This window comes from Pseudomonas sp. P1_C12, assembly GCF_056406435.1.
Genome location: NZ_JBFUAE010000007.1, coordinates 171,294 through 228,964 on the forward strand (window position 1 = coordinate 171,294; position 57,671 = coordinate 228,964).

The 57,671-nt window shown below is 60.9% G+C and carries 46 protein-coding genes, 1 pseudogene and 1 riboswitch (2 of these 48 cut by a window edge); of the genes and pseudogenes, 13 read left to right on the forward strand and 34 right to left on the reverse strand.

Annotation, left to right across the window (positions count from 1 at the left end):
• Together motB and motA are read right to left on the reverse strand one after the other, a co-directional pair.
• Window positions 1–1,001, reverse strand: partial view of a flagellar motor protein MotB gene (gene motB / locus AC1D19_RS14865; RefSeq protein ID WP_477763672.1) — the 5' portion only. It extends 28 nt beyond the left edge of the window; 1,001 of the gene's 1,029 nt are visible here — the first part of the coding sequence; it begins with the start codon at window positions 999–1,001; its stop codon lies beyond the left edge, outside the window.
• A 3-nt stretch (window positions 1,002–1,004) separates the two neighbouring features.
• Window positions 1,005–1,856 (reverse strand): flagellar motor stator protein MotA, encoded by an 852-nt coding sequence (gene motA / locus AC1D19_RS14870; protein ID WP_150754807.1) that lies wholly within the window; start codon window positions 1,854–1,856, stop codon window positions 1,005–1,007.
• A 167-nt stretch (window positions 1,857–2,023) separates the two neighbouring features.
• On the opposite strand from motA, the gene AC1D19_RS14875 reads away from it, so the two are divergent.
• From AC1D19_RS14875 to asd, 3 genes are read left to right on the forward strand one after another with little or no spacing between them, the layout of a single operon-like run.
• Complete coding sequence (locus AC1D19_RS14875; RefSeq protein ID WP_477763673.1) at window positions 2,024–3,562, forward strand: HDOD domain-containing protein; 1,539 nt, start codon at window positions 2,024–2,026, stop codon at window positions 3,560–3,562.
• A 41-nt stretch (window positions 3,563–3,603) separates the two neighbouring features.
• Window positions 3,604–4,419, forward strand: a complete 816-nt coding sequence (locus AC1D19_RS14880; RefSeq protein WP_477763674.1) for a rhodanese-like domain-containing protein — start codon at window positions 3,604–3,606, stop codon at window positions 4,417–4,419.
• Window positions 4,420–4,437: 18 nt separating this feature from the next.
• Window positions 4,438–5,298, forward strand: a complete 861-nt coding sequence (asd, locus tag AC1D19_RS14885; protein ID WP_477763675.1) for an archaetidylserine decarboxylase — start codon at window positions 4,438–4,440, stop codon at window positions 5,296–5,298.
• Window positions 5,299–5,395: 97 nt separating this feature from the next.
• Here the strand turns inward: asd and serB are convergent, their stop codons facing one another.
• Window positions 5,396–6,610 carry a phosphoserine phosphatase SerB gene (gene serB, locus AC1D19_RS14890; protein WP_108218400.1) on the reverse strand — a complete coding sequence of 405 codons (1,215 nt, stop codon included), beginning with the start codon at window positions 6,608–6,610 and terminating at the stop codon, window positions 5,396–5,398.
• A gap of 135 nt (window positions 6,611–6,745) precedes the next feature.
• Between serB and AC1D19_RS14895 the strand changes: the two genes are divergently transcribed.
• Complete coding sequence (locus tag AC1D19_RS14895; protein WP_477753909.1) at window positions 6,746–8,269, forward strand: AhpA/YtjB family protein; 1,524 nt, start codon at window positions 6,746–6,748, stop codon at window positions 8,267–8,269.
• A gap of 275 nt (window positions 8,270–8,544) precedes the next feature.
• Here the strand turns inward: AC1D19_RS14895 and AC1D19_RS14900 are convergent, their stop codons facing one another.
• The 9 genes from AC1D19_RS14900 to AC1D19_RS14940 form a co-directional block, all read right to left on the reverse strand.
• Window positions 8,545–9,258 carry a PqiC family protein gene (locus AC1D19_RS14900; protein WP_477763676.1) on the reverse strand — a complete coding sequence of 238 codons (714 nt, stop codon included), beginning with the start codon at window positions 9,256–9,258 and terminating at the stop codon, window positions 8,545–8,547.
• Window positions 9,259–9,433: 175 nt separating this feature from the next.
• Window positions 9,434–11,701, reverse strand: a complete 2,268-nt coding sequence (parC, locus tag AC1D19_RS14905) for a DNA topoisomerase IV subunit A (RefSeq protein WP_477753911.1) — start codon at window positions 11,699–11,701, stop codon at window positions 9,434–9,436.
• A 7-nt stretch (window positions 11,702–11,708) separates the two neighbouring features.
• Complete coding sequence (locus tag AC1D19_RS14910) at window positions 11,709–12,233, reverse strand: retropepsin-like aspartic protease family protein (protein WP_477763677.1); 525 nt, start codon at window positions 12,231–12,233, stop codon at window positions 11,709–11,711.
• Window positions 12,230–13,219, reverse strand: a complete 990-nt coding sequence (locus AC1D19_RS14915; protein ID WP_477763678.1) for an esterase-like activity of phytase family protein — start codon at window positions 13,217–13,219, stop codon at window positions 12,230–12,232. The genes AC1D19_RS14910 and AC1D19_RS14915 overlap by 4 nt, the downstream gene beginning before the upstream one ends.
• A complete protein-coding gene (gene parE, locus AC1D19_RS14920) occupies window positions 13,219–15,123 on the reverse strand; it encodes a DNA topoisomerase IV subunit B (protein ID WP_477763679.1) in 1,905 nt (634 codons plus the stop codon). Before parE ends, AC1D19_RS14915 begins: the two co-directional genes overlap by 1 nt.
• A gap of 50 nt (window positions 15,124–15,173) precedes the next feature.
• Window positions 15,174–15,782, reverse strand: a complete 609-nt coding sequence (locus tag AC1D19_RS14925; protein WP_477763680.1) for a YqiA/YcfP family alpha/beta fold hydrolase — start codon at window positions 15,780–15,782, stop codon at window positions 15,174–15,176.
• A gap of 48 nt (window positions 15,783–15,830) precedes the next feature.
• Window positions 15,831–16,646 carry a 3',5'-cyclic-AMP phosphodiesterase gene (gene cpdA, locus AC1D19_RS14930; protein WP_477753916.1) on the reverse strand — a complete coding sequence of 272 codons (816 nt, stop codon included), beginning with the start codon at window positions 16,644–16,646 and terminating at the stop codon, window positions 15,831–15,833.
• A gap of 112 nt (window positions 16,647–16,758) precedes the next feature.
• On the reverse strand, window positions 16,759–17,211 hold the full coding sequence (locus AC1D19_RS14935; RefSeq protein ID WP_007977461.1) for a DUF1249 domain-containing protein: 453 nt from the start codon (window positions 17,209–17,211) through the stop codon (window positions 16,759–16,761).
• On the reverse strand, window positions 17,202–17,819 hold the full coding sequence (locus AC1D19_RS14940; RefSeq protein ID WP_015093209.1) for an NUDIX domain-containing protein: 618 nt from the start codon (window positions 17,817–17,819) through the stop codon (window positions 17,202–17,204). The genes AC1D19_RS14935 and AC1D19_RS14940 overlap by 10 nt, the downstream gene beginning before the upstream one ends.
• A gap of 226 nt (window positions 17,820–18,045) precedes the next feature.
• Here AC1D19_RS14940 and AC1D19_RS14945 point away from each other — a divergent pair, with 226 nt between their 5' ends.
• Window positions 18,046–18,792, forward strand: a complete 747-nt coding sequence (locus AC1D19_RS14945; RefSeq protein WP_477760288.1) for an RsiV family protein — start codon at window positions 18,046–18,048, stop codon at window positions 18,790–18,792.
• Here the strand turns inward: AC1D19_RS14945 and cytX are convergent.
• The gene (gene cytX / locus AC1D19_RS14950; RefSeq protein ID WP_477763681.1) at window positions 18,761–20,053 is read right to left on the reverse strand and encodes a putative hydroxymethylpyrimidine transporter CytX; all 1,293 of its coding nucleotides are present in this window, start codon (window positions 20,051–20,053) and stop codon (window positions 18,761–18,763) included. The two genes, AC1D19_RS14945 and cytX, sit on opposite strands and share 32 nt — an antisense overlap.
• Window positions 20,054–20,204: 151 nt before the next feature.
• Window positions 20,205–22,094 (reverse strand): phosphomethylpyrimidine synthase ThiC, encoded by a 1,890-nt coding sequence (gene thiC / locus AC1D19_RS14955; protein WP_477763682.1) that lies wholly within the window; start codon window positions 22,092–22,094, stop codon window positions 20,205–20,207.
• A 165-nt stretch (window positions 22,095–22,259) separates the two neighbouring features.
• Window positions 22,260–22,365, reverse strand: a riboswitch (TPP riboswitch).
• Between the two features lie 204 nt (window positions 22,366–22,569).
• Here thiC and AC1D19_RS14960 point away from each other — a divergent pair.
• Entirely contained in the window at window positions 22,570–24,009 is a 1,440-nt protein-coding gene (locus tag AC1D19_RS14960) for a TolC family outer membrane protein (protein WP_477763683.1), read from the forward strand.
• Between the two features lie 100 nt (window positions 24,010–24,109).
• On the opposite strand, the gene waaA is transcribed toward AC1D19_RS14960, so the two are convergent.
• On the reverse strand, window positions 24,110–25,387 hold the full coding sequence (gene waaA / locus AC1D19_RS14965) for a lipid IV(A) 3-deoxy-D-manno-octulosonic acid transferase (protein ID WP_477753921.1): 1,278 nt from the start codon (window positions 25,385–25,387) through the stop codon (window positions 24,110–24,112).
• An 11-nt stretch (window positions 25,388–25,398) separates the two neighbouring features.
• Window positions 25,399–26,301: a LysR family transcriptional regulator gene (locus AC1D19_RS14970; protein WP_477753922.1), complete on the reverse strand. Its 903-nt coding sequence runs from the start codon at window positions 26,299–26,301 to the stop codon at window positions 25,399–25,401.
• Between the two features lie 103 nt (window positions 26,302–26,404).
• Between AC1D19_RS14970 and AC1D19_RS14975 the strand changes: the two genes are divergently transcribed.
• From AC1D19_RS14975 to AC1D19_RS14990, 4 genes are all read left to right on the forward strand, one after another.
• Entirely contained in the window at window positions 26,405–26,737 is a 333-nt protein-coding gene (locus tag AC1D19_RS14975) for a DMT family transporter (protein ID WP_007977444.1), read from the forward strand.
• Window positions 26,738–26,884: 147 nt separating this feature from the next.
• Window positions 26,885–28,060: an NAD(P)/FAD-dependent oxidoreductase gene (locus AC1D19_RS14980; protein ID WP_477763684.1), complete on the forward strand. Its 1,176-nt coding sequence runs from the start codon at window positions 26,885–26,887 to the stop codon at window positions 28,058–28,060.
• Window positions 28,057–28,869, forward strand: a complete 813-nt coding sequence (locus AC1D19_RS14985) for an aldo/keto reductase (RefSeq protein WP_477763685.1) — start codon at window positions 28,057–28,059, stop codon at window positions 28,867–28,869. Before AC1D19_RS14980 ends, AC1D19_RS14985 begins: the two co-directional genes overlap by 4 nt.
• 32 nt (window positions 28,870–28,901) lie before the next feature.
• On the forward strand, window positions 28,902–29,870 hold the full coding sequence (locus AC1D19_RS14990; RefSeq protein WP_477763686.1) for a metal ABC transporter ATPase: 969 nt from the start codon (window positions 28,902–28,904) through the stop codon (window positions 29,868–29,870).
• A gap of 109 nt (window positions 29,871–29,979) precedes the next feature.
• Here AC1D19_RS14990 and hldE read toward each other — a convergent pair whose 3' ends face one another.
• The 3 genes and pseudogenes from hldE to msbA all read right to left on the reverse strand — a co-directional run bounded on the left by hldE (window position 29,980) and on the right by msbA (window position 33,576).
• A complete protein-coding gene (hldE, locus tag AC1D19_RS14995; protein WP_477753926.1) occupies window positions 29,980–31,401 on the reverse strand; it encodes a bifunctional D-glycero-beta-D-manno-heptose-7-phosphate kinase/D-glycero-beta-D-manno-heptose 1-phosphate adenylyltransferase HldE in 1,422 nt (473 codons plus the stop codon).
• A gap of 106 nt (window positions 31,402–31,507) precedes the next feature.
• Window positions 31,508–31,669: pseudogene (locus AC1D19_RS15000) on the reverse strand (adenylyl-sulfate kinase); the annotation flags it as partial.
• A 104-nt stretch (window positions 31,670–31,773) separates the two neighbouring features.
• Entirely contained in the window at window positions 31,774–33,576 is a 1,803-nt protein-coding gene (msbA, locus tag AC1D19_RS15005) for a lipid A export permease/ATP-binding protein MsbA (RefSeq protein ID WP_477763687.1), read from the reverse strand.
• A gap of 154 nt (window positions 33,577–33,730) precedes the next feature.
• Between msbA and AC1D19_RS15010 the strand changes: the two genes are divergently transcribed.
• Together AC1D19_RS15010 and AC1D19_RS15015 are read left to right on the forward strand one after the other, a co-directional pair.
• On the forward strand, window positions 33,731–35,593 hold the full coding sequence (locus AC1D19_RS15010) for an O-antigen ligase family protein (protein ID WP_477760292.1): 1,863 nt from the start codon (window positions 33,731–33,733) through the stop codon (window positions 35,591–35,593).
• Entirely contained in the window at window positions 35,593–36,816 is a 1,224-nt protein-coding gene (locus tag AC1D19_RS15015; RefSeq protein WP_477753614.1) for an acyltransferase family protein, read from the forward strand. The genes AC1D19_RS15010 and AC1D19_RS15015 overlap by 1 nt, the downstream gene beginning before the upstream one ends.
• A 68-nt stretch (window positions 36,817–36,884) precedes the next feature.
• Here AC1D19_RS15015 and AC1D19_RS15020 read toward each other — a convergent pair whose 3' ends face one another.
• From AC1D19_RS15020 to glnE, 15 genes are all read right to left on the reverse strand, one after another.
• Window positions 36,885–37,769, reverse strand: a complete 885-nt coding sequence (locus AC1D19_RS15020) for a glycosyltransferase (protein ID WP_477763688.1) — start codon at window positions 37,767–37,769, stop codon at window positions 36,885–36,887.
• Window positions 37,766–38,920: a glycosyltransferase family 4 protein gene (locus AC1D19_RS15025; protein WP_477763689.1), complete on the reverse strand. Its 1,155-nt coding sequence runs from the start codon at window positions 38,918–38,920 to the stop codon at window positions 37,766–37,768. The genes AC1D19_RS15020 and AC1D19_RS15025 overlap by 4 nt, the downstream gene beginning before the upstream one ends.
• Window positions 38,917–40,359, reverse strand: coding sequence for a PIG-L deacetylase family protein (locus tag AC1D19_RS15030; RefSeq protein ID WP_477760293.1), 1,443 nt, complete (start codon window positions 40,357–40,359; stop codon window positions 38,917–38,919). The genes AC1D19_RS15025 and AC1D19_RS15030 overlap by 4 nt, the downstream gene beginning before the upstream one ends.
• Before the next feature lie 8 nt (window positions 40,360–40,367).
• Window positions 40,368–41,264 (reverse strand): antimicrobial resistance protein Mig-14, encoded by an 897-nt coding sequence (locus tag AC1D19_RS15035; RefSeq protein ID WP_477753618.1) that lies wholly within the window; start codon window positions 41,262–41,264, stop codon window positions 40,368–40,370.
• Window positions 41,264–42,394 carry a glycosyltransferase gene (locus tag AC1D19_RS15040; protein WP_477763690.1) on the reverse strand — a complete coding sequence of 377 codons (1,131 nt, stop codon included), beginning with the start codon at window positions 42,392–42,394 and terminating at the stop codon, window positions 41,264–41,266. Before AC1D19_RS15040 ends, AC1D19_RS15035 begins: the two co-directional genes overlap by 1 nt.
• Window positions 42,378–44,135: a carbamoyltransferase family protein gene (locus AC1D19_RS15045; RefSeq protein WP_477753620.1), complete on the reverse strand. Its 1,758-nt coding sequence runs from the start codon at window positions 44,133–44,135 to the stop codon at window positions 42,378–42,380. The genes AC1D19_RS15040 and AC1D19_RS15045 overlap by 17 nt, the downstream gene beginning before the upstream one ends.
• 166 nt (window positions 44,136–44,301) lie before the next feature.
• The gene (locus AC1D19_RS15050; protein ID WP_477763691.1) at window positions 44,302–44,637 is read right to left on the reverse strand and encodes a YceK/YidQ family lipoprotein; all 336 of its coding nucleotides are present in this window, start codon (window positions 44,635–44,637) and stop codon (window positions 44,302–44,304) included.
• Window positions 44,638–44,887: 250 nt separating this feature from the next.
• Window positions 44,888–46,339, reverse strand: coding sequence for a lipopolysaccharide kinase InaA family protein (locus tag AC1D19_RS15055; protein ID WP_477753622.1), 1,452 nt, complete (start codon window positions 46,337–46,339; stop codon window positions 44,888–44,890).
• Window positions 46,339–47,091: a lipopolysaccharide kinase InaA family protein gene (locus AC1D19_RS15060; protein WP_477763692.1), complete on the reverse strand. Its 753-nt coding sequence runs from the start codon at window positions 47,089–47,091 to the stop codon at window positions 46,339–46,341. Before AC1D19_RS15060 ends, AC1D19_RS15055 begins: the two co-directional genes overlap by 1 nt.
• Window positions 47,088–47,822, reverse strand: a complete 735-nt coding sequence (locus AC1D19_RS15065; RefSeq protein ID WP_477753624.1) for a lipopolysaccharide kinase InaA family protein — start codon at window positions 47,820–47,822, stop codon at window positions 47,088–47,090. Before AC1D19_RS15065 ends, AC1D19_RS15060 begins: the two co-directional genes overlap by 4 nt.
• Window positions 47,822–48,628, reverse strand: a complete 807-nt coding sequence (gene rfaP, locus AC1D19_RS15070; RefSeq protein ID WP_477763693.1) for a lipopolysaccharide core heptose(I) kinase RfaP — start codon at window positions 48,626–48,628, stop codon at window positions 47,822–47,824. Before rfaP ends, AC1D19_RS15065 begins: the two co-directional genes overlap by 1 nt.
• Entirely contained in the window at window positions 48,629–49,750 is a 1,122-nt protein-coding gene (locus tag AC1D19_RS15075; protein ID WP_477763694.1) for a glycosyltransferase family 4 protein, read from the reverse strand.
• A complete protein-coding gene (gene waaC / locus AC1D19_RS15080; protein WP_477763695.1) occupies window positions 49,750–50,811 on the reverse strand; it encodes a lipopolysaccharide heptosyltransferase I in 1,062 nt (353 codons plus the stop codon). Before waaC ends, AC1D19_RS15075 begins: the two co-directional genes overlap by 1 nt.
• Window position 50,812: 1 nt before the next feature.
• Entirely contained in the window at window positions 50,813–51,847 is a 1,035-nt protein-coding gene (waaF, locus tag AC1D19_RS15085; protein ID WP_477763696.1) for a lipopolysaccharide heptosyltransferase II, read from the reverse strand.
• Window positions 51,848–51,898: 51 nt separating this feature from the next.
• Window positions 51,899–54,838: a bifunctional [glutamate--ammonia ligase]-adenylyl-L-tyrosine phosphorylase/[glutamate--ammonia-ligase] adenylyltransferase gene (gene glnE / locus AC1D19_RS15090; RefSeq protein ID WP_477763697.1), complete on the reverse strand. Its 2,940-nt coding sequence runs from the start codon at window positions 54,836–54,838 to the stop codon at window positions 51,899–51,901.
• Between the two features lie 383 nt (window positions 54,839–55,221).
• Between glnE and aceE the strand changes: the two genes are divergently transcribed.
• Window positions 55,222–57,671: the 5' portion of a pyruvate dehydrogenase (acetyl-transferring), homodimeric type gene (aceE, locus tag AC1D19_RS15095; RefSeq protein WP_477753630.1), read on the forward strand. The gene runs 196 nt beyond the window's last position; only the first 2,450 of its 2,646 coding nucleotides appear in the window; it begins with the start codon at window positions 55,222–55,224; its stop codon lies beyond the right edge, outside the window.

Here is a 57,671-nt window from a genome sequence, read left to right on the forward strand (position 1 = left end):
GGTGCCGGATCATCGAACAGGTTCAGACGCTCACGCAGTTCATGAGCCGGCAGAGGTTCCTTGTCCGCCGGCAACGCGTTCGGGTCGACCGGTGTAGACGGTGCGGCTCCCGGAGCAGCCGAACCTTGCGGCGCATCAGGAGCAGGCTCCGCCCCTTGCGAACCTTCGATCGCACGCTGGGCTTTCTTCGTCAGCACCACGATGTCGATACGGCGGTTAACCGGGTTGAACGGATGCTCGCGATCGAACAGGGCCGACGAGGCATAGCCGACCACGCGCGCCACCTGTGCATCCGGATAGCTGCCCGCCACCAGCGCACGCCGAGCGGCGTTGGCTCGGTTGGCAGAAAGCTCCCAGTTACCGAAATCACCGGTGCCGGTGTACGGCTTGGCATCGGTGTGGCCGCTGATGCTGATCTTGTTCGGCACCGCCTTGATGGTGTCGGCCATGGCCAGCAGGATGTCTTCGAAATACGGCTTCAGACGGGCTGAACCCGAGTCGAACATCGGGCGGTTTTCCGCGTCCATGATCTGGATTCGCAGGCCGTCCGGCGTGATTTCGAACAGGATCTGATCCTTGAACTTCTGCAGCTGCGGGTTTTCTTCGACCTTGTTCTGCAGCTCTTGCAGCAACAGCTCGAGGCGTTCTTTTTCGACCTGCTCGGCCATGCCTTCGACCTGGTCGGTATCGATGGTGACCTTGTCCGGCTGCGGCTGGGACTTCACTTCGGGGTTGAGGGTGTTTTCCGGCGCCAGGGTCGGCGTGCCGCCCAGATCGATGATGTACGGCGTACCGCTTTCGGAAAAGCCGATCGGGTCCTTGAAGTAACCGGCGATGGCAATCTTCTGTTCCGGCGTGGCGGTGGACAGCAGCCACAACACCAGGAAGAACGCCATCATCGCCGTGGCGAAGTCGGCGAAGGCGATTTTCCACGCGCCTCCGTGGTGCCCGCCAGCGATGCGCTTGACGCGCTTGATGATTATCGGCTGATTGTTTTCCATAACTTAACGACCGCGAACCGCTTGTTCCAGCTCGGCGAAGCTTGGACGGTGCGCCGGGTACAGCACCTTGCGCCCGAACTCCACGGCCAGCGATGGCGGCATGCCGGAAGCCGAAGCCACCAGCGAGGCCTTGATGGCTTCGTAGACGTTCAGTTCTTCCTTGGCATCGTGGGCCAGGGAATGGGCCAGCGGGCCGAAGAAACCGTAGGCGGCGAGAATACCGAAGAAGGTACCGACCAGTGCCGCACCGACGTGCAGGCCAATGGACTTCTGATCGCCCTCACCCAGCGAAGCCATGGTCACCACGATCCCCAGTACCGCCGCGACAATACCGAAACCGGGCATGGCGTCGGCGATGCCGTTCACGGCGTGGGATGGGTGTTCCAGGTCTTCCTTGAGGCTGAACAGTTCCATGTCGAACAAGCCTTCCAGCTCGTGCGGGGCCATGTTGCCGGAGGACATGATGCGCAGGTAATCGCAGATGAACGCGGTCATGCGCTCGTCCTTGAGGACCGTCGGGTACTTGGCGAAGATCGGGCTCGCGGCGGCATCTTCGATGTCGCCTTCGATGGCCATCATGCCTTCGCGGCGGCTCTTGTTGAGGATCTCGTAGATCAGGCCCAGCACTTCAAGGTAGAAGCCGTGATTGAAGCGCGAGCCGAACATGCTCAGGGACTTCTTGAGCACGTGCATCGTCATGTAGCCGGGGTTGGCCTGCAAGAATGCACCAAGGGCGGCGCCACCGATGATCATGACCTCGAAAGGCTGGATCAAGGCGGCAATCTTGCCGTGGGAAAGCACGTATCCGCCGAGCACGCTCGCGAATACGACGATGATGCCGATAATTTTAGCCATAGGTTAGGAGAGCACTTACTGAGTCGGGTTCAAGGTCATATTCGGAAGTTAAAAAATCTCTTCTTCTCCTTATCGGCAAAACTGCGCCAGACTATAGCCAGTTCAGGCGAAAAACTGATTTGACCCCATCCGGGCACAGGTAATGTTGACGATGATCGCCTCCCACCATGGTTAACGAAACGAACGTTCCAGCCCCGAAACCGACCACTCTCGAAGGCTGGGTCAAGCTTCTTGATGGCGTACGCCTGCCGGTTCCGCAAGCCAGCCACGACCGGGTCTGCAAGGCCATCCGTGACAATCGCAGCTCGCTGCGCGACATCGCTGACTTGATGCAAGGCAGTCCGGCCCTGGCCTTGAGCGTGATTCGCGAAGCCAACCGGCATACCCATGGCAGCATGACCGATCCTGCGGAAAACCTTGAAATTGCAATCAACCGCCTCGGCTTGAAGCGCACGGAAGAACTGCTCGCGCGCCTGCCCGCCGAACCCCGGTCCGAGATCCCCAAAGCCTTGCGTCAGCTGCAGATGATCAGCCAGCACGCCACGCAACAGGCCAACGGTTTTTTCGCCAGCCGCCTGGCGCGGCTGTGGCAGGACATCCACTGGGGCAGCCTGCTGTTTCTTTCGCCCCTGTGGCCGTTGGCGCTGACCCATCCAAAACTGCTCGAAGAATGGGAGTTGCGGGTCATCCACAAAGGCGAGTCCGCATGCAAAGTCGAAAAGCAATTGCTTGGCGTACGCCTGCTGGAGATCGGCCAGGCGATGGTGGAGATCTGGCGCTTGCCGATCTGGGTGCAGCAGGGCTATCGACTGCTGCTCACTGAACAGCGGGAACTGGTGAAAGTCCTGCGTATCGCCCGTGACAGCGAGCATCCACTGCGCCAGCAGAACCGTCTCGATGACGACCCGACCCTGCGCCGCTGGCTCAATCAACCGGCCAATACGGTATTGCTGGCCAATGGGCTGGCACTGTCGGCGCAACACGCCTGGGACAGCCCGCACAGTGAGCGCTGGCAATTCCTGACCAGCCTTTACCTGCAAATGCCGATGGACGAGGTGCAACAGCAACTGCACCAGCAAGCTGCCAACAGCGCACGCCAACACGCCATGCCCGACCTCTGGCACCCCGCCGAATCACTGATCTGGCCGTGGGGCATGAATCGTATCCACGCCGGGCTGCTGCCGGCATCGGCACCCACCGCCGAAGACCTGGCGAAGTGGCGCAAGCAATGTGCCGAATTGCTGGCCGAGCCGAGTCGCTTCACCAACGCCATGCACCTGACCATCGCCGCCCGGGACGCCCTCGCAGCCTGCGGCATGCGTCGGGTGATGATCCTGATGGCCGACCGCACCCAAGCCAACCTGCGCGCGCACCAGACGGCCGGTCTGCCGAAGGAAGCGGCCGGGTTGAACTTCGTGGTCAGCCAGAGCAACGTGTTGCAACGCCTGCTCGCGCAACAGGCCCAGGTGCGCCTGACGCCAGCCAACAACGCGCAATTCTCGGCGCTGCTGCCCAACAGCCTGCGTTCGCAGTTCAGCGGCGAACACCTGCTGCTACGCTCGCTGGTCAATAATGGCCGGGTGATCATGATCGTCGTGGCGGACCAGGGCGGCGGACCGTTTTCGGAAATTTCCGTACAGGCCTTCGGCAAAACCGCGCAGTGCATCGAGAAAGCCCTGCACAGCTTTAGCCACCGTGGCCAATAAGCTGCGCTACAATCCCCCCTTTTGTGCTCTGGAGACCTCACATGTCTGACTTCTCTGGCTTGCCGCTGGTGATCGAGCCGAGCGACTTGCTCCCTCGCCTCGACGCTCGCGAATTGATTCTGGTGGACTTGACCAGTGCCGCCCGCTACGCCGAAGGGCACATTCCCGGCGCGCACTTTGTCGATCCGAAACGCACGCAGCTCGGCCAGGCCCCCGCCCCGGGACTGATGCCCCCGCAGGCCGCACTCGAAACCTTGTTTGGTGAGCTGGGACACAACCCCGATGCGATCTATGTGGTGTATGACGACGAAGGCGGTGGTTGGGCCGGGCGCTTCATCTGGCTGCTGGATGTCATCGGCCACAGCAAGTACTACTATGTCGACGGCGGCCTGCCGGCCTGGCTGGCAGAAGGTTTGCCCATGTCGATCCAGATCCCGCCACCCGTGGGTGGCCCGGTTTCACTGACCTTGCACGATGAACCCACCGCCACCCGCGAATACCTGCAAAGCCGACTCGGCGCCGCCGACCTGGCAATCTGGGATGCTCGCGGCCCGCTGGAGTACTCCGGCGAGAAAGTCCTGGCAGCCAAGGGTGGCCACATTCCCGGCGCGGTCAATTTCGAATGGACCGCCGGCATGGATAAGGCACGTCAGCTGCGCATCCGCACCGACATGCCGCAGATCCTCGAACAACTCGGGATCAGCAAAGACAAAGAAGTGATTACCCACTGCCAGACCCACCATCGTTCTGGCTTCACCTATCTGGTGGCCAAGGCTCTCGGTTATCCGCGGGTCAAAGGCTACGCCGGCTCTTGGGGCGAATGGGGCAACCATCCCGATACCCCGGTAGAAATTTGAGATTTTTAAGGACCGTTAATGAACAAGCGTCTGTTTCTCCTCGGCCAGTACCTGCTGCCCCACAACTTGCTCTCGCGACTGGCCGGCTGCATCGCCGAATGCCGCGTGCGCTGGTTCAAGAATGCGTTCACCGCCTGGTTCGCCAAGCGTTATCAGGTGGACATGTCCCAGGCCCTGGTCGAAGACCTGACCGCCTACGAGCACTTCAACGCGTTCTTCACCCGTGCACTGAAAGACGGTGCCCGTCCGCTGGACGAAACCCCGGACGCGATCCTCAGCCCGGCTGACGGCGCGATCAGCCAGCTCGGCCCGATCGAGCACGGTCGCGTGTTCCAGGCCAAGGGTCACAGTTTCAGCGTGCTGGAACTGTTGGGTGGCGATGCGGCAAATGCTGCGCCGTTCATGGGCGGTGACTTCGCGACCATCTACCTGTCGCCGAAGGACTATCACCGCGTGCACATGCCACTGGCCGGCACCCTGCGCGAGATGGTCTACATCCCGGGTCGTCTGTTCTCGGTCAACCAGACCACCGCTGAAAACGTTCCGGAATTGTTTGCCCGCAACGAACGCGTGGCGTGCATTTTCGACACCGAGCGCGGGCCGATGGCCGTGGTGCTGGTGGGCGCAATGATCGTTGCATCGATTGAAACCGTCTGGGCCGGTCTGGTGACACCGCCCAAGCGCGAGTTGAAAACCTTCCGTTATGACGAAGCCGCACGCGCGCCGATCCACCTGGAAAAAGGCGCAGAACTGGGTCGCTTCAAGCTGGGTTCGACCGCTGTCGTGCTGTTCGGGCCGGATCAAGTGAAGTGGGCTGAAGAAATGACCGCCGGTACAGCGGTGCAGATGGGTCAGGGCATGGGCCTGCCGAAGGCCTGACCATTCCAGTAGGAGCCGGCTTGCCGGCGAATGTGCCAACGCGGTGTATCTGATACACCGCCTTCGCTGGCAAGCCAGCTCCTACGGGCTTATGCGTTTAGAGCTGCCCGTCGCGATCGCGGAAGCCCAGCAGATACAGCACGCCGTCCAGCCCAAGGGTCGAAATCGCCTGCTTGGCCGACTGTTTCACCAGCGGCTTGGCACGGAATGCCACGCCCAACCCGGCAATTGCCAGCATCGGCAGGTCGTTGGCACCGTCGCCGACCGCGATGGTCTGCTCCAAGCGCAAACCTTCCTTGTGCGCCAGTTCCTTCAGCAAATCGGCCTTGCGCTGCGCATCGACAATCGGCTCGACCGCCACGCCGGTGACTTTGCCGTCGACCACTTCCAGTTCGTTGGCAAACACGTAGTCGATACCCAGCTTGGCCTGCAATTGCTTGGCGAAGTAGGTGAAGCCGCCCGACAGAATCGCAGTCTTGTAACCCAGGCGCTTGAGTTCAGCGAACAGGGTTTCGGCGCCTTCGGTCAGGCGCAGCGAGGCACCGATGGAATCCAGCACATTGACGTCCAGACCTTTGAGCAAGGCCAGGCGCTCCTTGAAGCTGGCGCGGAAATCCAGCTCACCGGCCATCGCCCGTTCGGTGATTTCCGAAACCTTGTCACCCACACCGGCCGCCTTGGCCAGTTCATCGATCACTTCGGCTTCGATCAGCGTTGAATCCATATCGAACACCGCCAGGCGACGGTTGCGCCGGAACAGCGAATCTTCCTGGAAGGCGATGTCGACGTTCAGTTCCTGGGCAACGCTGAGGAATTCGGCACGCAGCGCCTGCGGGTCAGCCGCCTCGCCACGCACGGAGAACTCGATGCAGCCCTTGCCCTTGTCGGCCGGGGTGTCCAGCGGCATACGTCCGGACAGACGATCGATGTGATCAATGTTCAGGCCATATTTGGCGGTGATCGAACTCACGGCCTGCAACTGCCCGGCTGTCACCTTGCGGGTCAACAGGGTCACGATGTGGCGTTTTTTACCCTGGTTGCCGACCCACTGCTGGTAATCCTCTTCGGACACCGGCGTGAAACGCACCTGTTGATCGAGCTCGTACCCCTTGAACAGGATGTCCTTGAGCACGGACTTGCCTTGTTCGGTGTCGGGAATTTCAACCAGGATGCCGAACGACAAGGTGTCGTGGATCACCGCCTGACCGATGTCGAGAATGTTCACACCACCCTGGGCCAGAACGCCGGTAATGGCCGCAGTCAGACCCGGACGGTCGACTCCCGTGATGTTTATCAGGACGATTTCGCGCAAGGCGCACCCCCGCAGGTGGAAAAAAAACGCATTCTACCCACTTTCAGTGACCATCGGGCACCGTGAGCGCTTTGACGGCCTAGGGCCTGTCGCTATACTGCGCGTCAACTTCACGGACAAAAGAGCCGAGCTCAAGTGAACCGGCCCACGCCAGTAAAAACCGACAACTTCTTCCTGCTGATCTTCCGGGCACTGCGCCACCGCCGTGTACCGATTGCATTGCGCATCGCCAGCCATAACGTGATCCTGGTCGCCCTGGCCCTGGTCATCTATGCCGGTGTGATGGGCTTGCAGTTCAAGCAGGCCATGCACGAGCAGGCGGATGCGCTGGGCGAAAGCCTGACCACGCAGACGGCCACCTCGGCCACCGAGCTGTTGGTGTCCAACGACATCCTCAGCCTCAACGTGCTGCTCAACAACCTGACCAAGAACAAGCTGGTGGCGCATGCAGCCATCTACAGCATGGATAACCGCATCCTTGCCGAAGCCGGTCAGCGCCCCAAACACGGCCTGCTGGGCGAAGCCGAGGGCATCTACCAGAGCAAGATCACTTTTCAGGACGTGACGGCTGGCCAGCTGCGCATCAGCCTGGACATGGATCAGTTCCAGCAGCCGATGACCATCAGCCTGCAAAGCATGGGCATTCTGAGCGCCATCCTGCTGGCCCTGTCTTTGGCCCTGAGCCTGCGCATGGGGCGTTATCTCTCCACGCCGCTGCTGCAATTGCGGGTGTGGCTGCGCAACATCGATGAATACACCCCGGCCACCGACCGCCAGGACGAAATCGGCGACCTGGCGCGTCAGCTGCACGCCAACTTCGCCCCGGAGCCCGCCCCTGTGCCGGAACCGGAACCGGAATTCGACGACATGGATGACGAAGCCGACCCGGCCTTCGAAGTCCGCAACCTGCGCGATCCGAGTTTCGACGAGAGCAGCCCGGTAGCGGCGCTCAAGCCAGCGCCACGGCAGATCGTCAGCACCGTCGAAGACGACGATGATGAAGATGAAGACCCGTTCGCCGACCTGCGCGACGAATCGCTGGGCAGCAACCCGCAACCGGTCATTCGCCAGGCCACGCCGAGCGTGCCACAACACAGCGCGGTGCTGGCAGTGCAGCTGGGCTCCCAGGAACAACTGCGACGCCTGCCGCGGGCACGTCTTGAAGAACTGCTCGAACGCTATCGCGACTGCCTCGATCAGGCCGCGTCGCTGTATCAAGGCGAAGTGGAAACCTTGAACGATGGCAGCACCTTGATGCTGTTCCACACCGAAGACAGCGGCGACGATTACCTGACCAACGCCATTTGCTGTGGCGAGCTGCTGCGGGCTCTGGGCCACCAGTTGCAGATCGAAGTCGCGGACAGCGGCATCACCCTGCAATTGCAGCTGGGCCTGACCCTCGGTGACGAATTGTTCGGCCTGAGCCAGATCGACCTGCTGCTGACCGACCCCGCCCAGGACGCCCTGGCCCTGTCGCAACACAGCCGCAACCTGCTGCTGGTGGAGCGCAAGATCAGTGATGACGCCTTGATCCGCCAGCGCGCACGGATCCGCCCGATTGCCAGCCCTGAGGGCGCGTGCTGCGTGGAACGGTTGATGGAGCCGTATCCATCGATGCTTGAACGGCAATTGGCGCGGATGCACGAGCGTCGGGCGTAGGAGCTGCCGAAGGCTGCGATTTTTTAGCCTTTAAACCTGGAAGCCCGCAGATGAGCGATCGTCTGCGGGCTTTTTGTTGCCTGCTCTGACGCTTTCGCTGGCAAGCCAGCTCCTACAGGATCGGTGTAAGCCCACAACTTTGTGAACGACGTAAAACCTGTAGGAGCTGGCTTGCCAGCGAAGAGGCCAGCACAGGCGACAGGAATCCCTGGCCTGCAGAAACAACAAAGCCCGCACAGGGCGGGCTTTGTATGGGGAACAGCTTCAGTTCCGGGTCAGAAGCGGAACACTTCCATATCCGTCCGGACCGGCGCGGCCATCGGGATCTTAGGCTGCTTTTCCTGTTCTACCGCAGGTGCTGCCGCCTTGGCTGCCGGCTTGCGCGGGACCTCGGCGATCGGCGGCTGATTGGCCAGCGGCTTGAGCGCCACCGACAGCTGCTCGGCCAGGCGTTGCAGCAACACACCCTGAGCCTGGACCTGAGCCGCCGTACTACCGGCATGCTGCTCCTGCAAATGGATGATGCGGTTGTCGCGGACCTGCCCGCGACGGTCGATCAGGCGCCATTGCGCGTCGAGGACCGCCGGTTGTTTTTCACCCGAGTCCAGCCGCGTGATGGTCAGCAGTACCTGAACGTCCGGGGTGAAGCCCACTGTCGCCGGGGCCAGCACCACGCGCTGGCTGTCCAGGCGACCTGCGACCTGACGCAGCAGCAGCTGATCGATATCCGACGAAAGGCTGCCAGCCCAACGACCGTCGGTCGAGGCTTGCAGGCTGCCATCCAGCTGACGCTGCAACAGGGTTTCGCGTTGCAGGTAGTCGGCCACGGTGACCGGCCCCAACAATACCGCCATGCCCGCGTTCTGTGCGGGCTGAACCGGACTACCAGCGTCCAGTTGATACAACGACACCGGTTGGTGAACGCTGCAACCCGCCAGGCCAAGAACGCCGACGAGCAAAAGAATAAAAGGAAGGCGCAGAGCAGTCATCGTCCCATCCAAGTGATCGCTAAAAGGCTGATCACAGTGAAAATACTCAATAAATATGAAGAACGCGCGGCAATGCCGGCGCTTGAAAGGCCATATCATCCGTGAATATGCGTTCCGACTCCAGCGCAAAGCGCCGAACTACGGGTTAAATCGTAGATCGGCGCTTCTAAGTCGCCTAATTGAGGTTTTCGACGAGCAGCGCATCGACCCTCTGGAAGCCACGCGGCAACTTATTGCCACGACGGCCACGTTCACCCTTGTAGTGTTCGAGGTCGTCCGCTTTCAGTGACAAGGTCCGTTTCCCGGCCTGCAACACCAATGTTGCACCGTCCGGCAATACAGCGATGTCCGTCACGAACTCTTCGCGACTGGCCACTCGCTCACCGGGAATCCCGATGATCTTGTTGCCTTTGCCCTTACCTAATTGTGGCAGGTCGCTGATTTTGAAGATCAGCAGGCGACCTTCGGTCGTCACCGACGCCAGCCAGTTCTGCTCACGATCGGCCACTGGGCGCGGCAGCATGACTTTGGCGTTGTTCGGCAGGCTCAGCAGGGCCTTGCCCGCCTTGTTCTTGGCCTGCAGGTCTTCACCCTTGACCACAAAACCGTAGCCGGCGTCGGAGGCTATCACATACAGCGCATCGTCTTCCGGCATCAGCACGCATTCGAAACTCGCTCCCGGCGGTGGCGTCAGGCGACCGGTCAGCGGTTCGCCCTGGCCACGGGCCGACGGCAAGGTGTGGGCGGCCACTGAATAACTGCGGCCGGTGGAGTCGATAAACACCGCGAACTGGTTGGAGCGTCCGGCTGCCAGCGCCTTGAATCCGTCCCCGGCCTTGTAGGAAAGCCCAGTGGCGTCGATTTCGTGGCCTTTGGCGGAGCGAATCCAGCCTTTTTCCGACAAAACGACCGTCACTTTCTCGTTCGGCAGCAGATCGTGCTCGGTCAGGGCCTTGGCTTCGGCGCGCTCGACAATAGGCGACCGACGGTCATCGCCGTAGGTTTCCGCGTCCTTGATCAGTTCGCTGCGCACCAGTTTTTTCAACTTGGCTTCGCTGCTGAGCAGGGCTTGCAGCTTGGCTTGTTCCTTGAGCAGTTCATCCTGCTCGGCACGCAGCTTCATCTCTTCCAGTCGCGCCAACTGACGCAAACGGGTGTCGAGGATGTATTCGGCCTGGATTTCGCTGAGGGCGAAGCGCTCGATCAGCGCGGCTTTCGGGTGCTCCTCGGTGCGGATGATGTGGATCACTTCATCCAGGTTGAGGTAGGCAATCAACAAACCGTCCAACAGGTGCAGGCGACGCTCGACCTTGTCGAGGCGGAATTGCAGGCGGCGACGCACGGTCTGCACCCGGAACTCCAGCCATTCGACCAGCAGCGCCCGCAGGTTTTTCAGTTGCGGCTTGCCGTCCAGGCCAATGATGTTGACGTTGACCCGGTAGCTCGACTCCAGCTCGGTGCTGGCGAACAGGTGCTGCATCAGCGCATCGTGGTCGAAGTTTTTCCGCGCGCCCGGAATGATCACGATCCGGCACGGGTTTTCGTGGTCGGATTCGTCACGCAAGTCGGCAATTTGCGGCGCCTTGGACGGCTTGGCCTGCATCATCGCGGCGATCTGTTCCAGCACCTTGGCGCCCGAGACCTGGTGCGGCAGTGCGGTGACGATGATGTCGCCGTCTTCAATGTGATACACGGCACGCATGCGCACCGAACCACGACCGGTTTCGTAGATCTTCAGCAGGTCGGCGCGCGGGGTGATGATTTCCGCTTCGGTCGGGTAGTCCGGGCCCTGGATGTGTTCGCAGAGCTGTTCGACCGTGGCCTTGGGCTCATCGAGCAAACGCACGCACGCCGTGGCGACTTCCCGCAGGTTGTGCGGCGGAACGTCGGTGGCCATGCCCACGGCGATACCGGTGGTGCCGTTGAGCAGAATGTTCGGCAGACGGGCCGGCAAGACCAGCGGTTCGTCGAGGGTACCGTCGAAGTTCGGGCCCCAATCAGCCGTGCCCTGGCCCAGTTCGCTGAGCAGCACTTCGGAATAACGCGACAACCGCGCTTCGGTGTAACGCATGGCGGCGAAGGACTTGGGATCATCCGGCGCACCCCAGTTGCCCTGGCCGTCGACCAGCGTGTAGCGATAGCTGAACGGCTGGGCCATCAGCACCATGGCTTCGTAGCAGGCCGAATCGCCGTGAGGGTGGAACTTGCCGAGCACGTCACCGACGGTACGCGCCGACTTCTTGTGCTTGGAATCGGCGTCCAGCCCCAACTCGCTCATCGCATAAATAATGCGGCGCTGTACCGGTTTCAGACCGTCGCCGATATGCGGCAGGGCACGGTCCATGATCACGTACATGGAGTAGTTGAGGTAGGCATTTTCGGTGAAGTCAGCCAGCGAGCGGCGTTCTACACCGTCCAGGCTGAGATCAAGGGAGTCGCTCATGCGGGCCTCATCGGTTCGTTGTCTGGCGCAGCAGCATGGTGCCACCGCGCTGGGTAAATTCAAGTTTGCTCAGTGCGCTCATGCCGAGCAACACCTGATCGCCATGCAGCCCCGGGGCCACCAGTGCGCGTACATCCCGCAGCACGATGTCGCCCAGTTGCAGGCGTTCGATACGGGTGCGATAGCCCTGGCTCAGGCCATTGGCCGTGCTCAGGGTCACGCCGAATCCTTCTTCGAGCTTCAATCGCCTGGCCAGATCCAGAGGGATCGATACATCGGTCGCCCCGGTATCGAGCATGAAGTCCACCGGCTGACCGTTGATCTGACCGCTGGCGACAAAATGCCCCTGCACATTGCTGGCCAGTTTCACCTCAATGAAACCTTCGCCCTGCTCCGAACTGACCACCACATTCGGATTTTGCTGACGCGCTTCCCACTGGCCGAAAAACCGCGTGGCCAGAAACAGCGCCGCACACCAGGCCAGCACCATGAACACCCGGCCGATGCGCTGCCCTGGGGTTTGTTGTCTCACGGCTTGGCACTCCAGCCACCTTCCGGTGCAGCGAAGCGCCAGACCACCGGACGGACTTCGCCATCGGCACGCGCGCCAAAATTGTTGTCGACACCGACCCAGGCGCCATCGGCATCCACGATCAATGCTTCTTCCAGTCCGTAGCTCTGTGGATAACGACGGTTTTCCTGCAACAACTCGGCGGCGTACGACCAGCAGCGCTCGACCTTGGCCGTCTGCGGATCCCGGCGGCAGATCTGGTAGGCGTTGCGTTCAAGGGTGAACAGCTTGCCGTTGAACAGTGACAGGTCAGAGAAGTCCCGCGGCACGGCTTTGGCATGGGGAAACTGCTCGGGCTGCATTTCCATGCCCGCCTCGCTCAGCAGCACGCAACCACCGTCGCAATCCCACAGGGTCTGTTTGCGCTTGATCATCAGCAGTCCGCGGCCTTGCCGCTCGGCGGCGAACCACAACTGATCGCCTGCCGGATTGACCGCCAGCCCTTCGAACAACGCATTGAACTGCAACAGCAGGCCTCTGGCCCGTGCCTCGCGAACCAGCATCGGCGAGATCTTCAGCCAGGCGGCGGGCCCCGTTGGCGGCACTTGCAAGACAGCAGCATGGCCTTCGCTGACGATGTAGCGATTGCCGGCGCTGTCGCAGGTGATGCCTTCAAAGTCCAGATCACCGCCACGCACGAAAGAAGCCCCCCAGACGCGAGACTTCAGCCCCCAGGGCAAGCCGCTGTCAGGCACTGGCGGTGCGTTGATGTGCACCGTTTCAGCCTGCCAGACAGATTCGCTGGTATCCAGGCGGTAGATCTGATTATCGTCGCGGTCGGAAACCGCCCACAGATCATTGCCGCACTGCGCCAGCCCGGACAGGTTGCCGCCGCGCATGCCGTCGACGACATGTTCGGACAACAGGCGCAACTGTAGCGCCGGCTCGGCGGATACCATGTTCGACGTCAGCAGCAACCCACAGGCCAGGGCAAAGCCCAGGCGCATCAGCCCAGAACCTCGGCCAGGTTGCCCTTGGACTCCAGCCAGGTCTTACGGTCGCCGGCGCGCTTCTTCGCCAGCAGCATGTCCATCATTTCCGAGGTCGCCTCGAAATCTTCCAGGGTCAACTGCACCAGACGCCGGGTGTTCGGGTCCATGGTGGTCTCACGCAGCTGCGGCGGGTTCATTTCACCCAGGCCCTTGAATCGGGTGACCTGCGGCTTGCCGCGCTTCTTCTCGGCCACCAGGCGATCGAGGATGCCATCGCGTTCGGCTTCATCGAGGGCGTAGTAGATCTCTTTGCCCAGATCGATGCGGTACAACGGCGGCATCGCGACGTAGACGTGACCGGCATCCACCAATGGGCGGAAATGCTGGACGAACAAGGCGCACAGCAAGGTCGCGATGTGCAGACCGTCGGAGTCGGCGTCGGCGAGGATGCAGATCTTGCCGTAGCGCAGCTGGCTGATGTCCGCCGCGCCCGGATCGACACCGATGGCCACGGCAATGTTGTGCACTTCCTGGCTGGCCAGCACTTCGCTGCCGTCGACTTCCCAGGTGTTGAGGATCTTGCCGCGCAATGGCAGGATCGCCTGGAATTCCTTGTCCCGCGCTTGCTTGGCGGAACCGCCGGCGGAATCACCTTCCACCAGGAACAGTTCGGAACGCATCGGGTCTTGCCCGGCACAATCAGCCAACTTGCCTGGCAGCGCCGGGCCTTGGGTAATGCGTTTGCGCTCGACCTTCTTGCTGGCCTTGAGGCGACGGCCGGCGTTGTTGATCGCCAGTTCCGCCAGCAGCATGCCGGTTTCCGGGTTGGCATTGAGCCACAGGCTGAACGCATCCTTGACCACACCGGAGACGAACGCCGCCGCTTCACGAGAAGACAGCCGCTCCTTGGTCTGGCCGGAGAATTGCGGTTCCTGCATCTTCATCGACAGCACGAAGGCAATGCGCTCCCAGACGTCTTCCGGCGCCAGCTTCACGCCACGCGGCAGCAGGCTGCGGAATTCGCAGAATTCACGCATGGCGTCGAGCAGGCCTTGACGCAAACCGTTGACGTGGGTGCCGCCCTGGGCTGTCGGGATCAGGTTGACGTAGCTTTCCTGGACCGCGTCGCCACCTTCGGGCAGCCACAGCAGCGCCCAATCCACCGCTTCTTTATTACCGGCCAGGCTACCGCAGAACGGCTCGTCCGGCAGGCGCTCGAATTCGCTGACCGCATCCACCAGGTAGGAACGCAGGCCGTCTTCGTAATGCCATTCGACTTTCTCGCCGGTGGCCTTGTCTTCAAAACTGACCAGCAGCCCCGGGCACAACACGGCCTTGGCCTTGAGCACGTGCTTGAGGCGACTGATGGAGAATTTCGGGGAGTCGAAGTATTTCGGATCCGGTGCGAAGAACACGCTGGTGCCGGTGTTGCGCTTGCCGACCGTACCGACGATTTCCAGCTCGGTGGCCTTGTAGCCATCCTTGAAGGTCATCTGGTATTCGTTGCCGTCACGCTTGACCCGCACCCGCACTTCGGTGGACAAGGCGTTGACCACGGAAATACCCACACCGTGCAGACCGCCGGAGAACTGGTAGTTCTTGTTGGAAAACTTGCCACCGGCATGAAGCTTGGTGAGGATCAACTCGACGCCCGAAACACCTTCCTCGGGGTGAATGTCCACCGGCATGCCACGGCCGTCGTCGCTGACTTCCAGGGAATGGTCGGCATGCAGGATCACTTGCACCGATGTGGCATGCCCGGCCAAGGCTTCGTCGACACTGTTGTCGATGACTTCCTGGGCAAGGTGGTTCGGCCGACTGGTGTCGGTGTACATGCCGGGGCGCTTGCGCACCGGGTCGAGGCCCGAGAGGACTTCGATGGCGTCTGCGTTATAAGAGCTAGCGCTGGGAGTGGCCATGGGGTCTCGTCGTCAGTGTTCGGTGAAAAAAGAATTCATGGGGCTATCGCTCACAATGCGGTGAAATCGATTGCCTGATACAAATCGGCGCCAATGCCGGCAAAACTCAGCATGGCCGGCAGTTGCGTGGCAAAACCCTGGAAACTGTGGTCGCCGCCGGCCTGAATGCGCAAGGCACAGGCCCGGTAATACTGCTGGGCGAGGCGATAGTCCAGCGTTTCGTCCCCGGTCTGCAACCATACCTGATAACGCTGTGGATCCTGGGGCACCGGCACTTCCAGTTCGGCCAGGGCCGCCACGTGGTCGTGGGTCATTTCCCAGGTCTCTTCGGTATACAGGTTTTTCTGTGTCCCCAGAAAGCCGTCGAACATCCGGTGCGGGCTGACGGCAGGGTTGATCAACAGGGCTTTCAAGCCAAGGCGCTCGGCCAAGTGAGTGGCATAGTAGCCGCCGAGCGAGCTGCCGACCAGCAGTGGCCGCCCCAGCTCGGCAATCGCCTGCTCCAGTTGAGCAATAGCCTGGCGCGGGTGATGGTGCAACGCTGGAACGCGCAAGTGTTCGCTCAGGCCCAAGCGCTCCATCACGTCGATCAACTGGCAGGCCTTCTTCGACAACGGCGAGCTGTTGAAGCCGTGGACATAAAGGATCGAACCGGACATTTGAGTTCCCTGTGCGTCGGCTAAAAGAGGCGGAGTTTACGGGATTTATCAGTAGCCGTTGGAACCGTAATCCACAGTGAAATCGAACCCGGTGACCCGCTCCACCCCGGTTTCCAGCCGCCCGTCGGGCAGCAGTCGCAACCAGCGATAGCCCGGTGCCTGTTCGCCGACCTTGAAATCCTCGCTGCCCGGTTCGAACTGGATGCAAGTCGAGGGCGAGGCGATCAGACGCACGCCGTTACGTAATTGATCGATTTCCTGGTGCACATGTCCCCACAGCACGGCACGCACTTGTGGAAAACGATCCAGCACTTCAAAAAACGCCTCGGGATTGCGCAGACCGATAGGCTCCATCCACGCGCAACCAATCGAAACCGGGTGATGGTGGAAGCACACCAGATGATGACGCTCCGGCGCTTCGCTCAACGCGCGGGCGAGCAGCTGCAACTGTTCATCCTCCAAATAACCCGGCACCGAGCCTGGCACGGCCGAATCAAGCAACGTGACCCGCCAGTTGCCGATATCCACCACCGGTTCGAGCAAAGCACTCTGCACCGCGGCCTCGGCCATGATCTGCGGCTCATCGTGATTACCGGGAATCCAGCGCGCCGGCGCATCGAGCTGGCGCGTCATGTCACGAAATTGCCGGTAGGACTCCAGCGTCCCGTCCTGGGACAGATCACCCGTTGCCAGGATCAAGTCAATCTGCGGCTGTTGCGCGCGCACCAGCTCGATGACCTTCTGCAGGCTGTCGCGGGTATTCATGCCCAGCAACGCGCCGTCCGCTTCGGCAAACAGATGGCTGTCGGAGAGTTGCACCAGCAACGCCGGATCGGCGGTGGTCAATGTGGATACGCTCGGCAAGGCGTTCTCCCAGGGCGTGATCACGGGGATGGGTAAGTGCCGCAATTATGCTGGGGGACGATCGAAAGGGGAAACCTGTGAACCTGACATAGTTCACAACTGCGCTTCACAACTAACGTACTACTTCGTATTCATGCCCCAGCGCCAGGCAATGGCTCAGCCATTCGCCCAGAAACATGTTCAACTGGGCCTTTTCGTCCGGCTGGTGCATCGAGGCGTTCGGGTAAGGATAGATGCCGCGAAAGCGTCGTGCATGTTCGGCGCTGACCACTTCGGCCATGCGCGCGTCGTGATAGACCTGCACTTCCAGTTGCGGCACCGGCAGCCAGGGCAGGCTGTGTTCCTGACGCACTTGCAGGGTCGTGGTGTAAGGACAGGTCAGCAGCACTTCCAGCGCCAGTACGCCGAGCATCTGGTCGCCATGGGTCACGGCGATGCGCCGCGCGGCAGGCTCGCTGCGCATGTCCGGCAGCAGTCGCATCAGGCGTGCGTAGTTCGCCTCGCAGGACGCTTGCAGCCCCACCAGGTCCACCCGATAGCGATCGCGCAGCTTGTTTACGACCATAACCCCCTCACTTCAACGCGGTTCAAAGCCAGCCATTGCAAGGCAATGATGCTCGCCGCGTTGGCAATACGTCCATCGCGTACGGCTTGCAGGGCATCTTCGAAAGCCCAGACCGTGACGCGAATATCTTCTGCCTCTTCCTCCAGCCCATGCAGGCCGCCAACCCCGGTAGTGTCGCAACGCCCCAGGTACAGATGCACGAATTCGTTGCTGCCGCCCGGCGATGGAAAGTATTTGAGCATCGGCCAGAGCGCCCCGATTTCCAGCCCAGCTTCCTCCTGCGCTTCGCGGTGAGCAACTGCTTCCGGCACTTCATCCTTGTCGATCAGACCAGCGACCAGTTCGATCAGCCACGGATTGTCGGTCTTGCCCATGGCACCGACGCGAAACTGCTCGATCAGCACCACTTCATCGCGCTGCGGATCGTATGGCAGCATGCAGACCGCGTCATGGCGAACGAACACTTCACGATTGATCTCGCGGCTCATGCCCCCGGCGAACAATTCGTGGCGCAAGTGCACGCGTTCGAGTTTGTAGAAGCCCTCGTAGCACTTTTCGCGCCGCACGATATCAACGGCGGTCGGAATGGCGTTGGCAAAATCCGTCATGACAATCCTCTTTTACTGCAAATCCTGTTCGAGGCTGCTTTTTTTCCTGGGCCTCGACTTCGCGCCATCCTAACGCGCCCGTGACGTTTGATGCAGCCCCTTTCCCGTCAGCGGGATGGACGGTGAGGGCGAAACCCACTCTAATTAGCTTAGTGGCGAACTGACTGCTTTGTTGAGAGTCGAAGCCGGTAACTTTTTGCCTTCCCCTGTTTCAGAAAGGACGCTCATGTCGCTTTTCAAAATCGCCTCCGTGGCCGCTATCGCCCTGACCCTGGGCGCTTGCGCGAGCCTGTTCCAGCCCAACTACCGGACGCCGCTGGAAACCACCCGCGACGCCTCCGAGCAACTCAAGCCCGGTTGCAGCAACCCGGATTGCCCGCTGGTCAACATCGACACCCTGCACTTTCCGGCCGAGCCTGCACTGGACGGCATCATCGAAAAACGCCTGCTGCAAATGACCCGCACCTCGCCCGACGCGCCGGTCGCTCCGACCCTGGCGGCCTATCGCGAAGAATTTTTGCGCACCGCCGGCCCACGCAACAGCAGTTATCTGCAGGCGAAGGTACGTGAGCAGCATGACGGCTTGGTGATAGTCGAATTGTCCAGCTACCTGGACACCGGCGGTGACCACGGCACCGCAGGTCGAGGTTTCATCAACTATTCGCGCCAGCAGCATAAAGTGCTGACGTTGTCGGACATGCTGGTGCCAGGACAGGAAGACGCGTTCTGGAAAGCCGCGCAGGTGGCGCACAACAGCTGGTTGATCAGCACCAAACTCGATCAGGAACCGGAGTTCGTGAAGAGCTGGCCGTTCCAGAAAACCCGGAACGTGGCGCTGACCTACGGTGGGGTGATCCTCAAGTACGAAACCAGCACCATCGCGCCTTACGCGCTGGGCCACGTCGAACTGAAGATCCCCTACCCTCGCCTGAACGGCATCATCAAGCCCGAGCTGTTTCCCGGCCGTAACTGAAGGCCCGGCCCAGCACTAGCTGGAGCAACCCTGCCACTACCAGTGCCGGCAGGGTTGCACCGACATCCGGATACAGGTTGGCCAACAAATGATAGGTGCTGACCCCGCCCAGCCAGGCGAGCAGTGCCGGCCAGCGCAATGCGGCCGAGGCCACCTGGGCGCTACGCTTGCGCAGGATGAAGTGGTCAACCAGCACCACGCCGAACAACGGCGCAAACACCGAACCGATCAGCAGCAGGAAGTTCTGGTACTGGGCCAACGGGGCCAGCAAGGCAATCAGCGTGCAGATAACGCCGATGGCCAGGGCCAGGTGTTCGACTTTGGCGCGCAGCAGAATCCCGCTGGACACCGCCGCCGAGTGAATATCGGCAAAGGCGTTTTCCGATTCATCCAGCAGAATCAGCAGCAGCGGAATCCCCAGGCCGGCCCCGGCCAGCGCCAGTAGCAAGGCATTGACTTCACCGCTCGGCGCGAACGCCAGGGTGTAGGCCACGCCCAGGCTCATCAGCCAGAAATTACCGATGAAGAAACCGATGGCGGTGCCACCGAAGACATTTTTCGCCCGTTTGCCAAAGCGCGAGTAGTCGGCGATCAGCGGCAACCACGACAGCGGCATGGCAATGGCGATGTCGAAACCCACGGCAAACGGCATCGAACCGTCACCGGCCTGGGCCCACAACGCGGCCAGGTCGGCCTTGGCGAACAGGTTCCAGGTCAGCCAGGTGCAGGCGGCCAGCAACAGCCAGATACCCCATTTGCGCAGGATCTGCCGGACGAAAGTCAGCGGACCGCTGACCGCCAACAGAGTCGCCAGGGCGCCGAAGACTAGCGTCCAGATCAGCGGATTCGACAGCAGACTGCCTTCGCTGAAGGCCTTCGCACCCAGCAGGCTGGCGGCATCGCGCATGACGATGATTTCGAACGAACCCCAGCCGATCAATTGCAGCAGGTTCAGCACCGCCGGCAGGCTCGCGCCCTTGACGCCGAGGCTGAGCTTGAGCGCGGCCATCGACGACAGGCCGGTGTCACTACCGATCACCCCGACCGCCGCCAGCAGCAGAACGCCGACCAGGGTGCCCAGAAAAATCGCCAGCAATGAACCGGAGAGGCCCAGGCCCGGTGCCAGCAATGCACCGGTTTGCAACACCATCAGGCCGATGCCGAGGGAGAACCACAAGGAAAACAGGTCGCGGCCACCGAAGACACGTTTGTCGGTCGGCACCGCGATGTCAGGGGAATAAGTGCTGGGTTGAATGCTCAAGGGTGTTATCTCAGAGGGGCATTTGTTGTTGTGTAGATCGCTATCGCCAGCAGGCTGGCTCCCACAGGGGACATGTGAACGCCACAGATCCAATGTGGGAGCCAGCCTGCTGGCGATGGGGCCTGTGCAGGCCCCACCCTTTCAGGTCAGATCAAACTTTCTGGTAAAGCTGACTGCCTTCCTGCTTGAAGCGCTCGGCCTGTTCGGCCATGCCCTGGGCGACGTCCACGTCGACCGCTTCGATCCGTTGGTTGGCCGCATACTCGCGGACTTCCTGGGTGATTTTCATCGAGCAGAATTTCGGCCCGCACATCGAGCAGAAGTGCGCGACCTTGGCCGAATCCTTCGGCAGGGTTTCATCGTGATACGAACGGGCGGTGTCCGGATCGAGGCCCAGGTTGAACTGGTCTTCCCAACGGAATTCGAAACGCGCCTTGCTCAAGGCATTGTCGCGGATCTGTGCGCCCGGGTGCCCCTTCGCCAGATCGGCGGCATGCGCGGCGATCTTGTAGGTGATGATCCCGGTCTTCACGTCATCCTTGTTCGGCAGACCCAGGTGCTCCTTCGGCGTCACGTAGCAGAGCATGGCGCAACCGAACCAGCCGATCATCGCCGCACCGATGCCGGAGGTGATGTGGTCGTAACCCGGCGCGATGTCGGTGGTCAGCGGGCCGAGGGTGTAGAACGGCGCCTCGTCGCAGCACTCCAGCTGCTTGTCCATGTTCTCTTTGATCAACTGCATCGGCACGTGGCCCGGGCCTTCGATCATGCACTGCACGTCGTGCTTCCAGGCGATCTTGGTCAGCTCGCCGAGGGTCTCCAGTTCACCGAACTGCGCTTCGTCGTTGGCGTCGGCAATCGAGCCCGGACGCAGGCCATCGCCCAGCGAGAAGCTGACGTCGTAGGCCTTCATGATTTCGCAGATGTCTTCGAAATGGGTGTAGAGGAAGTTCTCTTTGTGGTGCGCCAGGCACCACTTGGCCATGATCGAACCGCCACGGGAGACGATGCCGGTCACGCGCTTGGCGGTCATCGGCACGTAGCGCAGCAACACGCCAGCGTGGATGGTGAAGTAGTCGACGCCCTGCTCGGCCTGTTCGATCAGCGTGTCGCGGAACAGCTCCCAGGTCAGGTCTTCGGCGACGCCATTGACCTTCTCCAGTGCCTGATAGATCGGCACGGTACCGATCGGCACCGGCGAGTTACGGATGATCCATTCGCGAGTTTCGTGAATGTGCTTGCCGGTGGACAAGTCCATGACCGTGTCCGAACCCCAGCGAATGCCCCAGGTCAGTTTCGCCACTTCTTCTTCGATGGACGAACCCAGGGCGCTGTTGCCGATGTTGCCGTTGATCTTCACCAGGAAGTTACGGCCGATGATCATCGGTTCCAGTTCGGTGTGGTTGATGTTGGCCGGAATGATCGCGCGACCGCGGGCGATCTCTTCACGGACGAATTCCGGGGTGATGATTTTCGGTACGCTGGCGCCGAAGCTGTGGCCGGCGTGTTGCTGGTCCAGCAGGCCGGCGGCGCGGGCCACTTCGAGCTTCATGTTTTCGCGGATGGCGACGTATTCCATCTCCGCGGTGATGATGCCTTTGCGGGCGTAGTGCATCTGGCTGACGTTGGCACCCGGTTTGGCGCGGCGCGGGTTGTTGACGTGGGCGAAGCGCAGCTTGGTCAGCTCCGGATCGGCAAGGCGCTCCTGGCCGAAATTCGAGCTCAGGCCGCTCAGGCGCTCGGTATCGCCGCGGGATTCGATCCACGGCGAACGCACGTCGGCCAGGCCTTTGCGCACATCGATGATGATATTGGGGTCGGTGTACGGGCCCGAAGTGTCATACACCACCACCGGTGCGTTGACCTCGCCGCCGAAGTCGGTCGGCGTCACGTCGAGGCTGATTTCGCGCATCGGCACGAGGATGTCCGGGCGAGTGCCCTGAACATAGATTTTTTGCGAGCGGGTAAACGGCTGAACCGATTGCTGATCGACCTTGGCCGAGTCACTCAGGTTGGTGGCGATTTTTGCTTTTGTAGTCATCACGGGCTCTCCAGACACACATCCAGGCAGTGGATTTTTGTCGGAGCGAACCTGTAAACGAATGGACGCACGGGCGCTGGGAAAACCAGCTGTGCTGTGCTCAGTGCTCGAGGGGTGTTCGATTGTCGAACAACATCCCGGACGAAGCACAAGAGGACTCGCCGGGTGACGAGAAATCTTGTTCCCTACGCAGGCGCTAACCTGATCAGGTTCAACGGGATCCGAAATTATTCGATCTCAGCCTCATAGCAAGGCACCCCGACAAGAACCCGGCCAGTCTAGACACAACTGGCAAAGAACGCCAACCCCACGGCAAATACCATGATGAATGGCGTAATTACACGCAGTATCAGGATTGTTGCAGCCCCAATGCACAACTACACTCGCTACGCTGAGCCGGCATTGACGCTGTCAAAGCGGGGCCTTAGCCTTGGCGCTCAAATTACCTTCGTAATATCAATTCTAGGGATCGTCTATGCTGCGCAAACTCTCACTGGCCCTTGCCGTGTCTTGTGCGTCCAACGGAATGGCCTGGGCAGCAGATGCGCCCTTATCGACCAAGACGGACCTGGTCAGCGTTTATCAGGAAGCCGTCAACAACAACGCCGATCTGGCGGCTGCCATCGCCCAATACGGCGCGCAGAAGGAAGTCGTACCCCAGGCCCGCGCCGGGCTGCTGCCGAACCTCTCGGGCGGCGCGAATATTTCCGAGGTGCGTACGGATCTCGATCAGCCGTCCGCCACGTCCAACCGCGATGCTCATTCCTACCAGGCCACTTTGGCGCAGCCGCTGTTCCGGGCTGATCGCTGGTTCCAGTTCCAGGCCGCCAAGGAAGTCAACGAACAGGCCGCCCTGCAACTCTCGGCGACCGAGCAAAACCTGATCCTGCAAACCGCTGACAGCTATTTCAACGTGCTGCGCACCCAGGACAACCTGGCCTCGACCAAGGCCGAAGAAGCGGCGTTCAAACGCCAGCTCGATCAATCCAACGAGCGTTTCGATGTTGGTCTCTCGGACAAGACCGACGTATTGAACTCACAAGCCAGCTACGACACCGCACGTGCCAACCGCATTGTTGCGCAGCGCCAGGTGGACGACGCCTTTGAAGCATTGATCACCCTGACCAATCGCCAGTACAACTCGATCTGGGGCATCAGCCATAACTTGCCGATCCTGCCGCCAGTACCGAACGACGCCAAGGCCTGGGTCGAAACGGCGGGCAGGCAGAACCTCAATCTGTTGGCCAGCAACTATGCCGTCAGCGCCGCCGAGCAGACCCTCAAGCAACGCAAGTCCGGGCACTTGCCAACGGTTGACGCGATAGCCAAGTACGAGAAAGGCGACAACGACGCACTGGGCTTCAGCAACCCGAACAACCAGCCCCTGCCGTACGGTGGCAACGTCGAGCAAACGACCGTTGGCCTGCAACTGAACATCCCGATCTACAGTGGTGGTTTGATCAACTCTCAGGTGCGTCAGTCCTATGCACAATTGGACCAGACCGAGCAGCAACGCGAATCCCTGCGCCGCAGCATCGTGGAAAACACCCGTGACCTGCACCGGGCGGTGAACACCGATGTCGAGCAGGTACAGGCGCGCAAGCAATCGATCATCTCCAACCAGAGCGCGGTGGAAGCGACTGAAATCGGCTATCAGGTGGGTACGCGAAACATCGTCGACGTGCTGGATGCGCAGCGCTCGCTCTACACCTCGGTGCGCGACTACAACAACACCCGCTACGACTACATCCTCGACAACCTGCGCTTGAAGCAACAGGCCGGTACGTTGAATCCCGGGGATCTGCAAACCCTGGCACGCTGGCTCAATCCCAACTACAACCCGGACAAGGATTTCCTGCCACCGGATCTGGCCAAGGCTGCGGCTGAGCAGTTGAAAGCGAGACCTGATCAGTAAAAGCAAAAGATCGCAGCCTGCGGCAGCTCCTACAGGATGAACATCAATCCCGTGCAGGAGCTGCCGCAGGCTGCGATCTTTTTCTGTCCGACCATTCGGTCTAACGCTCGATCAACCGCCCCAACCCGTCCAGCAACCGCTGCAATGCACCCTGATTGGCGCGCATCACGTTCAACCCGGCCTCTGCCATGCGCTGCGCATCTCGCGGCAGTTCGAACAGCCGTTGCACCGCCACCGCCAGCCCTTCGGCATCCTCCACCTCCTGCAACGCCCCGGCACTGCGCAACTGCGCGGCGATTTCGAGGAAGTTGAAAAGATGCGGCCCGCTCAATACCGGTTTAGCCAGAGCCGCCGGCTCCAGCAAGTTATGCCCGCCATTCGGCACCAGGCTGCCGCCGACGAATGCACTGTCCGCCAGGGCGTAGAGAAACAGCAACTCGCCCATGGTGTCGCCCAGCAGCACCGACGTATTCGCACTGATCGCATCGCCGCTGGAACGCCGGACCGTGGAAAAACCTTGTTGCTGGCACAACCCGTACACCGAATTGAAGCGTTCCGGATGACGCGGCACCAGAATCAGCAAGGCATCGGGGTGAGTGGCCAGCAACTGACGATGGGCCGCCAGCACCACCTCGTCTTCGCCGTCATGGGTACTGGCCGCGATCCACACCGGTCGTTCCAGCGCCTGCCATTGCCCGCGCAATTGGCTGGCGCGCTCAAGCAGTTGCGGGTCGATGGTCAGGTCGAACTTGATCGATCCGGTCACTTCGACGGTTTCCACTCGCGCGCCGAGATCGCGCAAGCGTCGGGCTTCGGCTTCGGTCTGCACCGCGAACAGGCTCATCTCGGCCAGCATCGGCTGGGTCAGCCTGGGGAACCGGCCGTATCCCCTGGCCGAACGCTCGGACAGCCGCGCATTGGCCAACGCCACGGGAATCCCGCGTTTGGCACATTGATGGATATGGTTGGGCCACAGCTCGGTTTCCATGATCACCGCCAGTTGCGGCTGGACCCGATCGAGGAAACGCCGGGCAGCGCAAGGCAGGTCATAGGGCAGATAACAGTGCTGGATGCGCGGCTCATTGGCGAACAGTGCCTGGATGCGTTCCGAACCGGTCGGGGTCATGCAGGTCACGGTGATCGGCAGATTCGGATAACGCGCCAGCAAGGCGCGGATCATCGGCGCGGCAGCAATGCTTTCGCCCACCGACACAGCGTGCACCCAGATGCCGCCCGGTTTCATCGTCGGCATCCCGTAGGAAAAGCGTTCGCCGATGCGCCTGGCATAGGCAGGCGCCTTGCGTGCGCGCAGCCAAAGCCGAATCGCTACCAATGGCAGCCCCAGATAAAACAGCGCGGTGTAGAGAGTTCTATTCATGGCGGCGGAGTTTATCGGCTTTTTTCGCCAATCGTCTGCAAGTGCACGGCAAAACGTTCGGCGAGCCAGCGCGCGGCCGGACCGAGCGGCTCATCCCGGCGCCATACCAGCTCCACCACCAGGGCCGGCGGGGTCCATTCGCTGACCAGTTCGACCATCTGATTCTGATAAGTCGGGTACTGCACCACGTGGCGTGGCAACCAGGCCCAGCCGAGGCCACGCACCAGCCATTCGGCCATCACATAGAAACTGTCGGCGCGCCAGACTTGCGGGCTGGCGGGATCACTGCCGGGATAAATGCTCGACTCCGTGGACATCAGCAACTGCCGATGTTGCGCCAATTGTTGGCTGTCCACTGCGCCTTTACGCGCCAACGGATGATCCTTTCCGCACACCGTGACCATTTCCACGCTGCCCAGCACCCGCCGTTCAAGTGCCTCGGGAATCTGATCGTGAAAGAACAGCAGCCCAAGATCGGCACGCCGCTCCACCAGCTTGCGCGCGACTTCGCCTTGGGCGGCGCTGGTCAGTTGCACTTCAAGACTGGGGAATTTGTCCGCCAGGGCCTCGAAGCTTTCGATGATCGGCTGATAAGGCATCGCTTCATCCTGCGCCACACGCAGTCGTGCCTCCTGGCCGCGCATCATCGCCAATGCCCGCCCGTTTAGCCGTTCGCACTGGCGCAACACCTCCCGCGCTTCGTCCAGCAAAGCGGTACCGGCTTCAGTGAGCTTCGGTTGACGCCCGCTGCTACGGTCGAACAGGCTGACACCCAGGTCTTCTTCCAGCAACGCTATCGAACTGCTGACCGCCGACTGCGCCTTGCGCTGATCCCGCGCCACGGCAGAAAACGAACGCTGCTCCGCTACGCTGACAAACAACTGCAGCTGCTCCAGATTCCATTGCATGCTCATGGCTCAACCCATCTTCAAAACAGATAGGTAATGACTTTACCGCATCTGGCGAATCTCTAGAATGCCGACCTCAGAGAGCAACACTTCACACGAGGATTGACCCATGACCGCTTACTACTACCTGGCCATTGCCATCTGCGCCGAAGTGATTGCCACTGTTTCGATGAAAGCCGTCAAGGGCCTCAGCACCCCACTGCCGCTGGTGCTGGTCATCCTCGGCTACGGCATTGCCTTCTGGATGCTGACCCTGGTGGTGCGCAGCGTTCCGGTGGGCGTGGCGTACGCCGTGTGGGCCGGCATGGGGATCGTGATGGTCAGCGTTGCAGCGCTGTTTATCTATGGGCAGAAGCTGGACGTGCCGGCGATGCTGGGGATGGCGTTGATTGTGCTGGGCGTCGTGGTCATCCAGCTCTTCTCCAAGACGGCCGGGCATTGATAAAAAGATCGCAGCCTGCGGCAGCTCCTACAAAGGCAGACCGAGCCCACCTGTAGGAGCTGCCGCAGGCTGCGATCCTTTTCCCGTCTCAGCTCCAATCCATGAATCTGTATACTGCGCCCTCGTCTTGAACACAGAGGTCGCTGCATGCCATCCGTTATTTCCACCGACGTTCTGATTGTCGGCGCTGGTGTCGCCGGCCTCTGGCTGAACGCGCGCCTGCGCCGCCAGGGTTTTTCGACCGTGCTGGTGGAAAGTGCCAGCCTCGGCGGCGGGCAGAGTGTGAAGTCCCAGGGCATCATCCACGGCGGCGCCAAATACGCGCTGCATGGCGCCTTGACTGGCGCCTCGGAAGCCATCGCCGACATGCCGCGCCGTTGGCGTGAAGCATTGGCAGGGAATGGCGAGCTGGATCTGTCCGGCGTGCGCCTGCTGTCCGAAGCCCACTACTTGTGGTCCCCCGGCACCCTTGCCGGCAACCTCACCAGTTTCTTTGCCAGCAAGGCCGTGCGCGGTCGCGTCGATCAGGTCAAGGGCGAGCAATTGCCGCCAGCCCTGCAAGACAAGCGCTTCAGGGGCAAGGTCTATCGCCTGGCGGAACTGGTGGTCGATGTGCCGAGCCTGATCCAGCGCCTGGCCGATCTGGCGGGAGATGGTTTGCTCGCCGGGCAGAGAATCGAGCCGTTGCTGGAAGGTGGCGTGCTGGTCGGCCTGAAGGTGGATGAGCGCGAAATCCGTGCCCAGCGCATCGTCCTGAGCGCCGGTGCCGGGACGGCGGCATTGCTTGAAGCACTGGGTCTGAGCCAGCCCGCCATGCAGCGCCGTCCGTTGCACATGATCATCGCCAAGGGGCCGAGCCTCAAACCGCTTTACGCCCATTGCCTGGGTGGCGGCACCAAACCGCGTATCACCGTGACCACGCACCCGGCGGCGGATGGCCAATGGGTCTGGTACCTGGGCGGCGATATCGCGGAATCTGAAGGCGTGGCCCGTGAGCCCGCCGAACAGATCGCCACCGCACAGAAAGAACTCGGCCAATTGCTGCCATGGATCGACCTGAGCACGGTGCAATGGGCGACCTTGCGCGTGGATCGCGCCGAACCGCTGCAATCAGGCCTGACGCGTCCCGACAACGCCTTTGTGGCCGAGGAAGGCCGCCTGCTGGTGGGCTGGCCGACCAAGCTCGCCCTGGCGCCGGACTTCGCCGACCGCGTGATCGCCAGCCTGACCCGCGACGGTATCCAGCCAAGCCACCCGGCAGCATTGCCTGAACTGCCGAAGCCGCCGATGGGCGTACCGGCCTGGGAGCAACTGCTGCCATGAGCCAACCGACCCTGCACGACCGGCATCGCCCGCTGGGCAGTACCGGCCTGATGGTTTCACCCTTGGGCCTGGGCACGGTGAAACTGGGCCGCGACCAAGGGGTGAAGTACCCCAACGGCTTCCGGATTCCCGATGACGTTGAAGCGCGCATGCTGCTCAAACTCACCCGCGACCTGGGCATCAACCTGATCGACACCGCCCCGGCCTATGGTCGCAGCGAAGAACGCCTCGGCGCGTTGCTGCGCGGTCAGCGTCAGGATTGGGTGATTGTCAGCAAGGTCGGTGAAGAGTTTGCCAACGGCCAGTCCCGTCACGATTTCAGCGCCGCACACACTCGAATGTCGGTGGAACGCAGCCTGCAACGTCTTGAAACGGACTTCATCGACCTGGTGCTGGTGCACTCCGATGGTAACGACCTGGCGATCCTCAATGACTGCGAAGTCTACGAGACCCTCGCCGCGCTCAAGGCCGAAGGCAAGATTCGCGGTTTCGGCTTTTCCGGCAAAACCGTCGACGGTGGCCTGAAGGCACTGGAGCAAGGCGACTGCGCGATGGTCACCTACAATCTGAACGAACAAAACGAGAAGGCCGTCATTGACTATGCTGCTGCACACGGCAAAGCCATTCTGGTCAAGAAAGCCCTCGCCAGTGGTCATGTCTGCCTGAGTCCGGGCGTGGATCCGGTGCGCGCCAGTTTCGAATTGTTGTTTGAACATCCGGGTGTTGCCAGTGCTATTGTCGGGACCATCAATCCGCTGCACCTCGCCCACAATGTCGCGACCGTTGCCCAGGTCCTACGTAGCCACTGACGCCGCCCACGCGGCCTTAAGCAGGAGCCGACATGTCGCGTACGCTCATCAGAAAGAACCCGAGCAACTTCAAGACCCTGCCGTTATTCGTCGAAGCGACCCCCGAAGGCCTGACTTATCAGAGCGTCGGCAGGCCGCTGAATTTCTCCCAGACCCTGCAACGTCGTCGGCCGGTGACGGTCGGCGACAGCGAACGGTTTGCCCTGGAGCTGGCCAACCTCGGGGTTTCGGTGCGCCTGACCCTGCATTGGCAGAATCGCGATTATTGGGTGCTGGTGCGCCAACGCCGGCAGGACCGTGGCGATGTGGTGCTCAAGCTGATCTCCGGCTACGTGCCGGCCCATGAGCTGAACCTGCCCTTGCACACGGCGATCCAGGAAATTGCCGAAGAATGTCTGCTGGAAACTCCGGAAGGCTGGCTCGGTGGGCGGTTCAATGACACCTGGCTGCCGACGCCCTACTCGGCCGCCCTGCATTACCGTGAAGCCCTGCCGTTTCGCTTGTCGCCACTGTCCGGCTCGGCGCGGCCGGTACGTTGCGCCAACCTGATGCTGATAGAGCGCCCGCGGGCTTACGTGCATTTGCCAACGGCGTCACTGCAACTGATTTACGACTTGCGCCTGGACGCTCCCAGGGAAGCCAAATCCCTGAGCCTGTTCCATGTCGATGAAAGACTGGAAGGCGATCAACTCGTCGCCCGCCTCGACCGCAAGCGCCCCGATCTGTACTTGATGCCCTTGCAGGACGGCCACCCGATGGCTGAGCTCTACACCTTGAAAAAGGATCAGCTGTACCCGGCCAGCACGCGCGGACTATACCTGGCCGAGAGTTTCGCCCAACAGGAAGGCTGGCTGGTTCGCGACGAGCGAATTCGCTGGAAGGACTGGGTGAGGCAGCAGGGTCTGACCCCGCCAGGGAAGGATTCAGGCCTGGCGCGGTTGCGCGGCAAGGCCAAGCAACTGCTGAAGAAAATTGTGCCGCGTAAAAAGGTAAGCTCTTAAACGCAAAAGATCGCAGCCTGCGTACTCCATGTAGGAGCTGCCGCAGGCTGCGATCTTTTGATTTTACGATCCCCAGGCTACCGGAAAAGATCGCAGGCTACGCCAGCTCCTACGACTTGCGGATCTTCTCGACAATCGCCGTGGTCGAGCTGTTTTCCACCAGCCCCAGCACTTTCACGGTACCGCCGTAGGCCGTCACGATGTCCGCGCCGACCACCTGGTCGATCCCATAGTCGCCGCCCTTGACCAGCACGTCCGGCTTGACCGCGCTCAGCAGGTTTTCCGGAGTGCCTTCCGAGAAACTGATGACCCAGTCCACCGCACCCAGACCGGCCAGTACCGCCATGCGCCGGTCGACACTGTTGATCGGACGGCCCGGCCCTTTCAGGCGGCTGACCGATGCATCGTCGTTGATCGCGACGATCAGGCGATCGCCCTGGGCCCGTGCCTGTTCCAGATAGGTCACGTGACCGGCGTGCAGGATGTCGAAGCAACCGTTGGTGAACACGATCCGCTCGTTGTGCGCGCGGGCATCGTCGACCGCCAGCAACAGCTGCTCAAGGCCCAGCACTCCACGCTCGGAACCTTCCTCACGCTGAATCGCACGACGCAGTTCCGGCGCACTGATGGCCGCCGTACCGAGTTTGCCGACCACGATACCGGCCGCCAGATTGGCCAGAGCCACCGCGTGAGGCAGTTCTTCGCCAGCGGCCATCGCGGCCGCCAGAGTGGATATCACCGTATCGCCGGCACCGGTCACGTCGAACACTTCACGGGCACGGGCCGGCAAGTGCAGCGCCGGGTGATCCGGACGCAACAAGGTCATGCCGTGCTCGCCACGTGTCACCAGCAAGGCACCGAGGTCCAGGTCGTGCATCAACTGCGCGCCCTTGCTCACCAATTCGTGCTCATCGGCGCAACCACCGACGATGGTTTCGAATTCGTTGAGATTCGGCGTGATCAGGCTCGCACCGCGGTAGATCGAGAAATCCTTGCCCTTGGGATCGGCCAGCACCGGAATGCCACGGGCACGGGCGGCCTGGATCAGCGCCTGATGGTTTTTCAGCGCGCCTTTGCCGTAGTCGGACAGCACCAGCACCTTGATGCCTTCGAGCAACTCATCGACCTGCACGGCCAGCGCCAGCGCGTCAGTGGCGAAGGGTTCTTCGAAGTCGATACGCAGCAATTGCTGGTGACGGCTCATGACCCGCAGCTTGACGATGGTCGGCTGGTGCGCAATGCGCTGGAAGATGGCCCGCACGCCGGCGCCCTTGAGGCTGTTGACCAGGCTGTTGGCGGCTTCATCGTCGCCGGTTACACCGACCAGCGAGGCCGGGGCCCCCAGGGCGGCAATGTTCAAGGCAACGTTGGCAGCGCCGCCCGGACGGTCCTCGATGTGATCGACCTTGACCACCGGCACCGGCGCCTCAGGAGAAATCCGTGAGGTACCACCATGCCAGTAACGGTCGAGCATGACATCGCCGACCACCAAGACGGGGGCTTGATCGAATCGCGGCATGGACAACTTCATGGTGCAACCCACATACAGAATGAACAGGGGCGCGATATTAACACAGGGTTGGTGTCGGCTTGTGCGGTGGCTGCAACCGGATTATTCGCCGGGCTTTATTGCTCATTTTTTGAGCAAAAAAAAACGCCAGACGACGGCACGCGTCGCTCATTTCCATCGCCTGCGTATCGATATCACACTCCGCATGCAGCGGCGCCTCGTAGGGACTGTCGATGCCGGTGAAATCCTTGATCCGGCCTTCCCGGGCAGCCCGATACAAACCCATGGGATGAATTCCGGCTTGGTCAAGAAGCGTAAAGGTCTGGATACAAATCACCGGACGCGTTGCACGTCGGGTGCGCGAAAGGGCGAGCCAGGCTCGCCCTTTCGCGGTCAGGCGATGTCTTCGGCCGGGGCGTCGAGGCCCATCGCGTTGAGGCGCGAGTAGTAGCCGTTTTGCGCCAGCAGTTGATCATGGGTGCCGCGCTCGACGATTTTCCCCTGATCCATGACCAGGATCAGGTCGGCCTTCTCGATGGTCGACAAGCGGTGAGCGATCACCAGCGTGGTGCGACCTTTCATGACCTGATCCAGGGCTGCCTGAATATGCCGCTCGGACTCGGTATCGAGTGCCGAAGTCGCCTCGTCGAGAATCAGCAGCGGAGCATTCTTCAACAATGCCCGGGCAATCGCCAGGCGCTGGCGCTGACCACCGGACAGCAGCACGCCGTTTTCCCCGACCTGGGTGTCCAGGCCTTCAGGCAACTGAGCAATGAAGTCCATTGCATAGGCATCCTTGGCCGCCTTTTCAATGTCTTCACGGGGTGCGCCAGCCAGGTCGCCATAGGCGATGTTGTTGGCCACGGTGTCGCTGAACAGGGTCACGTGCTGGGTCACCTGGGCGATATGCTGACGCAGGTTCAACAGTTTGTACTGTTCCACTTCGACGCCATCGATGAGGATTTCGCCCTTGTCGTGGTGATAGAAACGCGGAATCAGGTTGGCCAGGGTCGACTTGCCGCTGCCCGAACGTCCCACCAGCGCCACCATTTGCCCGGGCTCGACCGAGAAACTGATGTCATTGAGCACCTGACGCTCGGTGTCAGGGTACGTAAAGCTGAGGTTGCGCACGTCCAGGCGACCGCTGACGACGTCACGCTCGACGGTGCCGGTATCGACTTCGGGCGCGACATCCAGTTGTTCAAAGATACTTTCGGCACCGGCCACACCCTTCTGGATGGTCGAGCTGACTTCGGACAGCTGGCGAATCGGCTTGGGCAGCAGGCCGGCCAGGGTGATGTAGGCCACCATGTCGCCGGCGGACGCATCGCCACGCAGGAACAGCACCAGGAACATCAGCACGGCCATGGCGGTGTAGATCACCAATTGCAGTAGCGGCGTGTAGATGGCACCGGTGCGGGTCATGCGCAATTGCTTGTCGGTGTTGCCCTGGCTGGCGTCGAAGAAGCGTTTCTCTTCGTACTTTTCACCGCCGAAGCTGCGCACCACGCGATAACCCTGGATCGTTTCGGACGCCACATGCGTCACGTCCCCCATGGCCAGCTGGATTTTCTTGCTCTGCTTGCGGAATTTCTTGCTGGCGGTGCGCACCATGATGGCGATCAGCGGCAGGATGGCGACCATGACCAGCGTCAGGCGCCAGTTCATGAACAATAGCGAGGCAAACAGGAAGATCACCGTCATGCCTTCACGAATTACGACCTTGATCGCATCCGTTGCCGCCCCCGTGACCATGGTCACGTTGAAGGTGATACGTGAAATCAGGTGCCCCGAGTTATGCTTGTCGAAATACCGGTTTGGCAACACCAGCAGGTTGTTGAACAACTGCACCCGCAAGTCATGGACCAGGCCCAGGGAAACCTTGGCCAGGAAGTAGTTGCCCAGGTACGACCCCAATCCCTGCCACGCAGCGATCAGGATGATCAACAACGGCACCGCCTGCAGCAGTTGCAGATCCCGCAGGTAGGGCACGGTTGGAAACAGCGCCGCTTCAGGGTTGGACAGACCGTCGACGAAGTACTTGAGGATGTAGCCCAGCATTGGCTGTGTCGAAGCGAAAATCAGAAAACCGACGATGCTGATCAGGAACAGGCTGATGTACGGCCGGACATAGCCGAGCAGACGGAAGTAGATTTTCAAGCTCGATGGGCTTGCGCAGAGACTGGAGTCGGTCATATCACGCGATTGTCGATAAAAAGGACGCTGACTTTAGCACAGCTTCCCCAGGGTTCTGGCAATCGCATACAGTCTGTGTATTGTGGCGCGTCAAATAGCCACCAAATGTCCCTGCCTTGGTACGCTCGCTCAATTCAGGAATAAGTTACTCAGCATGCAATTAAACGCGTTGAACAGCACGTCCAATAGAATCTTCGATTTCATTTGCTTGTGGATCCTTCCGCTCGGTTATTTATTGCTGCTTTGTGCACTGTTTTTCCTGCCAGGGCGCAGTGTGCATCACAAGCTTTACTATGGCCTGTTCAGCATTCCGGCACTGATTGCGCTGTGCCTGCGTCCGCGGCTCAGCAAAGAACTGCTGCACGAACCGATCGTCATTGCAGCCCTGTTGTTTCTGGCGTGGGCACTGCTCAGCCTGTGCTGGGGGCCAGGCAACGACATCGACTTTGGTCAGTTCAAACCGCCATTGCATACCCTGTTTCTGTTCGTTGGCTGCTACCTGCTGGTGCGCTATCGCAGCGAAATCATTCAGCCCCTGCTGTTCTGCGCCGCGATTGTGGCGCTGGTCGCCACGGTCTACAACCTGTACAGGTTCGGTCTGATCTACCAACCGGAAATGCGCCTGATCGGAGTAGGTGCGTTCGACAATCCACTGCTCAGCTCCCACGTTTTCGGCTTTTTCTGTACCTACTGGCTGAGCCTGAGCATGACCTGCAAGCGACACCAGGTACTTTGGTTGAGCATACCGGCGATGGCGATCATGTTCGCCGCCGTCCTGGCCACCGGCTCCAGGACCCCACTGGTTGCACTGACGCTGGCTGCGCTGTGGCTGTGTTACATCTGCTGGAATCGACGCCCGGTCTTCATGCTTGGTTCCATGCTCATTGCAGGAACGGCGACTTTCGCGTTGTTTGCGGACAAGATCTTCGAAAGAGGCAGTTCCTTCCGTATCGAACTCTGGCAATTGGCCCTGGACAGGATCGCTGAACATCCATGGATCGGGCACGGCTACAACGCCGGACTGAGCCTGGACCCCGGCGCCGGCTACCTCCTTCAGGAGCCCCATAGCTTCGCCCTGGGCGTGCTCTACTACGTCGGCATTATCGGCCTGCTGCCATGGCTGTTCTTCCTTGCGTGGAGCTTCATCAGCAGCCGGCGCCATCGCGTGCAACCGCTGTTTATCATTGCCTCCGCCTGGCTGGCCTTCGGTATCGGTGCAGGCCTGACCGAAGGTGGCGGGATTATCTCTCGCCCCAAGGAGCACTGGTTCCTGCTGTGGATCCCGTTGGCACTGATTGCCGCGTTGAGCATCAATCAACGGGCCAGGCGCCTGCTGGACATGCCAATCAAGACCGCGACGCCAAGCGCCCTGCAACAGCTGACTGTCGATGCCCGGGTCATCGAAGAAGATGGTTTGGGCCCCAAAGTCCTGCGCCTGACCGATGGCAGCTTTCTCAAGCTGTTCCGCCGTCGCCGCTGGTACACCTCGGGCAGTTTCACGCCCTACTCCGATCGTTTTGCCGTCAACAGCGTGCAACTGCGCAGCATGGGCATCCCGACACCGCACATCCTCGACCTCTACCGGTTCGAAGACGGCAGCACCGCTGTGCACTACTCTCCCTTGCCGGGCAACACGCTGCGCCAGATCCTGCAAGGCATCACCGCCCCGGCGGTGCGCCAGGCACTGGTGGAGCGCTTCGGCAAATTCATGGCCCAACTGCATCAGCAAGGGGTCTACTTCCGCTCCCTGCACCTGGGCAATGTGCTGGTGCTGGAGGACGGCGAGTTCGGCCTGATCGACCTGGCCGACCTGCGAATTTACCCTTCATCGTTGAGCCCTTCGCTGCGGCGGCGTAATCTGCGCCACATGCAACGCTACGCATCAGATCGGCACTGGCTGTTCGAGGATCACTTCGAAGCGCTGCTGCAGGGATACGCCGCGGCGGCTTCGAAAGCCGACGTGGATAATTTGCACAGACACGTGCTGGCCGGGAGTCCTTCGGCCCAGGCTCACTGATGATAGAAACCAACCCCCTTATCGCGATGATGGCCTACCTGCTCGCCATCGCGACCGCTGCGCTACTGTTGCACCGCGTGCCGAGATTCACCCGACAGCTGGAGCATTGCGGCGAAAGCCGCTTTGCCGGCATCGACGGCTTACGCGGGTATCTGGCCTTCGGCGTGTTCGTGCACCACTCGATCATTACCTGGATCTTTCTGCAAACCGGCGTGATCGATTTTCCGCCGAGCAACTTCTACTCGCAGCTCGGCCAGGGTAGCGTCGCCCTCTTTTTCATGATCACCAGCTTTCTGTTCTGGGACCGCTTGCTCACCCACGGGCGGCAACACGACTGGCTGGCATTTGCGGTATCTCGGCTATTTCGCCTCTACCCGCTCTACCTGCCGCTGATGTTGACCGTGTTTGTCTGTGTGTTCTATTTGCAGGACTGGGAACTCAAGGACTCCGGCACCCAGCTCATTGGCCAGACCCTGGCCTGGCTGATCTTCGACCGGCCAGACGTCAACCAGTACCACCAGACCGGCATGCTGATCTCCAACGTCACCTGGACGCTGGGGTATGAAGTGTTTTTCTACCTGGCCCTGCCACTGGCCGCCATGGTGTTCATTTATCGCGGCGGCTGGATGCAGACAGTGCTGTGCCTGATCGGCATCTACACCCTGTACCAGGTGGTCGGCTGGGAACACTCGCTGAAGAAGCACTACCTGGCCAGTTTCCTCGGTGGCATCGCTGCAGCGTACTGGGTTCGCCGTCCACAATGGGTCGCCTGGAGCCTCTCTCCGCTGGCGGGCATCATCGCCCTGCTCGCATTGGCGATCGCCTTTACGGCGTTCAACCGGGCATTCAATCCGGGAGCGCTGCTGCTGCTTTCACTGTTTTTTGTGATTGTGGCGTCCGGCAACACCTTGTTCGGCGCCCTGAGACCACGCAGCATTCGCTGGCTAGGGGAAATCAGCTACAGCACGTATTTGCTGCACGGTTTCGTGCTCTGGATACTGGTGCAGCGACTGCCGCCGGTATTGCATCTTGACGCCCGGGAAGTGTGGGTCTTCCTGCCGTTGCTGGCCGTGTGCAGTTGCCTGCTGATCATCATCAGCAGCCTGACCTACCTGCACATCGAAAAGCCCGGTATCAATGCCGGCAAGAAAACCCTGCACTGGTTACGCCAGAACAGGAAACCGAGGAAAGAACTTTTGGAGGAGACGGTTCAACAACGTTGAGCAATCGTCGAGGCATGTCACCGCGAACAATGCCACGTCGTCCACCCCCCTTGAATCCAGCCTATGGCTCAGTCTTTCTCCAACCGTGAGAAATACATCCGGCCCAACCCACGCCAGGTTTTCTTGTTCCAGGCCTTGAACGGAATCTGCGCCAGCAACTCCCGCGCCAGCTTGCGATCACGATTGGCGGTCTTGAGGAACATGGAATTGAGAAACTTGTAGCGCACCTCGTCATACAGCGGGTGATCGCTGAAGAGCGCGTAGGTGCGCAGGATGCTGTCGATCATGAAGCGGTGGTTCTTGTAGGAGTTGGTGGCGTGCTTGCGATAACGCGCCATCAACACATTCAGACCGTCGATGAAGTAACCGGCATGGGTCACCTTCAACTCGATCAGCAAGTCTTCCAGGCGAATGGTCGGGTCGAAACCGCCCACCTTGTCCAGAGCTTCGCGACGAATCATCAGCGTGGGTGCCGGTGGATAGGGCTTGCGCTCCAGGAACATGTCATCGAAGTCCAGGCGACGGAACGGCACATCCCGGCGCTGGCGCTTCTCGGGGTAGAGATTGCCGTCGGCATCGATCAGTTCGATGTTGCCGGCGCAAATGCCGACCTCGGGTTTGCCGTCCATATGAGCGACCTGGGTGGCGATTCGCTCCGGCAGCATGATGTCATCCGAACCGAACGGCACGATCAGGCTGCCCTTGGCCCGGGCAATCGCACCATTGAGGGTGTTGGTCAGCCCCTGGTTTTCCTGCACCCGGAAATCGAAACCATGGATGACCTGCAGCGCCTTGATCCGCTCGACGCTGTCATCTTTCGAGCCATCGTCGACCACCAGCAACTCGATGTTCTGATAGGTCTGGTTGAGGACGCTGAGAATGCTTTCCTCGATGTAAGGGGCATGGTTATACGACGCGATGATGACCGTGACGATGGGTTGCGCGTCGTTCATGGCTGTTCCTTGCGGGCCTGTTCCAGGCCGGAGTCGATCAGATTGAGGTATTCCCGACGGAACTCCTCGATGTCATGGTATTGCTGCAGATAACGGAAGGCCTGCTCACCCTTGGCCTTGAGCTCGTCATCCGACAGCCCGAGGTAGGTGTCCAGCGCCGCCTGCAGCGTCGGCACATCCTTCGGTGTAATCGCCAGGCCACCGGCGCCCTCGATGAGCGGCAACATGGCCGGCACGTTCGAGGCAATCACCGGCAAATGCCCGCTCATGCCTTCAAGCAGCGCCAGCCCGAGGCCTTCGGCCAGGGAGGGCATGGTCCAGATATCGAAAGCGCGAATGTACTGCAGGGCGATTTCCTTGAACCCCAGCAAATGGGCACGACCGCTGAGGCCGAGGCGGTCGATTTCCGCGGCCAGGCGCGACTCTTCGCGGCCGGCACCGATGATCGCCAGTTGGGTATTCGGGTATTTGTCCTTGAGCGCGGCAAAGGCCTGCAGCAAATAGATATGGCCCTTGACCGGCACCAGTCGCCCCAACGCACCGATCAACCGCACCGACGGATCGATGCCCAACAGTTCACGGGCCTTTTCACGACTGTGTTGCAGACCTTCGGCTTGCTCGATGTCGATGGCGTTGGTGATGGCGTAGGTATTCTGGTCGGTGAAGCCACAGTCACAGTCCAGCAGATACTGTTTCACTGCAGGCGACACGCCAACGAAGCGCCAGTGACGATCAATCAGGCGCTGGGTCTGGCGGCGACGGTAAAAGCGGTCGTACTCGCCAAAGCCGTGGGAAATGCCAATGCACAACGACACTTTCAACCAGCGGTTGAGCGCCAGCATCATGTTCACCGGTTTGAAGCGGTTGCAGATCACCACATCGAATTTTTCCCGGCGGCAGAACTTGTACAGCTGCCACATGGCCCGCAGGCGCATGCCCTTGAGGGACTTGTCGGAAAACTCGAAGTACACCGAACGGTCGGCTCGGCTCACTGCTTCGCCCGGCCCGGGTTTGCCACGCAGAAACGCGGCGGTCACTTCATAGCGATCACTGGGCAGGGCCTTGACGATTTGCTCCGCGAGGTCGGCGAAATCATGGGCTTTGACGTTGTAGTCAGGCTGCAGCTGCAGGACCTTTGACCGCTGACTCATAACTCTCCCCGCTGAGAAACATTGCCTGGTGTGTGCTTGAGGGACCACAAAAGCTCGTGGCGCCGGACTGCCTTGCGAAAGAATTCGTTCTGGCCATAGGTGGGCAGCAAGCGGCCGGCCAACAACCGTTGGATCAGCCGACGCAAGCGACGTTTGAACGGCATCGCCGGTTGCAGGTCGTGCATCATGCCCAACGCCATGGCTTTGTCTCGCTGTTGCTCCAGCGGCATCGGCAGGCAATAAGGCTGCATCGGCCGGGCCGAATCGAAGGCAGGCGGCAAGGCGATGCCATCACCGGTATCGCCCATCGGCCAGCGGTCGTTGTCGTGCAGGTGGTTGGCATAGCCCAATAGCGTGGCCGGCTGCCAGTCCAGGCCTTGCAAGGCTTCGAGGACTGCCGCCTGGGCGCAGACATGATCGGGATGCGGATCGAGGGTCGGATGCGGCAGGACGATGACCTCGGGCCGGGCCCGCAGCAGCAACTCACGCAGATCCGCCAGAAGATTGTTCCAGGTCGGCGCGCCATCGGCATCGCCAGGCAGCGCGAAAGGATTCAACCGGCGGAACAGCCGGGTGTCGCTCATATCCGCCTCCCGCGATCCCGCCGCCACGGCAGGCGCGGCCTGCATGTTCGCCAGTTGCAGACAGAAGTAACCCAGTTGTACGCAGTGAGCCTCGGGCACACCGGCCCAACGTGGCACGGCGATGCTGTCCCAGGTGCGCAGACGGCCTTTCAAGCGGGCCGCATCGACCTTGTTCAGGCCCATCTGCTGATAGTGTTCGGCTTCGATTTCACCCGCTGTCAGCGTGACGATCCAGGTTTCGTCGGCCTGGCTGTACAAACCGTAGGCCGCCAGCTCGGCGTCATCGGCGTGGGGGGCGATGACCATCACCCGCTGACGCCGGTAATCCGGATGTTCGAACGCCCACAGCACGGGCTCACCAAACACGCGACAGAAGCGCCCGCGCAAGCGCAGGTCACCGCGCGACAACGCCTGAGCCTGACCACTGAGATTGAGGTAACGCAGGCCGTTCACGCCCCGTTCGAAGGTTTGTCGGTCAGGGTTTTCGCCACCCGCCAACTCCACCACCGGATCGATAAATCGTCCCAGCCAGGTGCTCTTTACCCGCAGGGCCAGCACCAGCGTCGCGTCGTCGACCAGCATCACGCCCTCGTCCAGCCGCAAATGTTCACCGCTCAGGTGCACCTTGGGTTGTGGCGTGTACGGGGGAAAGCTGTACTGGTAATCGTCTTTCGCTGAGTAGAACAGATGGTCGGCAAACCAGGCTTCGTGGGCAATCCAGCCCAGAACCGCCAGCACCAGCGGCAACCACCAGGCCACCAGAACACCGATGACGATCAACAACGCCAGCGCAATCAACAGGCCTATGCGTTTATTGCGCCGATGGCGCTTGAGCAGTTGCTGTTTGCGGCTCATGGCTTGGCTCATACAGTGAAGACCGGCACGGGGTTGCACCAGCGATCCTTGTATTCACGGTCGGCGCGACCGAAGGAAAAGCGCAACGGTTTGTCCTGCGCCCGGGCATGCTCCCAGGCGCTTTGCGTATTGAGGAAACTCAGCACGCTGCCGGGGCTGAACTCACGGGTTTGTGGATCGACCCCGCCGTTGATGTACTCGACACTGATCCACTGCGTGGTTTCTACGCGGTACACCAGTTGAATCGCAATCGGCGCATCGTTGAGGAAAATCACCGAACCGATCAGCAACTCGCGCAGCAACTCGATGACATCAGCCATGCGCTCGGCACCCGTCGCCGGGAAACCCCAGCGGCGCTGGAACAGGTCGCAGTAAATCGCCGCCAGATCGAAGCTGGAAAATTCGGACACCGGTCGAACCACGCCACCGGCCTCTTCCAGCAAGCGCAACTCGCGGCGCTGGTTATAGCGAAACTTTTTCGACAGCTCTTCGGGGGTACGGGCCATGGCCAGTTGCTCGGTCTGCAACCTGATGCCAGTGAAACGGCCTTCGTTCAGCGCCGACAGATACCGCGCGCGATGGCGCAATGGCACCTGGGCATCGGCAGCGGCCGGCAGGATGATCTCGGCGTTGCCCAGATCGAACAGACCTTTTTTGCCGCGACGCTTGAGCACGTCCTTGGACAAGGCCAAGTCGCGGCCCCAGGTCGGGATCGCCGCCTTGACTTCATCGCCCTGCACCCAGGCCAGGTAACGCACCGGAATGTCAGCCAGTTGCGCCAGCCGCTCGACCACCATGGGATGAGTCGCGACACTGCCGCCATAACGTTGCCAGGTTTCGGCGTATGTCGAGCCGTCGACTACCGCCCAGCCACGCTCGCGCCAGCCTTGAAATCGGTTGAGCATCAGCCCCTCTGTGCCAGTTCGGTAACATGCGGCAAATGCCAGAAAGCATCGCGTACCGCGCAATCGGAGAAGCGTTCGCGCAAGCGCTCGAGCATTAACTCGGCACACTGTCGGCGTTGCTGATCATCCATGCCAGCCAGATGTTGCAGCCCTTGGGCCAGACGCTCGGCATCGCCCAACGGGAACAGGATGCCCACGCCTTCGACCACTTCTTTCGCTCCGCCGCACGCCGTTGCGAGCAAAGGTACACCAGCGGCCATGGCCTCCAGCAGCACCATGCCGAACGGTTCGTGATCGGAGCTCAGGGCAAACACATCGAAGGCCCGGAAGTAGTTGCGCGCATCCGGCACCTGACCGAGAAACAGAACCCGGTCACCGATACCCAGCTCCCGGGCTTGAGCCTTGAGGTTTTCCTCCAGACGCCCCTTACCGAGAATCACCAGTTGACTGTTGGCCGGCAACCCCGGCAACGCCTCGGCGAAACCGTGCAACAGCGTGGCCTGGTCCTTGTCCGGATGCAGCCGTCCGACGTTGCCGACGATCCAGGCATCCGCCGCCAGCCCGAGGGTTTCCCGGGCCTCGCGAGCCAACACCTGCGAGGCTTGCAAGGCATCTACGTCGATACGGTTGTATATGGTCTGGATCCGCGAAGCCGGCCACTTCGGCAGGCAATTGCGCATGTCGTCGCGCACGGCGTCGGACACACCGAGCAGACTCAAACGCTTGCGGAAAATATGCGCGAACAGTTTGCGGCTACCACGCTTGTAATCGTCAAAAGCGTGATGCACGCCAATCACCGGCAACGACGTGCCGAGCAAGGCGATATAGATCGGCTTGAAGCGGTGAGCAATGCAGAAACTGAAGTTGCGCGACGCGACGATCTTGCGCAGATCGCCGATGGCACCCAGCTTCAGGCCACGAATGGCCTTGGAGCTGTACTCCATGAATAGCACTTCATCGGAAGCACAACCCGCGGCGACTTCGGCATCGGCAACCCCGGTGAGAAACACCGTGGTCACTCGATAACCGGTCCCCGCGAACAGGCTGGCGTACTGCCGTGCGCAGTCCAGGAACGGCCCGTCATAGCCGTGGCAGAACTGCAGCACATGGCGTTCAGCCGAACGTGTCATAGGCGTTCGCGCCCTCTTTGACCACCAGGATGTCTTCCATGATCAGATACTGTAGATCCGAACCGAAGAACATGTTCAGGGCGTCGGTCGGCGAGCAGATCATCGGTTCGCCGCGACGGTTGAGCGAGGTGTTGAGCGACACGCCGTTGCCGGTGAGCACTTCCAGCGCTTTCATCATGTCGTAGTAGCGCGGGTTGTATTCGCGCTTGAGTACCTGGGCGCGGGAAGTGCCGTCTTCGTGGACGACTTCCGGCACGCGGGTTTTCCACTCTTCCGCCACTTCGAAGGTGAAGGTCATGAACGGAGCCGGGTGATCGATCTTGATCATCTGCGGCGCCACGGTGTCGAGCATCGACGGGCAGAAAGGCCTCCAGCGCTCGCGGAACTTGATCTGGTGGTTGATCCGGTCAGCCACGCCCGCAATGCTCGGGCAACCGATGATCGAACGACCGCCCAATGCACGCGGACCGAACTCCATGCGGCCCTGGAACCAGGCCACCGGGTTGCCATCGACCATGATTTTGGCGATCTGCTCCGGCATGTTGTCGAGCTTGCGCCACGTCGGCTTGTTGGCGTGACGGGCGCACGCGGCGATCACGTCTTCGTTGCTGTACGACGGGCCGAGGTAGACGTGTTCCATCTTCTCGACCGGTACGCCACGGGCGTGGGACACATAGGCTGCCGCGCCCACCGCGGTACCGGCGTCGCCGGAGGCAGGCTGAACAAACAGCTCCTTGACGTCGTCGCGGGCGATGATTTTCTGGTTCAGCTTGACGTTCAACGCACAGCCACCGGCGTAGGCCAGTTTGCCGGTTTCCTTGAGCACGTCGCCCAGGTAGTAGTCGATCATCTGCAGCGCAATTTTTTCGAACAGCGCTTGAATGCTCGCGGCGTAGTGGATGTAAGGCTCGTCGGCGATGTCGCCTTCTCGCTTGGGACCCAGCCACTCGATCAGCTTCGGCGAGAAGTAGTAACCCTTGCCCTTCTCTTTGTAGCGACGCAGGCCGATGACGTTGGCGTAGTCGGTGTTGATTACCAACTCGCCGTTTTCGAACGAAGCCAGTCGCGAAAAATCGTATTTGCTGGCGTCGCCGTACGGCGCCATGCCCATGACCTTGAACTCACCATCGAGCATATCGAAACCGAGGAACTCGGTGATCGCGCCGTACAGGCCGCCGAGGGAGTCCGGATCGAAGAATTCCTTGATCTTGTGGATCTTGCCGTTTTCGCCGTAACCGAAAAAGGTCGTGGCGTACTCGCCCTTGCCGTCGATGCCCAGGATCGCGGTTTTCTCTTTGAAACCGGAGCAGTGATAAGCGCTGGAGGCGTGGGCCAGGTGGTGCTCGACCGGCTCGATCTTGATCTTCTTCGGATCAAAGCCCAGTTGCTCCAGGCACCAGACGATCTTGTTGCGATAGCGCTTGTAGCGACGGTTGCCCATCAGGATCGCGTCGAGGGCGCGGTCCGGGGCGTACCAGTAACGCTTGGCGTACTGCCAGCGGGCCTTGCCGAACAGACTGATCGGGGCGAACGGGATCGCTACCACGTCGACATCGGACGGCTTGATGCCAGCCTGTTCCAGGCAGAATTTCGCCGATTCGTAGGGCATGCGGTTCTTTGCATGTTTATCGCGTACGAAGCGTTCCTCTTCAGCCGCCGCGACCAGCTTGCCGTCGATGTACAGGGCTGCGGAAGGATCATGGCTAAGGGCGCCGGACAGGCCAAGAATCGTCAATGCCACAGGGGTCTAGCCTCTTTAGTCTGCATGCAGGCGCAAGCGCCTCAAAAATTAATGTGCCCTCGCAAGAGGCGAGAGACAGCTAAAGGGCGGGATTATAGCGTAAAAGCAGCGGCAAACCTCTAGCCGCAAGCGGCATGCAACTACGGCCGGGGCCTCGCGACATTTTTTATCCGCGCGCAGGTCGCCAATAGATGGAAATATTGCCGTCCACGCTTTGCCGGTAAATCGTGTACGGCAAGACAATGGTGTCCAGCGCGCCAGACACGGCCAAGTCCAGCAATACGAGTGGCACAAGGAAACCCGTAGGGTCTGGCGGCGCATTCAATACACAGAAGTCATAAGCCAGGCCGCTGTAGACCCGCGGGATGGACTGGCAATAGGTCTTTTGCCTGCGCAGCCCCTGCGCTGCTTCGGCTTCATCCTGCAGGACGGTGGCGGCGGTCCCGCAGCCCATTAGCGACACTGATAAAACACCTGCTGAAACTGCCATTTTGATCGTCACAGCCTGACCTCCGAGAGCGTCAGGCAAACTAGCATCGGGGCAATTTCAGCCACAGTTCATGACTTCCCAAGATCGCGTAGGACGGATCACAAGAACTTGTCTGCTTTCTCGGTTGGCAGTTCCGGCCTCTTCGCGGGCAAGTCGGATCGCCGCACCGCCGCTCCTACAGTAGTTCCGGTCGTTCAGAAATCCCTGTGGGAGCGGCGGTGCGGCGATCCGACTTGCCCGCGATAGGACCGAAGGTCCTGATTCAGCCAGCGCTGGAGATGTCTTTGGGCAACCGCTGATCGATGACCCGGTAAAGGGCGCTGCCTTCAGGCCAGTTGCGCATGAACCGCGCGCGATCCCTGGCATACGCCGGGGCGAAACTGCCGAGAGAACCGTGCTGGCACATCGAATCGAGGTCGATCAACGCCCAGCGATCTTGCTGCCAGAACAGGTTATGCCCCTTGAAGTCGCCATGACTGATGCGTTCGCGAATCAGCTCGGCAAACAAATGATCCAGCGCCGCCAGCTCGGCTTCCGGTGCATCACCGCTTTCAACATACGGCGCAAAACGCTCGATGATGTCCGGCCCCGACAGATACTCGGTGATCAGGTACGCCCGGCTGCGCAGCCACAGAAAACGCTTTTCCAGCAACACCAGCGGCTTGGGCGTGGCAATCCCGAGGAACGCCAGGCGATTGCCTTCGCGCCATGAATGCCAGGCCCGGCTCGGACGCCAGAAGCGTTTGAGCCAGTGGGCGAAGCCCTTGATGTTGTAGCGCTTGATCACCAGCGTGCGGCCATCCACCTCGACCTTACCGACGCTCGCCGCGCCCCCGGTCTTGTACAGATGCCCCTGATCGAGCAGGGTATCGGCCTGCTCCAGCACCGGCACCATCGACGGCTCTTCCTCGCGGCGAATCGCCCGCAATCCGAAGGCACCGCGCTGGACGCTGAACAGCGTGCACTCGCGGCCGACCTTGATCAGGAAGTCCTTGAGGCGCCAGCTGCGGACCTTGTCGATCTGCTTCTGCAGCGCCTCCATGGGCAAGGCGTGCTCGCCGTTGCTGAGCAGGTAATACACCAGCAACTCTTCAATGAAGGGCTCGATCGACTTCGGCAACTGGGCGAAGAACACCCCGAGGTTTTCCAGGACCTTCTGCCGCGACAGCGGCTGGCCAGGTGTTTCGGAGCAAATCCCGGCGCCGTCGATCAAGTACAGACGACCACGCTGACGCAGCAGGTTGTCCAGGTGCAGATCTTCCTGCCACAGGCCTTTGCGGTGCATTTGACCGATGGCACCTAACGCCTCGGCCAGCACCGCTCCTTGCCCATCGGACAGCACGGGCTGCTGCTCAACCTGCTTCCAGGTATCACCCAGGCTTTCGGCGCCTTCCAGAAACTCGAACAGCAGCCAACCACCCTCACCCTCTTTCAGGCCATCGGCCAACAGCTGCGGCGTGGTCAATCCTTGAGCGGCAAGCAAGCGCACGCCGTCCAGCTCACGCTGGAAGTGCCGCGAAGCCTTGCTGCCGACCAGCAACTTGGCCAACACCGGCCGGCCACGCCAGACGCCGGCACCGACATAACGCTGCCCCGGCAACACCCGCAACAGGCTCAGCAGTTGTAGCTCGGCGGGGCCTGCGGCATCAGCCAGCGAAACGCTCAATGGCAACGCCGGGTTGCGGCCGGCGGACTTCAACTCGGATAAACGCATCAGCGTGGTCCCTTTTGGCTGCGCCGCGTCGTCAAACGCCCCAGCCAGCTGTCGATCAACGAGCTGTCCTGTGGTTGATCCAGATAGGCGGCCAGCAATTGCCGCAGGTGCGACTCTCCCCACTCTGGCGCGCGACGCGTCAGCGGTTCCAGGTCCTTGATTCGGTCACGCTGCCCGTACAGCAGTGGTCGGGTTTTTTCCAGGTCGATCAATTGAGCCTGATAGCCGTTGCCGGTGGCGCGCATGAAAATATGCTTGGGATAGAAGCACCCATGCACCTGGCGTGCGGCGTGCAACTGCCTGGCCAGTTCGCCAATGGCCTTGAGGATTTCCGAGTGCTGCTCAGGGCTCAATTCAGCCCAGCGCTGCAACAGCGAGTCGAGATCGTCCCAACCATCCAGGGCACGGGTCAGCAGGATCGCGCGGACTTCGCCATCGACCTTGCGCTCCCCGTAGAACACCGCTTCCAGCGCCGGAATGCCCATCCTCCGGTAGAGGGAGATGTTGCGAAACTCGCGAGCGAAACTCGGCTCGCCGAACGGCGCACGCAAGGTGCGGGTCAGGTAGTTGCTTTGACGCTTGAGGTAGAAACCATGACCTTCCAGATCCAGCCGAAACACGCTGCTCCAGCCGCCGCGACCGGTGTTGGGCTCGTCCACCGCATCGAGTTGCTTGGCCCAGAGTGCTTCGAATGTGCCGAGGCCGTGGCGCTCAAGCAGCGCTCGGTCTTCAGCGGCCAGAAAATCAGTCATTCACGCCCCTCGAAAAATCTCACCACGTGCCGGATACGTTTTTTGTCCGCAGCGTTGAGCCGGGTCCGATTGCGGTATTGCAGGTAAAAGCGCAGGCGCTGGGTTGCCGACAGTTGATACTTGGCGACCTTGTCCAGGCACGCCAGATCCTTGGTAATACGGTACTTGAGCCAGAAACCGCGCCAGAAATCGCCGTTGGGGCAATCGATCAAAAACACTCGAGCCTCATCGTCAATCAGCAGGTTGCGCCACTTCAAATCATTATGGGTGAAGCGGTGGTCGTGCATGGTCCGGGTATATTCGGCCAGCTGACGACTGACGGTATCGACCCAGGCGCGATCCGAAAGTTTCGGGTCGCGACGCTCGGCCAGTGCCGACAAGTCTTCGGTACGAGGCAGCTCCCGGGTAATCATCGCGCCGCGAGCGTAGGCCACACCGCGTCGTTCCAGCCCCCAGGCCACCACTTCGGCCGTGGGGATGCCCCACTTGGCGAAGCGCTTGAGGTTCTGCCACTCCATCTTCACCCGAGGCTTGCCCAGGTAACGCCGCAAGCCTTTGCCAGCGCCCACATACCGCTTGACGTAATAGTTGACGCCATTGCGCTCGACCCGGATGACCTCCGAAAGCAGATCGCTGGTCAAACGCTCGCCTTGCAGCGCAAACACAGCCTCGAGGCTGCCAAAGTCATCGGCCAGTTCGCTGTAGGCCGGTTCCAGTTTCCAACCCGACATCAGAGCGCATCCCCGTATCGCTGTTTACGCTCGTAGAGCTTGTTGGCCTTGCCGTCGAGCCATGCCAGCAAAGACGCCTCTTCAATCAGGATCTTACGCAGCGGCTGCTGGAAATAGCCTTTGAGGAAACGCAGCTTGTCGCGGCGGGTCAGGCCAATGTCCAGCGCGGAAAAGTACAGCGCGGCCAGGTCCTTGTTGCGCCAGCGCGAGGTGATCGCCGGGCGGGTCTGGGCGCGGTGCAGGTCGATCACCGAGAGTTTGAAGTCGTCGGCGGTCACCGGTTTGTCGGTATGCAGCAGGAAATGGCAGATGTAGCAGTCGCGGTGATTGACCCCGGCGCGGTGCATCATGCCGGTCATGCGTGCGACTTCGGCGATCAGCGCGCGCTTGAGCTTTGGCTCCGGTGGCTGCTTGATCCAGTTGATACTGAAATCTTCGAGACTGACCGTCGGCGCCAGCTCCTCGGTGACGATGAACGAGTGCTGGTCGGCGGGGTTGCTGCCCTTCTCGCCATACGCGACGGCGGTCATGGTCGGCACGCCAACTTGCTGCAGGCGTTGAATGGCCTGCCACTCCTGACCGGCCCCCAATACTGGAAGCTTGGCAGTGAGCAGATTCTTGAAAATTTCGCCCCAGCCGATGCCACGGTGGATTTTCACGAAAAATCCGTTGCCATCGACTTCCGTGCGTAAGGTCCGGCGCGCTTCCAGCTCGCGGTACACCTCGCCCTTGAGCCCCTCGACTTCGGCGAACGGGTCGCGTCCGGCCCAGAGGCTCTTGAACGGTTCAGCCAGCATCAACTTCATTTAAGCGTGCTCCGCCAGAATCACATCGGCCGCGTGCTGCGGCATGCTGTAGAGGTCGGCCGTCCCGGCGTAGGCCAGACCATTGCGGCTCCAGGCCGCCCTTGCTTGAGCGTCGTTCAACATGCCGGTCAGGTACTGCGTCAGCTGTGCCTGATCGAACGGTTCGTCCAGCACCAGGCCGGCGTCGGCCTCGGCAATGTAATGGGCGTACCCGCACACCGCGCTCACCAGCACCGGCAAACCGGCCACCAGCGCTTCGAGCAGCACGGTGCCGGTATTTTCGTTGTACGCCGGGTGGATCAACAGATCGGCACCCAACAGGAACCGCGGGATATCACTGCGCCCCTTGAGGAACGTGACATTGTCGCCCAGCCCTAATGTCGCACTCTGCATCTGGAATAATTTGGGGTCATCCTGGCCAATTACAAACAGCCGGGTGCGCTTCCTCAACTCGGCAGGCAATGCTGCCAGTGCCTTGAGGCTACGGTCCACGCCCTTGGTCTTGAACCCGGAGCCGATCTGCACCAGCAGCAGTTCGTCGTCCTTGAGATCGAATTCAGCGCGGAACCCTGCGCGAACTTCATCGGCATCCGCCGGCCGGCGACGGTCCTGGGCGATGCCCGGTGGCAGCAGGTGGAAGCGCTCCAGCGGCGTGTCGTAATGCTTGATGAACAACGGCTGCTGAACCTCGGAAATCATCAACACTTCGGTCTTGGCGTCCCTGGCGAACACCGCCCGCTCGTATTCGGCGAAGTGGCGATAGCGGCCCCAACGGCGATACAGCGAGTTACGCAGGTTCTGCGCCTTGTCTTCGAAGCAGCCGTCGGCGGCGTAGTAGACGTCCAGGCCCGGCATCTTGTTGAAGCCAATCAGGCGGTCGACCGGGCGCTTGGCCAGGTCCGCATCCATCCACTCGCTGAGTTTCTCGTTGCGGCGATGGTTGAAGAACGCCTTGACCGGCGCCACCAGCACTTCGAAACCCGGCGGCACGTCACCCTCCCAGATCAGCGTGTAGACGCGAATCTGATGACCGCGCTTCTGGCACTCCAGGGCGATTCGCATGAAATCGCGCTGCAAGCCGCCGAACGGGAAATATTTGTACAGGACAAATGCCAATTGCATCAGCGCAGCTCCTCAGCCATTAACAACGTGCTCAGTCGGCTGGCGACACGCTCGGGATTCAGACGCGTGAAGCACAACGGCCACTCGCGTTTCAAGTCAAATTGACGGGCATCTTCAGCCGTCGGCTGATAAGTGCATTTCTTTTGCAGGCACGGTGCACAAGGGAAGTCGCTGGCCATGTGAATCTGCACTTTGCCATAGGCGCCGGTCAGGCCCGGATTGGTCGGACCGAACAGCGACAGCGTCGGCACATCCAGTGCGGCGGCCAGATGGCCCAGGCCAGTATCCACCGCCACGCAGGCTTGCGCGCCGGCCAGCACCTTGCCGACACCCGCCAGGTTCAGTTTTGGCAGCACTTCGGCGTGCTTGAAACCCGCGGCGATACGCTCGGCCCGGGCTTTCTCCAGGGCATTGCCCCAGGGCAACTTCACCCCGACGCCAAGGTAGCCAACCCGTTCGGTCAGCTCGCGCCAGTAGGCTTCGGGCCAGTGCTTGGTGTCCCAGGTGGTGCCGTGCAAAAACACCACGTAAGGATTCTTGCGCGGCAACTCCACCAGGCGCTCGATATTCAGTCCGTAGTCGCCCAGACCTTTGGGCAAGTCATAGCCCAACGCAATGGCGAACAACTGACGCACTCGCTCCACCGCGTGCTGCCCACGGGCAACGGCCAGACGTCGATCATAAAAGCGCGCAGCAATGGGCTCGCGTGCGGAGCTTTTATCGAGGCCGGCCACCGGAGCCTTGACGTAACGGGTCAGCCAGGCGCTTTTCAGCAAGCCCTGGGCGTCTATCACCAAGTCATATCTGGTGGCGCGAACGCTTTGTTTGAAGCGCTTCCACTCGCCGCTCTTAATGGTCTGCCAGATGTTTTGGCGCCAGCGACGGATCGCCACCGGAATCACCTTGCCCACCGCCGGATGCCAGGTCGGGATTTCGGCAAAGCCTTCTTCCACCACCCAGTCGAATTTGATGCCGGGAATCGCCCGCGCCGCGTCGGTCAACGCCGGTAACGCGTGAATGACGTCGCCCAGCGAAGAAGTCTTGATCAACAGAACCCGCAAGCTATTTGACCTCGACCACAGTGCCTTGCAACCGCTGCAAGGCTTCGTTCACGGCCTGCGGCATGAGCTGGCGCAGGCAGTTGTAATGGCCGAAACGGCAGGTGCGATCGAAGCACGGACTGCACTCGATGCCCAGGCGTACGATTTCCACGTGCTCGGCCAGCGGTGGCGTGAAGCCCGGCGACGTCGAACCGTAGACCGCGACCAGCGGGCGGTTCAGCGCGGCGGCGACGTGCATCAGGCCGGAGTCGTTGGACACCACAGAATCTGCACAGGACATCAGGTCGATGGCTTCGGCCAGCGAGGTGCCGCCACTGAGATTGACCGATTCTTCACGCAGGCCGGGAATCAGCCGCGCGCGGATGTCTTCGCCTACGGTGTGATCGTTTTTCGAACCGAACAGCCAGACTTGCCAGCCTTCGCGGATCTTCGCTTCGGCGACTTTGGCGTAATGCTCGGACGGCCAGCGCTTGGACTCGCCGAACTCGGCGCCGGGGCACAAGGCCAACACCGGACGGTCGAGGGCCAGGTCGAACTTGGCCAGCGCCGCCTCGCGAGTTACCGGGTCGATCTGCAGCGTCGGACGCGGATAGGGTTTTGGCAGCTCAACGCCCGGCTCGAACGCCAAGGCCATGAAGCGCTCGATCATCAGCGGGTAACGATCCTTGTCCAGCGTGCGCACGTCATTGAGCAGGCCGTAGCGGAACTCGCCACGCCAGCCGGTGCGTTTCGGGATGCCGGCAAAGAACGGCACCAGCGCCGACTTCAGGGAGTTGGGCAACAGGATCGCCTGGTCGTACTGGCCGGCCAGGGATTTACCGATGCCCCGACGCGTCGCCAGTTCCAGAACACCGTGACCAAGCGGAAAGCTCAAGGCCTGGCGAACTTCGGGCATCCGCTCAAGAATCGGCCGGCTCCACTCGGGGGCCAGCACGTCGATTTCGCATTGCGGGTGGCGTTGTTTCAGACACTGGAAAAGTGTCTGCGCCATCACCATGTCACCGACCCAACTGGGCCCAACGATCAGAATTTTCATGTGGTTTCCATAAACGAACCGGGGAGGCTTTACGCCTCCCCGCCTCGAGAATCAGCTTAGCCCCAACTCACGCCAGATCCGCATGACCTGCCGCCGTTCGTCTGCGAACTGGTCGCCCGGTATCACCCCGGGGTCCTTCTGCAAGGCCTGCCGGTGGGCGGCGGAGCGGTAGGCTTTATACGCTTCACGCAACAGACTGGCATCTTCGACGGGCATCAGCCCTTCATGCTCCAGCTCTTCCAGAATGCGGATATTGTCCGTCCAGCGCAGCAATGGCGGGTGTGTTTCGGACCACGCCAGGGCCGCGTATTGCACCATAAATTCAATATCGACGATACCTCCGGCATCTTGCTTGATATCGAACGGCGCCGTGGCTTCGAAGGCATTTGCCCCGGTGCCGGCCGCCGTGCTCTTGCTGCCGAGGTTATCGCGCATCTTGGCGCGCATCTCGCTGACCTCCTGACGCAGGGTCGGTAGATCACGGGTTTTGCCCAATATCGCGGCGCGGACTTTCTCGAATGCCTGGCCGACATCCTGACTGCCCACCAACACCCGCGCACGCACCAGCGCCTGATGTTCCCAAGTCCAGGCTTCGTTCTCCTGATAACGGGCAAACGCCCCGAGGGAACTCACCAGCAACCCCGACGCACCGGACGGCCGCAGACGCATGTCCACCTCATACAGCTGCCCGGAGTTGGTCTGCGCTGTCAGCAAGTGAATGATCCGTTGCCCCAGACGGGTGAAAAATTGCGCGCCATCGATGGGTTTGGGTCCGTCGGTTTCAGCCTGCGGATCGCCATCGTGGATGAACACCAGGTCCAGGTCCGAACCATGCCCGAGTTCCAGGCCGCCGACTTTCCCATAACCGACAATGATGAAGCCGGGATCGCACAAGGTGCCATCGGTGCGCAGTGGCGTGCCGTACTTGGCCACGGTCTGGCGCCAGGCCAATGCCAGCACTTGCTCCAGGATCGCTTCGGCGAGCCAGGTCAGGTAATCGCTGACTTTCATCAGCGGCAGACTGCCGGCGATTTCCGAAGCGGCCACTCGCAAGCGGTGCGCCAGCTTGAAGTGGCGCAGGGCTTCCATTTGCTGTTCGAGGTCGTCCTCGGGAATCCGCGTCAGGCGCTCGCGCAACTCGGCCGCCAATTCTGGCGCCAATGGCGGTTTGAACAGCCGGCCTTCGTTGAGCAGTTCGTCGAGCAGTAACGGGAAACGGGTGATTTGCTCGGCGATCCACGGACTTGCCGCACACAGCGTCAACAAACGCCGCAGCGCACCGGGGTTCTCGGTCAACAACACCAGATACGCGGAGCGACGGGCCACGGCTTCAACCAGCGGCAGCACCCGTTCCAGTACCAGGTCCGGATTGTCATGTTCCACGGTCTGTGCCAGCAGACGCGGAATAAAAGCATCGAGACGTTCGCGGCCCAGACGCTGCATCGCCCGCAATTGCGGGCTGCTGCGCAAGCCGGCCAAGGCTTTCAAGGCTTTGGGGGCATCCTTGAAGCCACCCTCTTCCAGTTGGCGGCAAGCGGCCTCATCGTCCTGAGCCTCTTCCCACAGCGGCAACCACTCACCGCCGACCACCACTTCGCTTTCGGCGCCCTGCTCTTCGTCGGGATCGGCGATCACCTGCCCGAAGTGCCAGGCCACGCGGCCGCGCCAATACATCAGTTGTTCGTGGAACGCCGTCCAGTTGGCGAAACCCAGCATAAAGGCAATGCGCGCCTGATCCTGCTCGCCACTGGGCAACATTTGCGTCTGGCGATCGGCAATCGCCTGAATCGCGTGTTCGGTGTAACGCAGGAATTCGTAACCTTCACGCAGCTCGCCGATCACGGCCGGCGGCAGGTAACCCTGACCTTCCAGCGTGCTCAGCACTTTTAATAGCGGGCGTTGCTGCAAGCTCAAATCGCGGCCGCCGTGAATCAGCTGGAACGCCTGGGCAATGAACTCGACTTCACGAATACCGCCGGAACCGAGCTTGATGTTGTCGGCCATGCCCTTGCGCCGTACTTCCTGCTGGATCAGTTGCTTCATGGTGCGCAGCGCTTCGATGGCCGAGAAGTCCAGGTAGCGCCGGTAAACGAACGGCCGCAGCATCTCCTGCAGTTGCGCGCCGGCTACTTGATCGCCGGCCACCACCCGCGACTTGATCATCGCGTAGCGTTCCCAGTCGCGACCCTGGTCCTGGTAATACTGTTCCAGCGCGTTGAAGCTCAGCACCAGAGCGCCGGACGAACCGTAAGGTCGCAAGCGCATGTCGACGCGAAATACAAAGCCGTCGACGGTCATCGGGTCCAGGGCCTTGATCAGCCGCTGGCCCAGACGAATGAAGAACTCCTGGTTATCCAGCGGGCGTTTCACGCCGACGGTTTCGCCGCCCTCGGGGTAGGCAAAAATCAGGTCGATGTCCGACGACAGGTTCAACTCCACGGCACCGAGCTTGCCCATGCCGAGAATGACCATCTGCTGCGGCTCGCCGCTGCGCCGCCCGGTCGGCACGCCGAACTGCTGGCAATGCCGCACATACAACCATTGATAGGCCTGATCGATGCTGGCATCCGCCATGTCCGAAAGGTCGCGACAGGTCTGGATCAAATCGGCCTGGCGGGTCAGGTCGCGCCAGATGATCCGCACCTGATGGCGTGCACGCTGGCGGCGCAAGGCGCGGCCAAGCTGATCGTCGGACTCGGCCTCGCTCACGGCGGCCGCGATCTGCCCGCACAACTCGCCGGGAGCGAAGCGGCGATCCAGTTCGCCGGACTGCACCAGCTCCAGCAACATCAAAGGGTCACGAGCACACTGTTCAATCACGAAATCGCTGGCGGCGGTGACGCGGGCAAATTGCGCCCAGCGTTCCGGCGTCCAGGTGGACAGCCCGTGGTCATCGTCCAGGGCAGCGACGGCAGCCCGGAACGACTGCTCGGCGCGGGAGACCAACGGCAGGAGAATGGCGGGCAGTTCGGCAAGCGAAGGGAGGCTCATGGTCTATCCTTGATCGGCGTACAACGGACTGCATGTAGTGGTTTTCGAAAACTCACTACCTGAGGGACTGTCGAACAAAAGTTAGAAATAGCTGAGATTTCTTTAATTTTGGCAGCCAGCATCAAGCTTTTACCTTCTGTAGTTGGAAAAAGACCAACCTTAACGATTATTCTCACAACGCAGCCGGGGGCGACAAGCCGCTCATCTGTAGTTTTACTACTCGTATATACATTAGACGGGCTGAAATGCCGGAAGATTTGTAGTAAAACTACACGCCGCCGGAACAACCTGTCGGCAATCCAAGAATTCATAACGTCTGCCCACAAGGCCAGTCGCTAACTCAGGCAACCGATTCTGGTAGCCTTTCCGCCCTGGAGCAAGCCATGCAAGACCTCGATCCCGTCGAAACCCAGGAATGGCTGGACGCCCTGGAATCGGTTCTCGACAAAGAAGGCGAAGACCGTGCTCACTATCTGATGACCCGTATGGGTGAACTCGCGACCCGCAGCGGTTCGCAGTTGCCTTACGCCATCACCACACCTTACCGCAACACGATCCCCGTTACCCACGAAGCACGCATGCCTGGCGACCTGTTCATGGAACGCCGCATTCGCTCGCTGGTACGCTGGAACGCGATGGCCATGGTAATGCGTACAAACCTGAAAGATTCTGACCTCGGCGGTCACATCTCCAGCTTCGCTTCCAGTGCGACCCTGTATGACATCGGCTTCAACTACTTCTTCCAGGCCCCGAGCGACGAACACGGCGGCGACCTGATCTACTTCCAGGGCCACACCTCGCCAGGCGTTTACGCCCGCGCATTCATGGAAGGCCGCATCACCGAAGACCAGATGAACAACTTCCGCCAGGAAGTCGACGGTCAGGGCCTGTCGTCCTACCCGCACCCTTGGCTGATGCCTGACTTCTGGCAGTTCCCGACCGTATCCATGGGTCTGGGGCCGATCCAGGCGATCTACCAGGCACGCTTCATGAAGTACCTGGAACACCGTGGCTTCATTCAGCCGGGCAAACAGAAAGTCTGGTGCTTCCTGGGCGACGGCGAGTGCGACGAGCCGGAATCCCTGGGTGCGATCTCCCTGGCCGGCCGCGAGAAGCTGGACAACCTGATCTTCGTCATCAACTGCAACCTGCAACGCCTCGACGGCCCGGTTCGCGGCAACGGCAAGATCATCCAGGAACTCGAAGGCGTGTTCCGCGGTGCCCAGTGGAACGTGACCAAAGTCATCTGGGGCCGTTTCTGGGACCCACTGCTGGCCAAGGATGTCGACGGCATCCTGCAACGCCGCATGGACGAAGTCATCGACGGCGAGTACCAGAACTACAAGGCCAAAGACGGCGCGTTCGTGCGTGAACACTTCTTCAACACGCCTGAACTCAAGGCAATGGTCGAAGACCTGTCCGACGACGAGATCTGGAAACTCAACCGTGGCGGCCACGACCCGTACAAGGTCTACGCGGCGTACCACGAAGCGGTCAACCACAAAGAACAACCGACCGTCATCCTGGCCAAGACCATCAAGGGTTATGGCACCGGTGCCGGCGAAGCGAAGAACACTGCGCACAACACCAAGAAAGTCGACGTCGACAGCCTGAAATTGTTCCGTGATCGTTTCGACATCCCGGTCAAGGACGATGAGCTGGAAAACCTGCCATTCTTCAAACCGCAAGAAGGCAGCGCCGAAGCCCGTTACCTGAGCGAGCGCCGTACCGCACTGGGCGGCTTCGTACCTCAGCGTCGCGCCAAGAGCTTCAACATCCCGACTCCGCCACTGGACACCCTCAAGGCGATCCTGGACGGCTCGGGCGACCGCGAAATCTCCACCACCATGGCCTTCGTGCGGATCCTCGCGCAACTGGTCAAGGACAAGGAAATCGGTCCGCGCATCGTGCCGATTATCCCGGACGAAGCCCGTACCTTCGGTATGGAAGGCATGTTCCGTCAGCTGGGCATCTACTCCTCCGTCGGCCAGCTCTACGAGCCAGTCGATAAAGACCAGGTGATGTTCTACAAGGAAGACCAGAAGGGTCAGATCCTCGAGGAAGGCATCAACGAAGCGGGCGCCATGAGCTCCTTCATCGCTGCCGGTACTTCGTACTCCAGCCACAACCAGCCGATGCTGCCGTTCTACATCTTCTACTCGATGTTCGGCTTCCAGCGTATCGGCGACCTGGCCTGGGCCGCTGGCGACAGCCGCACCCGTGGCTTCCTGATCGGCGGCACCGCCGGCCGTACCACCCTGAACGGTGAAGGCCTGCAACACGAAGACGGTCACAGCCACCTGCTGGCCGCGACCATCCCGAACTGCCGCACCTACGATCCAACCTACGGCTACGAGCTGGCGGTGATCATTCAGGACGGCATGAAGAAGATGACCGAAGAGCAACAGGACGTCTTCTACTACATCACCGTAATGAACGAGTCGTACCAGCAGCCAGCCATGCCGGCCGGTGCCGAAGAAGGCATCAAGAAAGGCATGTACCTGCTCGAAGAAGACACCCGCGAAGCGGCGCACCACGTTCAGCTGATGGGCTCCGGCACCATCCTGCGTGAAGTCCGTGAAGCAGCGAAGATCCTGCGCGAAGAGTTCAACGTCGGCGCCGACGTGTGGAGCGTTACCAGCTTCAACGAACTGCGTCGCGACGGCCTGGCCGTTGAACGCACCAACCGTCTTCACCCTGGCCAGAAGCCTAAGCTGAGCTACGTCGAAGAGTGCCTGAACGGCCGTAAAGGTCCGGTCATCGCGTCTACCGACTACATGAAACTGTTCGCCGAGCAGATCCGTCAGTGGGTACCGTCCAAGGAATTCAAAGT

Excerpts from the sequence above, each read along its gene's own strand:
- motA (WP_150754807.1), bottom strand. The coding sequence starts at position 1,856 with ATGGCTAAAATTATCGGCATCATCGTCGTATTCGCGAGCGTGCTCGGC.
- AC1D19_RS14875 (WP_477763673.1), top strand. The coding sequence starts at position 2,024 with ATGGTTAACGAAACGAACGTTCCAGCCCCGAAACCGACCACTCTCGAA.
- AC1D19_RS14880 (WP_477763674.1), top strand. The coding sequence starts at position 3,604 with ATGTCTGACTTCTCTGGCTTGCCGCTGGTGATCGAGCCGAGCGACTTG.
- asd (WP_477763675.1), top strand. The coding sequence starts at position 4,438 with ATGAACAAGCGTCTGTTTCTCCTCGGCCAGTACCTGCTGCCCCACAAC.
- AC1D19_RS14900 (WP_477763676.1), bottom strand. The coding sequence starts at position 9,258 with ATGACTGCTCTGCGCCTTCCTTTTATTCTTTTGCTCGTCGGCGTTCTT.
- parC (WP_477753911.1), bottom strand. The coding sequence starts at position 11,701 with ATGAGCGACTCCCTTGATCTCAGCCTGGACGGTGTAGAACGCCGCTCG.
- AC1D19_RS14915 (WP_477763678.1), bottom strand. The coding sequence starts at position 13,219 with ATGCGCCTGGGCTTTGCCCTGGCCTGTGGGTTGCTGCTGACGTCGAAC.
- parE (WP_477763679.1), bottom strand. The coding sequence starts at position 15,123 with ATGGCCACTCCCAGCGCTAGCTCTTATAACGCAGACGCCATCGAAGTC.
- AC1D19_RS14925 (WP_477763680.1), bottom strand. The coding sequence starts at position 15,782 with ATGTCCGGTTCGATCCTTTATGTCCACGGCTTCAACAGCTCGCCGTTG.
- AC1D19_RS14935 (WP_007977461.1), bottom strand. The coding sequence starts at position 17,211 with ATGGTCGTAAACAAGCTGCGCGATCGCTATCGGGTGGACCTGGTGGGG.
- AC1D19_RS14940 (WP_015093209.1), bottom strand. The coding sequence starts at position 17,819 with ATGACGGATTTTGCCAACGCCATTCCGACCGCCGTTGATATCGTGCGG.
- AC1D19_RS14945 (WP_477760288.1), top strand. The coding sequence starts at position 18,046 with ATGTCGCTTTTCAAAATCGCCTCCGTGGCCGCTATCGCCCTGACCCTG.
- thiC (WP_477763682.1), bottom strand. The coding sequence starts at position 22,094 with ATGACTACAAAAGCAAAAATCGCCACCAACCTGAGTGACTCGGCCAAG.
- AC1D19_RS14960 (WP_477763683.1), top strand. The coding sequence starts at position 22,570 with ATGCTGCGCAAACTCTCACTGGCCCTTGCCGTGTCTTGTGCGTCCAAC.
- waaA (WP_477753921.1), bottom strand. The coding sequence starts at position 25,387 with ATGAATAGAACTCTCTACACCGCGCTGTTTTATCTGGGGCTGCCATTG.
- AC1D19_RS14970 (WP_477753922.1), bottom strand. The coding sequence starts at position 26,301 with ATGAGCATGCAATGGAATCTGGAGCAGCTGCAGTTGTTTGTCAGCGTA.
- AC1D19_RS14975 (WP_007977444.1), top strand. The coding sequence starts at position 26,405 with ATGACCGCTTACTACTACCTGGCCATTGCCATCTGCGCCGAAGTGATT.
- AC1D19_RS14980 (WP_477763684.1), top strand. The coding sequence starts at position 26,885 with ATGCCATCCGTTATTTCCACCGACGTTCTGATTGTCGGCGCTGGTGTC.
- AC1D19_RS14985 (WP_477763685.1), top strand. The coding sequence starts at position 28,057 with ATGAGCCAACCGACCCTGCACGACCGGCATCGCCCGCTGGGCAGTACC.
- AC1D19_RS14990 (WP_477763686.1), top strand. The coding sequence starts at position 28,902 with ATGTCGCGTACGCTCATCAGAAAGAACCCGAGCAACTTCAAGACCCTG.
- hldE (WP_477753926.1), bottom strand. The coding sequence starts at position 31,401 with ATGAAGTTGTCCATGCCGCGATTCGATCAAGCCCCCGTCTTGGTGGTC.
- msbA (WP_477763687.1), bottom strand. The coding sequence starts at position 33,576 with ATGACCGACTCCAGTCTCTGCGCAAGCCCATCGAGCTTGAAAATCTAC.
- AC1D19_RS15010 (WP_477760292.1), top strand. The coding sequence starts at position 33,731 with ATGCAATTAAACGCGTTGAACAGCACGTCCAATAGAATCTTCGATTTC.
- AC1D19_RS15015 (WP_477753614.1), top strand. The coding sequence starts at position 35,593 with ATGATAGAAACCAACCCCCTTATCGCGATGATGGCCTACCTGCTCGCC.
- AC1D19_RS15020 (WP_477763688.1), bottom strand. The coding sequence starts at position 37,769 with ATGAACGACGCGCAACCCATCGTCACGGTCATCATCGCGTCGTATAAC.
- AC1D19_RS15025 (WP_477763689.1), bottom strand. The coding sequence starts at position 38,920 with ATGAGTCAGCGGTCAAAGGTCCTGCAGCTGCAGCCTGACTACAACGTC.
- AC1D19_RS15030 (WP_477760293.1), bottom strand. The coding sequence starts at position 40,359 with ATGAGCCGCAAACAGCAACTGCTCAAGCGCCATCGGCGCAATAAACGC.
- AC1D19_RS15035 (WP_477753618.1), bottom strand. The coding sequence starts at position 41,264 with ATGCTCAACCGATTTCAAGGCTGGCGCGAGCGTGGCTGGGCGGTAGTC.
- AC1D19_RS15040 (WP_477763690.1), bottom strand. The coding sequence starts at position 42,394 with ATGACACGTTCGGCTGAACGCCATGTGCTGCAGTTCTGCCACGGCTAT.
- AC1D19_RS15055 (WP_477753622.1), bottom strand. The coding sequence starts at position 46,339 with ATGCGTTTATCCGAGTTGAAGTCCGCCGGCCGCAACCCGGCGTTGCCA.
- AC1D19_RS15060 (WP_477763692.1), bottom strand. The coding sequence starts at position 47,091 with ATGACTGATTTTCTGGCCGCTGAAGACCGAGCGCTGCTTGAGCGCCAC.
- AC1D19_RS15065 (WP_477753624.1), bottom strand. The coding sequence starts at position 47,822 with ATGTCGGGTTGGAAACTGGAACCGGCCTACAGCGAACTGGCCGATGAC.
- rfaP (WP_477763693.1), bottom strand. The coding sequence starts at position 48,628 with ATGAAGTTGATGCTGGCTGAACCGTTCAAGAGCCTCTGGGCCGGACGC.
- AC1D19_RS15075 (WP_477763694.1), bottom strand. The coding sequence starts at position 49,750 with ATGCAATTGGCATTTGTCCTGTACAAATATTTCCCGTTCGGCGGCTTG.
- waaF (WP_477763696.1), bottom strand. The coding sequence starts at position 51,847 with ATGAAAATTCTGATCGTTGGGCCCAGTTGGGTCGGTGACATGGTGATG.
- glnE (WP_477763697.1), bottom strand. The coding sequence starts at position 54,838 with ATGAGCCTCCCTTCGCTTGCCGAACTGCCCGCCATTCTCCTGCCGTTG.